The sequence below is a fragment of the Nocardia niigatensis NBRC 100131 genome (assembly GCF_000308655.1).
Lineage (GTDB): Bacteria > Actinomycetota > Actinomycetes > Mycobacteriales > Mycobacteriaceae > Nocardia > Nocardia niigatensis.
On sequence record NZ_BAGC01000050.1, the window covers coordinates 1 to 57,671 of the forward strand.

The 57,671-nt window shown below is 66.5% G+C and carries 45 protein-coding genes, 1 tRNA gene and 1 pseudogene (1 of these 47 running past the window's edge); 25 read left to right on the top strand and 22 right to left on the bottom strand.

Annotated features, from left to right (window positions below; genetic code table 11):
* The first annotated feature begins 805 nt into the window (after window positions 1-805).
* A complete protein-coding gene (locus ON33_RS23765) occupies window positions 806-1,366 on the top strand; it encodes a DUF6529 family protein (RefSeq protein ID WP_051152713.1) in 561 nt (186 codons plus the stop codon).
* Between the two features lie 161 nt (window positions 1,367-1,527).
* Here ON33_RS23765 and ON33_RS23770 read toward each other — a convergent pair whose 3' ends face one another.
* Window positions 1,528-2,916, bottom strand: coding sequence for a cystathionine beta-synthase (locus ON33_RS23770; protein ID WP_040861290.1), 1,389 nt, complete (start codon window positions 2,914-2,916; stop codon window positions 1,528-1,530).
* A gap of 81 nt (window positions 2,917-2,997) precedes the next feature.
* Between ON33_RS23770 and ON33_RS23775 the strand changes: the two genes are divergently transcribed.
* From ON33_RS23775 to ON33_RS23785, 3 genes are all read left to right on the top strand, one after another.
* On the top strand, window positions 2,998-3,462 hold the full coding sequence (locus ON33_RS23775; protein ID WP_040861291.1) for a hypothetical protein: 465 nt from the start codon (window positions 2,998-3,000) through the stop codon (window positions 3,460-3,462).
* Window positions 3,463-3,576: 114 nt separating this feature from the next.
* Entirely contained in the window at window positions 3,577-4,794 is a 1,218-nt protein-coding gene (locus ON33_RS23780; protein WP_040861292.1) for an acetyl-CoA C-acetyltransferase, read from the top strand.
* 156 nt (window positions 4,795-4,950) lie between these two features.
* A complete protein-coding gene (locus tag ON33_RS23785) occupies window positions 4,951-5,289 on the top strand; it encodes a DUF1330 domain-containing protein (RefSeq protein ID WP_040861293.1) in 339 nt (112 codons plus the stop codon).
* Window positions 5,290-5,382: 93 nt separating this feature from the next.
* Here the strand turns inward: ON33_RS23785 and ON33_RS23790 are convergent, their stop codons facing one another.
* The 6 genes from ON33_RS23790 to ON33_RS23815 all read right to left on the bottom strand — a co-directional run bounded on the left by ON33_RS23790 (window position 5,383) and on the right by ON33_RS23815 (window position 13,021).
* Window positions 5,383-6,240, bottom strand: coding sequence for a Bax inhibitor-1/YccA family protein (locus tag ON33_RS23790; protein ID WP_040861344.1), 858 nt, complete (start codon window positions 6,238-6,240; stop codon window positions 5,383-5,385).
* A gap of 183 nt (window positions 6,241-6,423) precedes the next feature.
* Window positions 6,424-7,350 carry an LLM class F420-dependent oxidoreductase gene (locus tag ON33_RS23795; protein WP_040861345.1) on the bottom strand — a complete coding sequence of 309 codons (927 nt, stop codon included), beginning with the start codon at window positions 7,348-7,350 and terminating at the stop codon, window positions 6,424-6,426.
* Between the two features lie 13 nt (window positions 7,351-7,363).
* A complete protein-coding gene (locus ON33_RS23800; protein ID WP_040861294.1) occupies window positions 7,364-8,512 on the bottom strand; it encodes a class I SAM-dependent methyltransferase in 1,149 nt (382 codons plus the stop codon).
* 119 nt (window positions 8,513-8,631) lie between these two features.
* A complete protein-coding gene (locus ON33_RS23805; protein ID WP_040861295.1) occupies window positions 8,632-10,059 on the bottom strand; it encodes an MDR family MFS transporter in 1,428 nt (475 codons plus the stop codon).
* Window positions 10,060-10,349: 290 nt separating this feature from the next.
* Window positions 10,350-12,038, bottom strand: a complete 1,689-nt coding sequence (locus ON33_RS23810) for a DUF885 domain-containing protein (protein ID WP_040861296.1) — start codon at window positions 12,036-12,038, stop codon at window positions 10,350-10,352.
* A 65-nt stretch (window positions 12,039-12,103) separates the two neighbouring features.
* Window positions 12,104-13,021 carry a ribonuclease Z gene (locus ON33_RS23815; protein ID WP_040861346.1) on the bottom strand — a complete coding sequence of 306 codons (918 nt, stop codon included), beginning with the start codon at window positions 13,019-13,021 and terminating at the stop codon, window positions 12,104-12,106.
* 121 nt (window positions 13,022-13,142) lie between these two features.
* Between ON33_RS23815 and ON33_RS23820 the strand changes: the two genes are divergently transcribed.
* Together ON33_RS23820 and ON33_RS39920 are read left to right on the top strand one after the other, a co-directional pair.
* Window positions 13,143-13,619: a DUF6153 family protein gene (locus ON33_RS23820; RefSeq protein ID WP_157184689.1), complete on the top strand. Its 477-nt coding sequence runs from the start codon at window positions 13,143-13,145 to the stop codon at window positions 13,617-13,619.
* Window positions 13,620-13,709: 90 nt separating this feature from the next.
* Window positions 13,710-14,357 (top strand): DUF305 domain-containing protein, encoded by a 648-nt coding sequence (locus tag ON33_RS39920; RefSeq protein ID WP_083869243.1) that lies wholly within the window; start codon window positions 13,710-13,712, stop codon window positions 14,355-14,357.
* A 51-nt stretch (window positions 14,358-14,408) separates the two neighbouring features.
* On the opposite strand, the gene ON33_RS23830 is transcribed toward ON33_RS39920, so the two are convergent.
* Both ON33_RS23830 and ON33_RS23835 read right to left on the bottom strand, forming a co-directional pair.
* The gene (locus ON33_RS23830; RefSeq protein WP_174391564.1) at window positions 14,409-14,696 is read right to left on the bottom strand and encodes a hypothetical protein; all 288 of its coding nucleotides are present in this window, start codon (window positions 14,694-14,696) and stop codon (window positions 14,409-14,411) included.
* 146 nt (window positions 14,697-14,842) lie between these two features.
* Window positions 14,843-16,366 (bottom strand): amino acid permease, encoded by a 1,524-nt coding sequence (locus tag ON33_RS23835; RefSeq protein ID WP_040861298.1) that lies wholly within the window; start codon window positions 16,364-16,366, stop codon window positions 14,843-14,845.
* Window positions 16,367-16,564: 198 nt separating this feature from the next.
* Between ON33_RS23835 and ON33_RS23840 the strand changes: the two genes are divergently transcribed.
* Window positions 16,565-17,437: a hypothetical protein gene (locus tag ON33_RS23840; protein WP_040861299.1), complete on the top strand. Its 873-nt coding sequence runs from the start codon at window positions 16,565-16,567 to the stop codon at window positions 17,435-17,437.
* Between the two features lie 356 nt (window positions 17,438-17,793).
* Here ON33_RS23840 and ON33_RS23845 read toward each other — a convergent pair whose 3' ends face one another.
* Window positions 17,794-18,834, bottom strand: a complete 1,041-nt coding sequence (locus tag ON33_RS23845; protein ID WP_040861300.1) for an NAD(P)-dependent alcohol dehydrogenase — start codon at window positions 18,832-18,834, stop codon at window positions 17,794-17,796.
* A 140-nt stretch (window positions 18,835-18,974) separates the two neighbouring features.
* On the opposite strand from ON33_RS23845, the gene ON33_RS23850 reads away from it, so the two are divergent.
* Window positions 18,975-20,438, top strand: a complete 1,464-nt coding sequence (locus tag ON33_RS23850; protein ID WP_040861301.1) for a flavin-containing monooxygenase — start codon at window positions 18,975-18,977, stop codon at window positions 20,436-20,438.
* Window positions 20,439-20,486: 48 nt separating this feature from the next.
* On the opposite strand, the gene ON33_RS23855 is transcribed toward ON33_RS23850, so the two are convergent.
* The 5 genes from ON33_RS23855 to ON33_RS39925 all read right to left on the bottom strand — a co-directional run bounded on the left by ON33_RS23855 (window position 20,487) and on the right by ON33_RS39925 (window position 27,565).
* Window positions 20,487-21,056, bottom strand: a complete 570-nt coding sequence (locus ON33_RS23855; RefSeq protein WP_040861302.1) for a TetR/AcrR family transcriptional regulator — start codon at window positions 21,054-21,056, stop codon at window positions 20,487-20,489.
* A gap of 133 nt (window positions 21,057-21,189) precedes the next feature.
* Complete coding sequence (locus tag ON33_RS23860; protein ID WP_040861303.1) at window positions 21,190-22,425, bottom strand: cytochrome P450; 1,236 nt, start codon at window positions 22,423-22,425, stop codon at window positions 21,190-21,192.
* An 82-nt stretch (window positions 22,426-22,507) separates the two neighbouring features.
* Window positions 22,508-25,189 carry an alkaline phosphatase family protein gene (locus ON33_RS38490; protein WP_051152714.1) on the bottom strand — a complete coding sequence of 894 codons (2,682 nt, stop codon included), beginning with the start codon at window positions 25,187-25,189 and terminating at the stop codon, window positions 22,508-22,510.
* Between the two features lie 148 nt (window positions 25,190-25,337).
* Complete coding sequence (locus ON33_RS23870) at window positions 25,338-26,525, bottom strand: BTAD domain-containing putative transcriptional regulator (RefSeq protein WP_281033233.1); 1,188 nt, start codon at window positions 26,523-26,525, stop codon at window positions 25,338-25,340.
* Window positions 26,526-26,794: 269 nt separating this feature from the next.
* Window positions 26,795-27,565, bottom strand: a complete 771-nt coding sequence (locus tag ON33_RS39925; protein ID WP_083869245.1) for an integrase core domain-containing protein — start codon at window positions 27,563-27,565, stop codon at window positions 26,795-26,797.
* Between the two features lie 268 nt (window positions 27,566-27,833).
* On the opposite strand from ON33_RS39925, the gene ON33_RS41545 reads away from it, so the two are divergent.
* The 3 genes from ON33_RS41545 (at window position 27,834) to ON33_RS23885 (ending at window position 30,370) form a co-directional block, all read left to right on the top strand.
* Window positions 27,834-27,983, top strand: a complete 150-nt coding sequence (locus ON33_RS41545) for a hypothetical protein (protein ID WP_157184691.1) — start codon at window positions 27,834-27,836, stop codon at window positions 27,981-27,983.
* A gap of 60 nt (window positions 27,984-28,043) precedes the next feature.
* A complete protein-coding gene (locus ON33_RS43530) occupies window positions 28,044-29,855 on the top strand; it encodes a WD40 repeat domain-containing serine/threonine protein kinase (protein WP_157184692.1) in 1,812 nt (603 codons plus the stop codon).
* Window positions 29,856-30,076: 221 nt separating this feature from the next.
* Window positions 30,077-30,370, top strand: coding sequence for a transposase (locus tag ON33_RS23885; RefSeq protein WP_169336839.1), 294 nt, complete (start codon window positions 30,077-30,079; stop codon window positions 30,368-30,370).
* Between the two features lie 170 nt (window positions 30,371-30,540).
* On the opposite strand, the gene ON33_RS41550 is transcribed toward ON33_RS23885, so the two are convergent.
* From ON33_RS41550 to ON33_RS44070, 3 genes are all read right to left on the bottom strand, one after another.
* Window positions 30,541-30,690, bottom strand: coding sequence for a hypothetical protein (locus tag ON33_RS41550; RefSeq protein ID WP_157184693.1), 150 nt, complete (start codon window positions 30,688-30,690; stop codon window positions 30,541-30,543).
* A gap of 236 nt (window positions 30,691-30,926) precedes the next feature.
* Window positions 30,927-33,083 (bottom strand): ArnT family glycosyltransferase, encoded by a 2,157-nt coding sequence (locus tag ON33_RS23890; RefSeq protein ID WP_083869254.1) that lies wholly within the window; start codon window positions 33,081-33,083, stop codon window positions 30,927-30,929.
* 258 nt (window positions 33,084-33,341) lie between these two features.
* Window positions 33,342-34,265 carry a DUF8832 domain-containing protein gene (locus ON33_RS44070; protein ID WP_040861305.1) on the bottom strand — a complete coding sequence of 308 codons (924 nt, stop codon included), beginning with the start codon at window positions 34,263-34,265 and terminating at the stop codon, window positions 33,342-33,344.
* A gap of 158 nt (window positions 34,266-34,423) precedes the next feature.
* On the opposite strand from ON33_RS44070, the pseudogene ON33_RS39930 reads away from it, so the two are divergent.
* Window positions 34,424-35,365, top strand: a pseudogene (locus ON33_RS39930) (amino acid permease); the annotation flags it as partial.
* Window positions 35,366-35,403: 38 nt separating this feature from the next.
* On the opposite strand, the gene ON33_RS23900 reads toward ON33_RS39930, so the two are convergent.
* The gene (locus ON33_RS23900; RefSeq protein ID WP_040861306.1) at window positions 35,404-36,453 is read right to left on the bottom strand and encodes an alpha/beta hydrolase; all 1,050 of its coding nucleotides are present in this window, start codon (window positions 36,451-36,453) and stop codon (window positions 35,404-35,406) included.
* Between the two features lie 94 nt (window positions 36,454-36,547).
* Here ON33_RS23900 and ON33_RS23905 point away from each other — a divergent pair, with 94 nt between their 5' ends.
* From ON33_RS23905 to ON33_RS23990, 12 genes are all read left to right on the top strand, one after another.
* Window positions 36,548-37,138: a TetR/AcrR family transcriptional regulator gene (locus tag ON33_RS23905; protein ID WP_040861307.1), complete on the top strand. Its 591-nt coding sequence runs from the start codon at window positions 36,548-36,550 to the stop codon at window positions 37,136-37,138.
* 333 nt (window positions 37,139-37,471) lie between these two features.
* Window positions 37,472-38,317, top strand: a complete 846-nt coding sequence (locus ON33_RS23910) for a universal stress protein (RefSeq protein ID WP_040861308.1) — start codon at window positions 37,472-37,474, stop codon at window positions 38,315-38,317.
* A 57-nt stretch (window positions 38,318-38,374) separates the two neighbouring features.
* Window positions 38,375-38,448 (top strand) — tRNA-Leu (locus ON33_RS23915).
* A 945-nt stretch (window positions 38,449-39,393) separates the two neighbouring features.
* Window positions 39,394-40,647: a hypothetical protein gene (locus tag ON33_RS41555; protein ID WP_157184694.1), complete on the top strand. Its 1,254-nt coding sequence runs from the start codon at window positions 39,394-39,396 to the stop codon at window positions 40,645-40,647.
* A gap of 98 nt (window positions 40,648-40,745) precedes the next feature.
* Window positions 40,746-41,051 carry a hypothetical protein gene (locus ON33_RS23925; RefSeq protein WP_157184695.1) on the top strand — a complete coding sequence of 102 codons (306 nt, stop codon included), beginning with the start codon at window positions 40,746-40,748 and terminating at the stop codon, window positions 41,049-41,051.
* 115 nt (window positions 41,052-41,166) lie between these two features.
* Complete coding sequence (locus ON33_RS23930) at window positions 41,167-41,643, top strand: YbaB/EbfC family nucleoid-associated protein (RefSeq protein WP_157184696.1); 477 nt, start codon at window positions 41,167-41,169, stop codon at window positions 41,641-41,643.
* Between the two features lie 63 nt (window positions 41,644-41,706).
* Window positions 41,707-51,483 (top strand): toxin glutamine deamidase domain-containing protein, encoded by a 9,777-nt coding sequence (locus ON33_RS39935; protein ID WP_083869248.1) that lies wholly within the window; start codon window positions 41,707-41,709, stop codon window positions 51,481-51,483.
* A gap of 126 nt (window positions 51,484-51,609) precedes the next feature.
* Entirely contained in the window at window positions 51,610-52,158 is a 549-nt protein-coding gene (locus ON33_RS23970) for a DUF6301 family protein (protein ID WP_040861316.1), read from the top strand.
* A gap of 166 nt (window positions 52,159-52,324) precedes the next feature.
* Window positions 52,325-52,816 (top strand): DUF6301 family protein, encoded by a 492-nt coding sequence (locus ON33_RS23975; protein ID WP_040861317.1) that lies wholly within the window; start codon window positions 52,325-52,327, stop codon window positions 52,814-52,816.
* Entirely contained in the window at window positions 52,813-53,256 is a 444-nt protein-coding gene (locus ON33_RS23980; protein WP_051152721.1) for a TY-Chap domain-containing protein, read from the top strand. The genes ON33_RS23975 and ON33_RS23980 overlap by 4 nt, the downstream gene beginning before the upstream one ends.
* Window positions 53,253-53,765: a hypothetical protein gene (locus ON33_RS23985; protein ID WP_157184697.1), complete on the top strand. Its 513-nt coding sequence runs from the start codon at window positions 53,253-53,255 to the stop codon at window positions 53,763-53,765. Before ON33_RS23980 ends, ON33_RS23985 begins: the two co-directional genes overlap by 4 nt.
* Before the next feature lie 4 nt (window positions 53,766-53,769).
* Window positions 53,770-54,498 (top strand): hypothetical protein, encoded by a 729-nt coding sequence (locus ON33_RS23990; protein WP_040861319.1) that lies wholly within the window; start codon window positions 53,770-53,772, stop codon window positions 54,496-54,498.
* A gap of 65 nt (window positions 54,499-54,563) precedes the next feature.
* Here the strand turns inward: ON33_RS23990 and ON33_RS23995 are convergent, their stop codons facing one another.
* The 3 genes from ON33_RS23995 to ON33_RS24005 all read right to left on the bottom strand — a co-directional run bounded on the left by ON33_RS23995 (window position 54,564) and on the right by ON33_RS24005 (window position 56,340).
* Entirely contained in the window at window positions 54,564-54,935 is a 372-nt protein-coding gene (locus ON33_RS23995; RefSeq protein ID WP_040861320.1) for a hypothetical protein, read from the bottom strand.
* Window positions 54,936-55,134: 199 nt separating this feature from the next.
* Window positions 55,135-55,482, bottom strand: coding sequence for a DUF397 domain-containing protein (locus ON33_RS24000; RefSeq protein ID WP_040861321.1), 348 nt, complete (start codon window positions 55,480-55,482; stop codon window positions 55,135-55,137).
* Between the two features lie 9 nt (window positions 55,483-55,491).
* Complete coding sequence (locus ON33_RS24005) at window positions 55,492-56,340, bottom strand: helix-turn-helix domain-containing protein (RefSeq protein ID WP_040861358.1); 849 nt, start codon at window positions 56,338-56,340, stop codon at window positions 55,492-55,494.
* Between the two features lie 603 nt (window positions 56,341-56,943).
* On the opposite strand from ON33_RS24005, the gene ON33_RS24010 reads away from it, so the two are divergent.
* Window positions 56,944-57,671 carry the 5' portion of a DUF1254 domain-containing protein gene (locus tag ON33_RS24010; RefSeq protein WP_040861322.1) on the top strand. The gene runs 691 nt beyond the window's last position, so the window shows 728 of its 1,419 coding nt (coding positions 1-728); it begins with the start codon at window positions 56,944-56,946; its stop codon lies beyond the right edge, outside the window.

The window sequence follows — 57,671 nt, forward strand, 5'->3', positions numbered from 1 at the left end:
GAGCGGCGGGCTGGACATCGCCGCTGGCCGAGCCGGCCGCGGTGATGATGGAACCGAAGACGCCCAGAGCGAGGGCGGCGGCGCCGGCCGTGCGAGCGGTGGCAACCATCTTGCTACGTCTGGCGGGGCAGCTGAGAGCAGTCATAACATTCTTGGGCATGGCGAATTTGGATTCCTGTTCGGTTTCGGGCTCGCAGGCCTGAAGAAGGCAGCGCACGACCAGGGCACGCGTCTCACGACGCTCACCCGAACGCTGCGATCGGTTCTGGATTCTGTTGTGAAACCCGTTACGGGTCACTGGAATTGGCGCACTCCGTGGAGTACCGCAGAGGTGTTCGCGACCTTCCGGCCGCAGTGCCTCATCGCACCGATGTGGTGATCACGTTCCGCATGTGTGTTCACATCTCCTTGCGCCATTCAGACTTGCGGTCTGTTTCCGACAAGGTCACAGCTTGATTGCGCGTTGTTAACACAGCCTGAATCAAAGATGAACGGACAGTGAACTAGCCCGCTGGACACCTTCGGTACCTGCATCAATACATGCGCTGACCTGGTGACTCAATTCGAAACACAAAGTGTTTCAGATCACAGATTAATTTAGCCCCAAGATCGCGATATACCGACATTTGCCCGATTTCGCGGCGATTCATCGGCGTTTCGCATTGCGCAAGTAACAGTTCAGCAAATCACATTGGTTATCTCGAACAACATTCGTCACATTTGTCACGCGAAATAACGGCGTCGCGATGTAACCCGCCGAGGTATCTCCGATGTCCCTGCTGAGAACCATCGAGACAGAGTCGAGATGTCCCTGCTGACAGCCGTTTTCTCCGTGTCCCGCCGCAACCTGATCACCGTGCCCGTGCTGCTGACCGGCGCCGCGGTCGCCGTCGCGCTCGGAATAGCCGGAACCCACTACCGACCCGGCACCCAACCCCTGCCCACCTGGGGTTTCTCCGCGCCCCAGATCTTCAAGGCGTATCTGAGCACCGTCGTATTGGCGCTGATCGGCGGCCAGTTGCTGACGGCCGTCTGGATCTATCGCTTCCACGCGCCCCGATCGGTCCACATCTACCACCGGCTGTCCGGCGGGCCGGCTTTCCTGCTCAGCCTGCCGGTGGCCTGCTACTGCCTCTACAGCTTCGGCTTCCAGTTCGGCCGGGGCGTGACCGAGCGGGTCATGGTGCACTCCATCGCCGGCGTGGTCTTCTACGGCGCCTTCGCCTCGAAGATGCTGACGCTGCGCCTGAAGCGGACTCCGGGCTTGCTGCTGCCGCTGCTCGGCGGCCTGGTGTTCGCCAGCTTCGTGCTGGCATGGACGCTGGCGTCGCTGTGGTGGTTCCGTACCGTCGGATTCGCGAAATGAGCGATTATGGCGACAGCGCAGTTATCTCGCATTTCTCGCGTTGTGATCTCGAATGCGGAATTGGATCCGCTTGTCCCAGACCATGAATACCGGCCGCGAATAGCGGTCCGCCCACCGGAACCAGGCGCGGTTCCGGTGGGCGGCAAATATTCGGCTTCGATCTAGGAGAGGGCCCCGGTGCTCAGGAATCCGAGCAGATCGTGTCGGGTGATGACACCGACCGGCTTGCCGTCCTCGACGACCATGAGGGCGTCGGTGGACTCGAGCAGCTTGGTGGCCGCGGAGACCGGCTCGCCCGCGCCGATGAGCGGGAAGGCCGGGCTCATGTGCTGGGCGACCGAGTCGGTGAGCTTGGCGCGCCCCTCGAACACCGCCGACAGCAGATCGCGCTCGGTGACCGAACCCGCGACCTCGCCCGCCATCACCGGCGGCTCCGCGCCGACCACCGGCATCTGCGAGACGCCGTACTCGCGCAGGATCTCGATGGCGTCGCGCAGCGTCTCCTGCGGGTGGGTGTGCACCAGGTCCGGCAGCTCACCGGACTTGCCGCGCAGCACATCGCCCACGTGCACCTCGGTGGTCGAACCGTCGAGACGCGAGCGCAGGAAGCCGTAGGAGCTCATCCACTGGTCGTTGAAGATCTTGGACAGGTAGCCGCGACCGCCGTCCGGCAGCAGCACGACCACCACCGCGTCCGGATCGCGCTCGGCGACCTTGAGCGCCGCCACCACGGCCATACCGCAGGAGCCACCGACGAGCAGGCCCTCCTCGCGGGCCAGGCGCCGGGTCATCTCGAAGGAGTCGGCGTCGGAGACGGCGATGATCTCGTCCGGGATCTCCGGGTCGTAGGCGGTGGGCCAGAAGTCCTCACCGACACCCTCGACCAGGTACGGGCGACCGGTGCCGCCGGAGTAGACCGAGCCCTCCGGGTCCGCGCCGATGATCTTGACCTTGCCGCCGGAGACCTCCTTCAGGTACCGGCCGGTGCCGGTGATGGTGCCGCCGGTGCCGACGCCCGCCACGAAGTGGGTGATCTTGCCCTCGGTGTCGCGCCAGATCTCGGGACCGGTGGTCTCGTAGTGCGATTCGGGGCCGCCCGGGTTGGAGTACTGGTCCGGCTTCCACGCGCCCGGGATCTCGCGCACCAGACGGTCGGAGACGTTGTAGTAGCTGTCCGGGTCCTCCGGCGCGACCGCGGTCGGGCAGACCACGACCTCGGCGCCGTAGGCGCGCAGCACGTTCCGCTTGTCCTCGCTGACCTTGTCCGGGCAGACGAACACACACTTGTAACCGCGCTGCTGCGCGACCAGGGCCAGGCCCACACCGGTATTGCCGGACGTCGGTTCGACGATCGTGCCACCGGGCTTCAGCAGCCCGGCCTTCTCGGCAGCGTCGATCATCTTGACGGCGATGCGGTCCTTCGAGCTGCCGCCCGGGTTCAGGTACTCCACCTTCGCCGCCACCAGTCCCGAGTTCGGACCCACCACGGAGTTCAACCGGACGAGCGGGGTGTTTCCGATCAGATCGACGACATGGTTAGCGATGCGCATACCCCTCATCGTTGCAGAAAGGAGATACGCGCCCACGCGCACGTCGGCGATATCACCGCGCCGCGAACTACGATCGGCGCTATGAGGATGCCGACGAGCTTGCCCGCCGCCGCCCTGCTCGCCACCTCCGGCCTCGCGACCATGATCGTCGCGGCCGCGCCCGCTGAGGCCACTACAGTCGAATTTCCGCAGGTCCCGAGCGTTTATCACGATGCGTTGATCTGCGGCGGCAATATCCGATCCTGGGCCGACACCGACCCGCAGTGGCACGGCCGGGCCATCCTCAACATCCAGGCGCTGCCGGTCGCCGGGTTCGATCCGGGCGAGTACAGCTTCGCCCCGCAGTGCATCACCGTGGCCACTGTCGCCTGGCGGAACATGGACACCGGCGCTGCCGGCGAATATCGGGTTCCGGTGCTGGCGGGCTTCTACGGCAGTGAGCACTACGCGCTCTTCCAGGACACCGGGCCGGGCCACGTCATCGTCACCGTCTACACCGACATGCCGAACATCCCGGCGCACAGCGCTTTTGACGTGCCCGCCTGACAGTGAGCGATATCCCACAGTTCATCAGGTGAGATACCGGCATACCGGATGTTTGAGCCACAACACACCCGTCGTAAATTCGAAGAGGATCACCCCAGCAAAAAAGGAGTCCTCATGGCTGAGGCCGTCATCGTTTCGTACGCCCGCTCGCCCATCGGCCGCGCTGGCAAGGGTTCTCTGGTGAGCATGCGACCGGACGACCTCGCTGCGCAGATGGTGCGCGCTGCCCTCGACAAGGTGCCCTCGCTCGCCGTCTCCGACATCGACGACCTGCACCTGGGCTGCGGCCAGCCCGCCGGTGAGGCCGGCTTCAACATGGCGCGCGCCGTGGCGGTGCAGCTGGGCTACGACACCCTGCCGGGCGTCACCGTCAACCGCTACTGCTCGTCGTCCCTGCAGACCACCCGGATGGCCTTCCACGCCATCAAGGCCGGCGAGGGCGAGGTCTTCATCTCCGCCGGTGTCGAGACCGTTTCGCGCTTCCCGAAGGGCACCGCCGACGGCTGGCCGGACTCGCACAACCCGCTGTTCGCCGACGCCGAGGCCCGCACCAAGGCGACCGCCGAGTCCAACGCCACCTGGACCGACCCGCGCGAGAACGACATCCTCCCGGACGTCTACATCGCCATGGGCCAGACCGCGGAGAACGTCGCCACCTACACCGGCATCTCCCGCGAGGACCAGGACCACTGGGGCGTGCGCTCGCAGAATCGTGCCGAGGAGGCCATCAAGTCCGGCTTCTTCGAGCGGGAGATCACCCCGGTGACCCTGCCCGACGGCACCATCGTCACCACCGACGACGGCCCGCGCGCCGGCACCACCTACGAGAAGATCTCGCAGCTGAAGCCGGTCTTCCGCGAGAACGGCACCATCACCGCGGGTAACGCCTGCCCGCTGAACGACGGTGCGGCCGCGCTGGTCGTCATGTCCGACACCAAGGCCAAGGCGCTGGGCCTGACCCCGCTGGCCCGCATCGTGGCCACCGGCGTCTCCGGCCTGTCCCCGGAGATCATGGGTCTCGGCCCGATCCAGGCGGTCCGCAACACCCTGAAGAACGCGGGCATGACCATCGGCGACCTCGACCTGTACGAGATCAACGAGGCCTTCGCCGTGCAGGTGCTGGGTTCGGCTCGCGAGCTGAACATGGACCTGGACAAGCTGAACGTCTCCGGTGGCGCCATCGCCCTCGGCCACCCGTTCGGTATGACCGGTGCCCGCATCACCGCGACCCTCATCAACAACCTGCAGACCCAGGACAAGCAGTTCGGCCTGGAGACCATGTGTGTCGGTGGCGGCCAGGGCATGGCGATGATCATCGAGCGCCTGAGCTGATAGCTCGAACCTGAGCGGGCCGTCCGACCTGATGGTCGGGCGGCCCGTTTCCTTTGGCGGGCTGAGCCCCTCAGTTTTACCCTGCGGGTAATCGACTTCGTTCCTGGCGGACGGAAATATCAAGGGCAGCAAAGCAATCCGACCAAGGAGTCCGAAATGCCCGCCTACGCCATCGCCAATCTGTGGGACGTCGACCTCAATGCCGAGATCGTGGAATACCTGGAGCGGATCGACGGAACGCTGGCACCGTTCGGCGGGAAGTTCATCGTCCACGGCGGCACCCAGCGGGTGATCGAGGGCCCTGCGGACACGGTCGTGATCGTCATCGAATTCCCCGACTACCCGGCCGTGACCGGCTGGTACGAGTCGGCCGCCTATCAGGAGATCCTGCCGCTGCGGCTCCGGAACTGTTCCAGCGTCGGCGTTCTCGCCGCGGACTGCGGCGAGAATCACGTCGCCACCGACGTCCTGAAGGAGGTGGTGACCAACGAGTGAACGCTCTCGGGCCGGCTACACAGCAGTGGGCGGGCACCGGATTCCGATGCCCGCCCACTCGGGTATTCAAGCTGTGCGTCAGCCCTTCCCGGACTACCTGTCCTGGAAGTAGCTCAGCAGGCGCAGGATCTCGAGGTACAGCCAGACCAGGGTGACGGTCAGGCCGAAGGCCACGCCCCAGGCCGCCTTCTCCGGCGCCTGGGCCCGGATGAGCTGGTCGGCGGCGTCGAAGTCCAGCAGGAAGCTGAAGGCCGCGACACCGATGACCACCAGGCTGAAGATGATCGAGAGGGTGCCGCCCGAGCGCAGTCCGAAGCCGTCCGTGGTGAAGATGCTCGCGACCAGGTTGCCGAGCATCAGCACCAGGATGCCGATCATGGCGCCGACGATCATGCGGGTGAGGCGCGGGGTGACGCGGATCGCGCCGGTCTTGTAGACCACGAGCATGCCGAAGAACACGCCGAAGGTGCCGAGCACCGCCTGCGCGATCAGGCCCGAGCCGCCGACGCCACCGATCTGCACATTGGTGAACAGGAACGAGAACGAGCCCAGCAGCAGGCCTTCCAGCGCCGCGTAGGTGAGCACCAGCGCCGGGTTGTCCTGCTTGCGGCCGAAGGTCATGACCATGGCGATCGCGAAACCACCCAGGCCGCCGACCAGTAGGAACAGCATGGCGAGGCCGTGGTTGGCCGAGGTGAGCGCGTAGGACAGGATCGCCGTCAGGGTGACCACGCCGAGGGTGATGCCGGTCTTCTGCACGACATCGTCGATGGTCATCGGGCGGGTGGTGGGCACGGCCGGCTGGTAGGGCTGCTGGTAGCCCGGGTACTGCGGCTGCTGACCGTACGGGTTGTTGGAGAACTGTCCGGCTCCAGGCGCCGCGCCGAAGCCGGCGTAGCCGCCCTGCTGCGGCTGCAAGTTCCGGAAGACCGGGTTGGATGTGGAGCGCATTTCCGTGCGTCCCTTTCTGGAGTCGCGGCTCACGGCGGTCGTGGCCATTGAAGCTACTCGTCCAACGCGCTGTGGGGGTCCGGAGTTCCCGAACCCCCACAGATCGGACGGATCGGACTTTACCTTAGCTTTACCGAACGCGCCGCCCGCTGAGCCGTGGTCCGGCCGCCCCGCAGGCTTGTCTCAGCCCAGCTGACTCATCACGCGAGTCGCGATGAGCTCCAGGTGATCCAGATCCGACAGATCCAGAATCTGCAGGTAAACCCGCCTGGTACCGGCGATCTCGGCATAGCGGCCGATCTTCTCGACCACCTCGTCCGGGCTGCCGGCCAGACCGTTGGCCTTCAGCTCGTCCACCTCACGGCCGATGGCGGCCGCCCGGCGCGCCACCTCGGCATCGCTCGCGCCGACGCAGGCGACCAGCGCATTGGAGAAGATGATGTCGTGCGGATCGCGGCCGATGTCCTTGGCGGCCTTGCGGACTCGCTCGAATTGGTCGGCGCTGGCCGCGGCGGACTGGAACGGCACGTTGAACTCGGTCGCGTATCGCGCGGCCAGGCGCGGGGTGCGCTTGGCGCCCATGCCGCCGATGATGACCGGGATCCGCGACTGCGCGGGCTTGGGCAGGGCCGGGGAATCGGTGAGCGTGTAGTGCTCGCCGGCGAAGGAGAAGGTCTCGCCGGCGGGCGTCGCCCACAGGCCGGTGACGACGGCCAGCTGCTCCTCGAAGCGCGGGAACTTCTCGGCCGGAAACGGAATGCCGTAGGCGGCGTGCTCGGCCTCGAACCAGCCCGCGCCGAAGCCGAATTCGACGCGGCCCCCCGACATGGCGTCGACCTGGGCCACCTCGATGGCGAGCACGCCCGGGTGCCGGAAGGTGGCGGAGGTGACCAGAGTGCCCAGCCGGATACGGCGGGTCTCGCGGGCCAGGCCGGCCAGGGTGATCCAGGCATCGGTGGGGCCCGGGAGGCCGTCGACGTCGCCCATCTTCAGATAGTGGTCGGACCGGAAGAAGGCGTCGTAGCCGAGGTCCTCGGCGGTCTGGGCCACGGTGCGCAGGGTGTCGTAGGACGCGCCCTGCTGCGGTTCGGTGAAGATTCGAAGATCGATTCGTCCCATGTGCCTATTGTTCGGCGTCGTGCAGGCCGCGCACCGAACGGGTCACCGTGAACTTGCGATTGCGGCCCATCACATCGGTTCGGCCGACCATGCGCTCCATGACACCCCGGTAGTTGAGGTGCGTGTTGTAGACCGTCCACAGCTCCCCGCCGGGCCGCAGCACGCGGCCGGTCTGCTGGAACATCTTGATGGCCGAACCGGTGTGCACGGCCGCGCCGACGTGGAAGGGCGGGTTGCACAGGACCAGGTCGGCGCTGTTGTCGGGGACTCCGGACATGGCGTCGTCCTGTAGCACGGTGATGCGGTCGGCGACACCGTTGGCTGCGGCGGTGGCGCGGGTGGAGGCGACCGCTGCGGCGGATTGGTCGGTCGCGGTCACCCGGATGCCGGGGCGGGCCTTCGCCAGGGCGACCGCGAGAATGCCGGTGCCGCAGCCCAGATCGATGGCATCGCGGGCATCGGGCTTCATCCGCTTCAGGTGGTCGAGCAGGAAGCGGGTGCCGATGTCCAGGCGCGGGCCGGAGAAGGCCGCGCCGTGGGCCACCACCTCCAAGTCCTGGTCGTCGAGCCGGTTGCGGATCGGAAAGCGGGGCTCACCAACGGGTTTGGGCTCGGAGGCGAGCAGGATGCGGGACTTCTGGCGGCCGCGGGTGGCGCGCACCGAGCCGAAGGACTCGGCCAGCACCTCGTTCATGGCGGGGGTCAGGTATTTGTCGCGGCCGCCGGCGAAGACCTCGACCTCGGGTGCGGCCCAGCGTGCGATGGCCTCGGCGGTTTCGGCCAGGCCGGACAGCGCGCGGGGCAGCCGCCACAACACCACGCGGACATCGGAGAGCAATGCCTCGCCCAATTCCCGGGTCGAAAAGCGATCAGCGAGACCGACAATTCGGGCATTGTTGGCGAGGGCCAATTCACCGGTGAGCAAATCCTGATGCACCCGGACCTCGTGCAGGTCGTGCGCGGCGGCAGCCCCGAGCGTCAGGGCCCCGTAGCCGTCGTCGATCACGGCCACCCGCCCATCTCCGGCGGCGGCCAGCGAATCGGCGGCGACATCCAGCATGAGGCGGTCCGCGGCATCGACCGCGAACAGGTTCACCGCTTCGACATCCGGATACCGCCGTAACTGGCGCAATACGTCCTCGACCTCAACCACACCTACAGTGTGCTAGATCATTGCCGGGTTATTCCATTCGGCACGGTCGGCGGTCATTTGCCGGAATTGACCGAGCCCGGCACTATTCTGCGATTCCGCAAATCACATGTCGATGTTGTTCACGCAGAATGGATTTCCGAGGTGTCGTCCGCGCGCCGGGGCATGACGGCCGCCGCGCCGATGAGCACCACGGCCATGGCGGCCACGCCCACGAACACCACGTGCACGGCCCCCGCGAGTTCCGACGCGACCGGATGGCCCGCGCCGCCGAGGCGGGCATTGACCAGCGCGCCGAACACGGCCACGCCCACCGCACTGCCCAGCGAGCGGGTGAACATATTGGTGGCGGTGACCACGCCGCGCTCCGACCATTCGGCACTGGCCTGGGCGGCGATCAGGGTCGGGCTGGCCACCAGGCCCATCCCCATGCCGACGATGAAACAGCCGATCGCCAACTGCCACAGGCTCGATCGCGCGTCCACCACCAGCAGCGACGACGCGCCGACCACGGCCAGCAGGGCGCCGATCACCGCCGTCGCCCGGAAGCCTATGCGCAGGTACACGTTTCCGGCCTGCGACGCCGATACCGGCCAGCCCAGGGTGAGCGCGCCGACGGTGAGTCCCGCGATCAACGCCCCGCTCCCCAGCACGCCCTGCGCGAAGGTCGGCACATAGGAGGTGAGGCCCAGCAGGATCGCGCCGACCAGCAGTGAGGCCAGACTGCTGGCCACGACGATGCGGCGGGTGAAAACCCACAGCGGCAGAATCGGATTCGCGGCCCGCCGCTCGACCAGGCCGAATACCGCCAGCGTCAGGCCGCCGCCGAGGAACAGCGCCAGGCTGGCGGGCGAGCCCCAGGACCACGCCTGACCGCCCTCGAGCAGCGCCAGGATGAGCGCGCCGGCCCCGACGGTGAGCAGCGCGGCGCCGAGGTAGTCGATCCGATGGCTCTGCCGCGGAGCGCTTTCGGTGAAGTTCCGCATGATCATCCACGCCGCCAGCGCGGCCAGCGGCAGGTTGATCAGGAAGATCCACCGCCAGCTGACGTATTCCGAGAACACCCCGCCGAGCAGTGGTCCCAGCACCGACGAGGTGGCCCACACGCTGGCCAGATACGCCTGCACCTTGGCCCGTTCCGGCACCGTGTAGATATCGCCCGCGATGGTCATCGAGATCGGGCTGACGGCCCCGGCCCCGATGCCCTGTACCGCCCGGAACGCGATCAGCGCGGGCATGCTCGTCGCCAGCCCGCACAGCAGCGACCCCACCGCGAAGGCCCCGATGCCGAACAGCATCACCGGCTTCCGCCCCACCATGTCGGCGAGCTTCCCGTAGATCGGCACCGTCACCGCCTGCGCCAGCAGGTAGATGCTGAAAAGCCAAGGGAACTGCGCGAACCCGCCCAGCTGATCCGTGATCGTCAGCACCGCGGTCGCAATGATGGTCGAGTCCAGCGCCACCAGCGACGTCGACAACATGAGCGCCGCGAGAATCGGCCCCCGCTCCGACCGCAACCCGATCGACGACTTCACATCAGTAGCCGTCATCGGCGACCCCTTCCCTCAACCCAACTCACTCCATGAGTCGAACGCACGGCCGGGACCGCTATTCCGCTGCGGGACAAACACGCGCCAACACTCCGTGGGTCTCCGCCCCGACGCACTCTGCGACGGAGAGCCGAAAGACCGACCGGCTCGCTCCGACGAGACGTCGACCCACGGACCTGTTCGGCTACATCCCGTCGACAGTGAGCCGACAATGCTCAGCAGATCGCCTTCCCCGGGTTTCGGAGTTACGAACGCGGGCGACCGGTTTCGACCCGGACGCCCGGCCCGGGTCAGAGAGAGGCGGCTAGTTCGCGGAGGACGGGGAGGCTGACGGAGCCTGAGCCGAGGACCTTGTCGTGGAAGGATTTGATATCGAAGGCGGATCCCAGGCGATCGGTGACGAGGGTGCGCTGGCGGCGGATCTCGAGCTGGCCGACCTTGTAGGCGACGGCCTGGCCGGGCATGGCGATGTAGCGATCGATTTCGACGCGGATCTCCTCCAGGCCGACCGGGGCATTGGCGGCCATGAAGTCGACGGCCTGCCGGCGGGTCCAGCCTTTGGCGTGCAGGCCGGTGTCGACGACGAGGCGGCAGGAGCGCCAGGAGTCGGCGGCCAACATGCCGATGCGGGTGAGATCGTCCGGGTAGAGGCCCATTTCGTCGGCGAGGCGTTCGGTGTAGAGCGCCCAGCCTTCGACGAAGGCGGTGTTGGAGAAGGACATGCGCTGGAAACGCGGGAGATGGTCCAGCTCGTTGGCGATGGTGAGCTGGAGGTGATGGCCGGGGATGGCCTCGTGGTAGGCGACCGCGGCGGTCTCATAGCGGTTGCGGCTCTTGGGTTCCCGCAGGTTGACGTAGTAGGCGCCCGGACGGGAGCCGTCGGCCGCGGGCGTGAAGTAGTAGGCGGCGGGAGCGTCCGCGGCCAGGAAGTCGGGGACCGGGAGGATGTCGCACGACTCGCGCGGGAGCCGGCCGAACCAGTTGCCCATCTCTGCCTGCGCGGCGGCCAGATACGCGCGGGCGTCGGCCATGATCTCCTCGCCATCGCCGTAGCGCAGCGCCGAATCCTCGCGCAGGCGAGCGAAGATGGCGGTCTGATCGGCGAGGCCGAACAGGCGGCCGCCCACCTCTTCGTATTCGGCGCGCAGGCGGGCCAATTCGTCCAGGCCGAGCTGGTGGATCTCGTCCGCGCCCAGGTCGGGCAGCGTGGTGTGGTGGCGCAGCAGACGGCGGTAGATGTCAGCGCCGTCGTCGCCGAGCCAGCACAGGCCTGGCTTGTCGTCGGGGCGCGAGACGGGTTCCAGCTCGGTGGCCAGCGCCGCCCGGTAGGCGGCGAAGGCAGGCCGGATGACCTCCCGCGCGACCTCGGTCAGCGCTGCGCGCCACGCGGTTTCGCCGTCCCAGTCCGCCGGTCCGGCCATGGTGACGAACGGGTCGTCGGCCAGGTCGGAGGCGAGGTAGCCGTCGAGCTGATGGAGCGAGCGTTCGATGGTGATGTGCGCGGGCGTGCGCCCGGCCGCGAGCCCCGCCCGGAACCGCTCCACGGCCTGGTTCATCAGGGTGCCGAACTGCCGGTAGCGCTGCACCAGCCGCTCCGCGTTCTCCGGCTGGGGCGCGTTCACCAGTGGGGCCATGGTCAGCATCCCCGCGTGTACGCCGGTCATCTGATCAGAGGCCATCTCGGCGGGCCGCCACTCCAGATGCGAGACCGCCGAGGCCAATTCGGTGCGCAGCAGGCTGCGCGTGGTCCGGTCCTCGTCACCCAGCCGTGCCGGGTCCAGCGCGTCCACCTCGGCCAGCAGCCCCCGCCACGTGCCGAGCAGCCGCTCCTCCGCCGCGACGGACAGATCTTCGATGCGATCGTCGAATCGCCTGTCCCCCAACAGGGTCGCCTCGCTGGGCGCGGACTCCAGCAGGGCGTCCCAGTACCGGTCGGCGAGTGCGATGAGTTCCTCGTGCGCGTCCATGTCGACCATCATGCCCGCGCCCGTCGCCGCCGTGCGGCCGCAAGGAAACTTCGCACCCCCAGCGGCAGCGCCGCTCTTCAGCGGCGCGGTGGAACCGGAATGCGCATCAGATCCTCGGCCATCACGATCTCCCCGTCGAAATGGGCACGGGCATCGGCCAGATGCTGATCCAGGGTGCGATAGCGCTGCGAATAGTGGGTCAGGACCAGCGTGCGGACCCCCGCCTGTGCGGCCACCCGCGCCGCCTGCCCCGCCGTGAGATGCCCGTATTCGACGGCCAAGAGCTCATCGGCATCGATGAAAGTGGCTTCGATGACCAGCATGTCCACGCCCTGCGCCAGGTCGTAGACCCCGTCGCAGAGCCGGGTGTCCATGACGAACGCGAAACTCTGCCCCGGCCGCGCTTCGCTCACCTGGTCGAGGGTGACCGTGCGCCCGCCGATCTCGACCACGCCGTGCCGCTGCAGTTCACCCACGACCGGCCCCGACAATCCCAGTTCGCGCAGCCGCTCGGGAATGAACCGCAGACTGTCGGGCTCGTCGAGCCGATACCCGAACGACTCGACCGGATGCGACAGCCGTGCCGCGCGCAGCGTGAAATCGGCCCCCGGCGGCGGCAGTTCACCGTTCTCGGCGATCGGATGCGGTTGCAGTTCCACCCGCCGGTTGTGCGCCGAGGAATCGATGAGCCGCTCGTAGAAGATCTCACCGGACGCCGGGAAGTAGACGTCCACCGGATGCAGCGCCCCGTCGAGGCTGATGCGGCCCAGTACACCGGGCAGGCCGAAACAGTGGTCTCCATGGAAGTGCGTGATGCAGATGCGGGTGACGCCGCTGGCGGCCACGCTCGCGAAGCTCATCTGCCGCTGGGTGCCCTCCCCCGGGTCGAACAGCAATCCCTCGCGGTCCCAGCGCAGCAGATACCCATTGTGATTGCGCTGTTTGGTCGGTACTTGGCTGGCCGTCCCCAGAATGACCAGTTCGCGCTGTGACACGGCCGTCAGGCTACCGCCCATGCCGCCGATCCTCGCGGTGGCGAGTCGGGCGCGTCCCCGCGAGAATACCGACAGGGGGTATCCCATCGGGGGCAGGCGGCGGGTCCGTAGAATGACCGCCGTGATCGAACAGCAGCCCCCAGGCACCCGGTTCATCCGGGCCTTCGGGCTGCTCGCGCTCCTGTCCGGGCTGGTGGCCATGCACGCGCTGGTGCTCGGCATGAGCCATGACGGCATGGCCGGCGACCACTCCACACCCGCCCGGAGCGCGGCGACCGTCCTGACCGGGCACATGCACGACGCGATGCCGATGGCGGGTATCGCCCCCATGGTCATGTCCTCGGCTCTGGATGAGGACAACGGCATGTCCATGACCGGCTGCGGCGGCGATTGCGGCAGCGGTCACGCCGGAATGCACGGCTGCCTGTTCGTGCTCGCCGCACTCCTGCTCGGTCTCGGCCTGGCCCTGCTGGGCTGGGTCGGTCGCGGTCGTCGCGATGCCGCATCCCGGAAACTGCGCCGTCCGCGCGCGAACCACGCCCGTCCACCTCCGTGGACGGTGCTCTCCCTGGCCGACCTGGCGATTCTGCGGATCTGATGGGCCGCCGCTGCCGCGTATCCCCCACGCGGAAGCGGGTTTTCGCATGCCCTTTCCCTGATTCGCCAGTAATCATCAAGGAGTTCAACCATGTTCAGCACCCGGATCAAGCTCGTCCTGATCGCCGGCACCGCGGCCACCGCTCTCCTCGCCGCGGGCTGCGGCGGCAATGACACCGACACCTCGAAGGCCACGCCGTCCTCGACCACCATGGCCATGGATCACGGCGGCATGCCCGGCATGGATCGCGGCACCGGCACCTCGACGCCGGCCGCCACCCGCAGCGACTTCAACGACGCCGACGTCACCTTCCTGCAGATGATGTACCCGCATCACGCGCAGGCGGTGGAGATGGCGAAGCTGGTGCCGACCCGCTCGCAGAACCAGCAGTTGATCACCCTGGCCACGGCCGTCGAGCAGGCGCAGTCGCCGGAAATGCGGCAGATCACCACGCTGCTGCAGAGTTTCGGCAAGCCCGCGCCGAGCGCCGACATGGGTCACGATATGCCGGGCATGATGTCGAAGGACCGGATGACCAAGCTGGAGAGTCTGTCCGGCCCGGACTTCGACAAGCTGTGGATGCAGATGATGATCGAGCACCACCAGGGCGCGATCACCATGGCGAACAGCGAACTGGCACAGGGCACGAACGCCGACGCCAAGGCGCTGGCGCAGTCCATCGTGACCGCCCAGCAGCAGGAGATCACTCAGATGAACGGCATGCTCGGCCAGAACTGACACCTGAAACGCCAACGGGTGCGCCGGTTTCCGGCGCACCCGCTCGTTGTTCTAGCTTCCGATGACGGCGTTCATGATGGTGCCGGCGCTGGTGGCGGTCACGCCGCCGATCATCGCTCCGGCCACCATCTTCGGTGACTCGAGACCGCCGCCGCTCCACTTCTCCCAGGCGAACCGGCCACCGCCGTAGGTGATGGCGGTGACGCCGGACAGCATGGTGAACCAGGTGAAGTAGCGGACCAGCTTCATCAGCTTGTCCGCCACGGGCGGCGTCTCCGGGGTCGGGTTGCCGATCTGCGCGACAACCGTGGTGTAAGCGTCATGCACGGCCAGGAGCATGCTCACGATCGGTTCCTCTCGGGATGCTGAGATGGTGCTGACGGGCCGAACTTGTGGCACAACTCTCACTATTCAGAGCAATTGAACCGCATTCCGCGAGGTGGTGGAATGCCGACACACCACGAGCACCGAACTCGAGCACCCGATCAGCTACCTGATTCGGCCTCCGACCGGGCCATCACCGAGTGCCGGTGGCCGTAGGCGAAGTACACGATCAGGCCCAGTGCCATCCAGATGACGAAGCGCAGCCAGGTCTCGACCGAGAGGTTGAACATGAGCCAGGCACAGGCGACGACCGACAGGATCGGGATGAACGGCACCAGCGGGACCCGGAAGCCGCGCCGCAGATCCGGCCGCGACCTGCGCAGCACCACCACGCCGATGGACACCAGCACGAACGCGAACAGCGTGCCGATATTGACCATCTCCTCCAGGGTGCCGAAGTCCACGAACCCTGCCAGCACCGCGCAGACGACGCCGACGATGGCGGTGATCCGCACCGGGGTGCCCTTGGAGCCGGTGTGCGCGAGCTTGCGCGGCATCAGGCCGTCGCGGGACATGGCGAACAGCACGCGGGTCTGACCCAGGAACAGCACCATGACGACGGTGGTCAGACCGGCGAGCGCGCCGATGGAGATGATGTTCTTGGCCCAGGTGACGCCGTGCAGCGCGAAAGCCGTTGCGAGGGTGGCGTCGTCGCCCTGCAGGTCCTTGTAGGACACCATGCCGGTGAGCACCAGCGAGACCGCCACGTACAGCACGGTCACGATCGCGAGCGAGCCCAGGATGCCGCGCGGCACATTGCGCTGCGGGTCCTTGGTCTCCTCGGCGGCGGTGGCGACGACGTCGAAGCCGATGAAGGCGAAGAACACGATGGAGGCCGCGGCCAGCAGGCCGTACCAGCCGTAGTGACTGTTGCCGCCGCCTGTGACCAGCTGGAACAGGGTCTGGTGCAGCTTGCTCGCGCTGCCGGAGTCGGCGTTGGGAACCGATGTGGGGACGAACGGCTTCAGGTTCGACGCCTTGAAGTAGGTGGCGCCGACCACGACCACCAGCGCGATGACGGCCAGCTTGATGGCGACCGCGACCGCGGACACCCGCGAGGACAGTTTGGTGCCGAGGGCGAGCAGCACGCCGAGCACGGCGATCAGCACGACCGCGCCCCAGTCGAACTTGACCGAGCCGAAGTGCCAGATGGGCGAACGTCCGCCCATGACCGTGCCCAGGTACTGCGACCAGCCCTTGGCGACCACCGAGGTGCCGAGCGCGAATTCCAGGATGAGGTCCCAGCCGATGATCCAGGCGACCAGTTCACCGAAGGTGGCGTAGGAGAAGGTGTACGCGCTGCCCGCGACCGGGACGGTCGAGGCGAATTCGGCGTAGCAGAGCGCGGCCAGTCCGCAGGCGACGGCGGCGAAGACGAAGGCCAGCGAGACCGCCGGTCCTGCCATGTTGCCCGCGGTACGCGCGGTGAGGGTGAAGATACCGGCGCCGACCACGACCGCGACGCCGAAGACGGTGAGGTCCCACGAGGTCAGGTCCTTGCGGAGCTTAGCATCGGGATCATCGGTGTCCCGGATGGACCGTTCGACGCTCTTGGTGCGGAACAGTCCGGTGGTGCGCTGGGCAGCGGGACCGGTAGCGTCCCGCGGTGAGTCCGATATCGCCACTGTCTCTCCTAAATCTGGCTTCTCGGCAACAATGCAGTTCTCACCGTTCGGTCGCCATCGGGCGAGTTATCGGCGTCACACGGAACCGTATCACCGGCTGGTACGTACCAGTTCAGCAACAGGCTGGTCACCGAGAACGCACCAGCGTGCCTGCGCAACGGCACGCCGGGGACCGTCGGGTCGGATTAGTGTTTCGGTATGGCTTTCGGGGGAGCGTCCGCGGGCGGTGATCCGAGCGCACTGGATCGGGTGCTGGCGCATGCGGACGGCGTCCGGGTCCGGGAGATGCCCGGGGACGCGCCGACCCTGATCGAGGAGCGGGACCCGATTGCCGTGCGGGCGCTGCGGGACGCCCTGCGCGTCGCCGACCTGCCCGGTTTCGTGTGTATGTGCTGGGGCGATGTGGCTATGGACTTCTTCGATGCCGCCGAGGGCCCCCTCGCCACCGTCACCCTGCACCACGGCTATGCCATCCGCTGGGACGGCTGGCCCCAGGACGCATTGCTCGCCGACGGCATCCGCACGCTGGAATGGCTTGCCGTGCGCGGAGTCTCGGTTCCCCTGCGCGAATATCGCGCGGCCGAGCAGCGCCAGGCGGACGGTGACCGCACCGCCCGGCTCTGGGCGGCCGAGATCCCCGCACCGCTCATGCCCTACGCCCGTGTCTTCCTGGATACATCCACCACCGGCGGCGGTCTGTCCGGGCCTCAGGTGGAGGAGGCCCGCGCCCTGCTGATGGGTGCGTACCCGGATGCGGTGGATCGAATCCTGCGCCTCTGCGCGTGGTGCGCCGCGGGCACCGGAGCCTACTCGGGTTACCCAGCGCACGAACGCATTCCGGCCCGGTTCCTGGACCTGGAGAATCGCGCCGACTTCGCCCGCGCGGTCGATCTCGCCGATGGCCCGGCCATCGCGGGCGCGGTCCGCTACCTGCTCAGCTGGGAAACCCGAAAGCGCCTGGCCCGCCTGCTGTCGGCGCTCTCCCCCGCCGCCCGCCACAAGGTCCTCGTCCACGCCCGCGACGCGGAATCGCGCCGCTGGCTGGAACGCCGCATCTCCAAATTGCAGTGAGCCACCGCCGAGTTGCCGTGCCGATCGCCCGATGGGTTGGGCCGGGAACGGCTTCTCGGCGCAGAACCCTTGCGCCAAGGCGTCATCCATCAATTCGGGGTGTTCGGCCGCCAGCTCGTCGTTCGGGCCGCAGGTGCTCGGATGAACGCCGTCGTCGACCGTCTCCGTCGCGCCGGCCGACCCCCGTCGAAGTGCCAGAGTTCGCCGTACCAGTACCGTCCGGCGCTGCCCCGCGTCTCGCCCACGATGTAACCGTTTGCGGTGCGCTCGATTCCGACCGCGAACACTTCGCCGGACCTGACGAAGTCCGACTCGGCGTCGGTCGCCCGGTAGACCGCGAAAGTTCCGCGTGTCGGTTACGGCACCAGGACCGCGCGCCCCCGGATCTGTCCCGCGTCGAGGCGGCGGAAGGCTTCGGGTCCTTCGGCGAGGTCGAACCGCTCTACCTCCATGTGCAGCTTTCCCGCCTGGGCGAGAGCCACGCACGCGTGCAGGTCGGCACGGGTTCCGCCCAGCGACTTGCGCACGGTCGCGCCCCAGGGCCAGCCGGGGCCGCCTGCGGGTCCGGCGGTGATTTCCGGTGCGCCGCCGCCGATTCCGACCATCCGGTAGGCGCCGTTGGGGGCGACGGTCTCGCAGGCGAGCTTGGCGGTGGCGTCCGCGCCGACGAAGTCGAAGACGGCGTCCGCGCCGCGTCCGCCGGTGAGGTAGAGGATCTGCTCGGCGGTGTCGTCGCCGGAGAGGATGCCGAGATCGGCGCCGCAGTCGGCGGCCAGGGCGAGCTTCTCCGGCACGTGATCCACGGCGATCACGCGCACGCCCGAGATGGCGTTGAGGATCTGCACAGCCACGTGCCCGAGTCCGCCGATGCCGATGGCGACCGCGGTGCCGCCGGGCCGAAGTGCTTCGCGCGCACCGCGAATGGCGTGGTAGGCGGTCAGTGCGGCGTCGGCGACCGGTGCGGCCTGAATGAAGTCCAGGTCGCCGATGGGCACGAAGGCGCTGGCGGGAATGCGCACGTACTCCGACATGCCGCCCTCGATGGTGAGGCCGGGGCAGGGCGGCATGGCGACGCGACCGGCCGCCAGGCAGACGTTCTCGTTGCCGCTCACGCACTCGCGGCAGACGCCGCAGGTCCAGAACAGGTAGACGACGCCGCGTTCACCGATCTCGCGCCCGTTCACGTCGGAGCCGATGGCCTCGATGGAGCCGGCGATCTCGTGACCGAGGGTGAGCGGGTCCTCGCGCAGCTGGATCGGGAAGTTGACCAGGGTCAGGTCGGAGTGGCAGACGCCCGCGGCGCCGACCTTGACGAGCAGGTCGGTAGGTCCGATATCAGGCACGGGGATGTCGTTGATCTGCACCTTTTCCGGGCCGGTCCACTGGAGTGCGCGCATCGTGCTTCCTTGCCTCGAGCTTGTGATCTGGCGCACACGGTAACACTCGCTTTACACTGCGTCTATCGAATGACGGATTGTCTACCGATTTCCCGGAAGGTCTTCCCACTACGTCGGACAGGTGTCTACGCTCGCGTCCCATGAACACACCGCGGATCGCCATCGTGGGCGCCGGAATCTCCGGGATCTGCATGGCCGTGGCTCTACAGCGGGCCGGATTCACCGACTTCACCGTCTACGAGAAGGCCCACGATTACGGCGGCACGTGGCGTGACAACAGCTATCCGGGCCTGACGTGTGATGTGCCCTCGCGGTACTACCAATTCCGCTTCGCCATGAATCCCGGCTGGTCACAGCTGTATTCGGCCGGGCCGGAGATCAAGGAGTACCTGGTCGGCGTGGCCCGCGAGCACGGGCTGCACCGTCACACCCGCTTCGGGACCGAGGTGACCGCCGCGGAGTTCGACGGCGACGGCTGGCAGCTCACCACTTCCGACGGGGTACCGCGCCGCTTCGACTTCGTGCTGTGCGCAACGGGTTTCCTGCACCACCCGACCTGGCCCGACATCCCCGGCCTGGACGAATTCGCCGGCCCGGTCATGCATTCGGCGCGCTGGCGGCACGACGTCGAGATCACCGGCAAGCGGGTGGGTGTGATCGGCACCGGTTCCACCGGCACCCAGTTGGTGAGCGCGATGGCCGGTGACGCGGCGAAAGTGGTGCTGTTCCAGCGCACTCCGCAGTGGATCCTGCCGACGGTGAACCGGTCGTACACGAAGGTGTCGAAGCGGCTGTACCAGCTGTTCCCCGCGCTGGGCGCGGTCCCCTACTGGTTCAATCGCGCAGCCTTCGCAGTGTTCTCGCAGGGTCTGGTGCATCCGGGCCGGGTGCGCCGGTTGATCCAGTGGGTGGTGGAGCGGAACCTGCGGTCGGTCAAGGACCCCGAGCTGCGCCGCAAGCTGACGCCCGACTATCAGGCCATGTGCAAGCGGCTGGTGGTGTCCGACCGCTTCTACCGGGTGGTGCAGCGACCCGATGTCGAGCTGGTGACCGAGGGCATCGACGCCATCGGGAAACGCGGGGTGTCGACCGCCGACGGCCGCCTGCACGAGCTCGACATCCTGGTACTGGCAACGGGTTTCGACTCGCACGCCTTCATGCGTCCGATGGCGATCACCGGCACCGGCGGCCGCACCCTGGATCAGGCCTGGGCCGACGGTCCGCGGGCTTTCGAGGGCGTCATGATGCCGGGCTTCCCGAACCTGTTCATGCTCGTCGGCCCGCACAGTCCGTTCGCCAATCACCCGCTGACCGCGGTCGCCGAGGCGCAGTCCGCCCGCATCGTCAGCTGGCTGAAGCGTTGGCAGGCCGGTGAATTCGCGACCGTCGTCCCGACGCGCGCCGCCACCGACCGCTACAACGCGCGCATGCGGGCCGCCGCCCCGAGCACGGTGTGGACCACCGGCTGCAACAGCTGGTACCTGGGCAGAGACGGGCTGCCCGAGCTGTGGCCGTGGACGCCGGGACGCTACGAGAAGCTGATCCGCAGCGCACCGGATCCGGTCGACTACGACCTGAATCAGCGCGTGCCGAGCGGGAAGTGACACCGTGGAACAGCGTTGTGGCGCTTCGTCTCCCGCCTGCGGCTCGGGTCAGGCGAAGGCGCGGCTGACCACCGGTACCACGAATTCCTCGAGCATGGCGCGCTCCTCGGCGGCATCACGTCCGGGTGCCGCGAGGAAGGAGACGATGATCCGGGTCAGCCAGCGCGCCAGCCGGCTGCGTTCGGGATCGGTGAGCGCGGTGGGCGTGAACAGGCCCGCCGCAATGGATTCGATGACGTCGGAGTCCTGACTGATGCGGCCGGCCGCACCGGATTCGCCGGGCCGGAACCAGGCGATGAGCATCGGGTCGGCCCGTACCGCCTGAATGGCGCCCAGCATCGCGGTGACCACCTTCTCGCCGGGATCCTCGATCGCGCCGACCTGCGTGAACACACCCGCGGCGATGCGGCGGGTGGCGCGGTGCACGAAGGCCAGGCGAACGGCCTGCCGGTTCTCGAAGTACCGGTAGAGGGTCGCCCGGGAGCATCCGGCCGCCTTGGCGATATCGCCCATGCCGACCGCGGTGACGCCGCGCTCGGCGAACAGGCACGCGGCCGCGTCGAGGATGCGTTCGGCGGCCAGGTCGGCGCGATCGTCGGCCAGCCAGTCTCGGCTCATGCGATATCCCTTCGGTGCGGCGGGGTCCGGCGGCGGGGCAGCCGCCACCGGACCCACTCGTTCACACTCTGCCCGTGCGATGCGCGTGCGATGCGACCGGGCCGACCTTGCGCGGTGGCCGGCCCGGGTGTGGTCAGGCCGTCGCCCGGAACGGGACGGAGATCGGCCAGCGCACGTAGTTGCCGTGCGCCCACTGCACCGTGTCGAGATCGACGGTGAAGTCCGGGCAGCGGGTGAGCAGTTCCTCGAGGGCCACGCGCGCCACCATGCGGGCGGCGGCCGCGCCCAGGCAATGGTGGTGGCCGTGGCTGAAGGTCATGATGCGCTTGGGGTTGCGGCGGACGTCGAGTTCGGCTGCGGTGGGCCCGAATTCGCGTTCGTCGCGGTTGGCCGACCCGTAGAGCAGCAGCACCCGGCGGCCCGCGGGAATGGTGACGCCGTGCAGCTCCACGTCGCGGGTGGCGGTGCGGGCCAGGCCCTGCACCGGGGAGGTCATGCGCAGGAATTCCTCGACGGCGTCGGGGATGAGCGCTGGGTTGTCCACCAGCAGGCGGCGCTGTTCGGGGAAGGCGGTGAGCAATTGCACCGCGCCGCCGAGGTTTCCGGTGGTGGTGTCGTTGCCGCCGGTGATCATGGTGAAGGCGAAGCCGAGCATGGCGAGCAGGCCCTCGTTGTCGCCGTCCGCGCCGAGCCCGGAGGCCAGCAGGTGCGAGATGGTGTCATCGCCGGGCTGCTGGCGGCGGCGGTCGATGAGTTCGCTGAAGTAGCCGACCATCTCACCGACCGCGGTGAAGGCGCGCTGGTCTCCGGCGGCCAGGCCCGCGCCTTCGACCGCGCCGCCGACGATGTTCTCGGTCCACGCGTCGAACTTGACCCGATCCTGTTCCGGCACACCGAGATAGTGCGCCACCACCATGGTGGGCAGCGGCTTGAACAGGTCCTTGACGATGTCGCCCGAGCCCGCGGCCCGCAGGCCCTCGATGCGCTGGACGACGAAGTCGCGCACCTCGGGTTCGACCGAATTGACCTGCCGCGGCGTGAATCCCGGTGAGACCCGGCGGCGGAAGTCGGTGTGGTCGGGCGGATCCATGAAGACGAACGGCTTGGCGGCGCCGAAGCCGGCGGCCAGCAGGTCGACGTAGTCGACGGTCAGGCCGGAGGCCGAGGAGAAGGTCTCGGGGTCCCGCGCGGCCGCGTACACGTCCGCGTGCCGGGACAGGACGTAGAAGTCGTCGGATTCGCGGCCCTCGGGGACGGCCCGGTGGACCGGATCATGGTCGCGCAGCTGGGAATACATGGGATACGGATCGCGCCAGGTTTCCCCGGAGCGCAGTTCGAATCGCACCGCATGAGACGCCGTTGAACTCATGAACCGACCGTAAGACAAAACTAACGATATGTCTAGAACTCGTGCCAGAACTGTCCCCTTGTGCCAGTCGGCTGGCTTCGCGCTAGAGCACCCGGAAACGCGCGGGACGGGCCAGCGACCGGCCCGCGTCATCCAGGTGATGCAGCAGATACGAACCGGTGGGCAGCGGTCCGGACCGCAGCCGCGCATCGGCCGGTACCGCCGCCGACCCGACCTGCCGCATACCCGCCACCGTGGCGACTCCCGCCGCGTCCGGCTGGCCGGCGACCGGCAGAACCACCTGATCCCGCGTCACCCCGTTCCCCAGGGCGAGCGTGCGCAGCGCGGGCGTCGCGGGCACCGCGGCGGCCAGACCGCCGGGATCGGCGTAGACGGCGAGCCGATGCCCGGCCACGGCGCCCGCGAGGCTGTAGCTGACCACCAGGTCCCGGCCGGGTTCGTAGAGGGACCGGTCCAGCAGCAGCCGGTCGAAGGGCGCGGCGTCGTCCGCGGTGGTCCCGGCGGCGCCCGTCTCCACGAATCCGCGTGCCCGGCACCAGAATCCGGCATCGGAGGCGGCGGTCACCGAGAAGTCGTACCAGCCCGCGCCCTCGGCGGCGGCCTCGCAGGTCATCTCACGGTGTTCGGTCCCGCCCGCCGCGATATCGATGGTCCAGGGCCCGTCGTGACGGTAGGCGTTGGAGACGACCAGCACCGAAACCGGCTGCTTCCCACCGTTTTCGAATGTCCACACGAGCTTGCGCTTACCGGAGGTGGCGGCGGTAGCGGTGACCCGGAGCGCGCCGCACGGTCCGGTGATGTCGCCGGCGAAACGACGCTGGAAGCCGTCGGGGCCATAGACCGAGTAGTCGTAGTGGCCGTTCACCGCCGGAAAGTCCTGTGAGACAGAACCACCGCCGACAATGTCGAAACGCGTCGGCGTGAAGTCCCCGGCGAAGGCGTTCGGATGCACCCGGCAGTGCACGGTGCCGGTACCGCCGTTGTCGATGGTGAGGGTGATCCCGCCCTGCTCGCCGGGCGCGCAGCGAGCCTGCATCCGGTACGGCAGCGGCACCCGCGCCCGGCTGCCGCTCTGCTGCTTCGGCAGGCGCTGCACGAACGGAAGTGGTTGCGCGACACCGGACATCGGCTGATCGGCCCGCGCGGCGGCGGCGGGCAGGATGAGGGTGCGGCGCGCGCCGAAGTCGAACAGCGAGGACAGGTCGCCGCACACCTCCCGCCGCCACGGGCTGATATTCGGTTCGGCGACGCCGGTGACCCGCTCCAGGAGCCGCAATACCGAAGTGTGGTCGAACAATTCGGAGCAGACGGCCTGTTTGCTCCACGGCGACACGACGATCGCGGGTGTCCGCGCGCCCAGTCCGACATTGTGGCGGCCGAAGTACTCACCCGCCGCGCCCGCCGGTGGCGCGGGCGCCGGGACGTGGTCGAAGTACCCGTCGTTCTCGTCGTAGTTGAGGATGAACACCGTCTTGTTCCAGACGTCCGGGTGTTCGGCGAGCGCCTCGAGCACTCCGCGCACCATGGCCTGCCCATTGCGCGGGCCCATGACCGGATGCTCGCAGTCGACGTAGGGCGCGACGATCCACGACACCGTGGGCAGCCGTCCGGTCGCCACGTCGGCGCGGAAGGATTCCACCAGCGTGCCGGTGCGCGACCGCAGCAGTCCTCGCTCCACGAGCGCCCGCTGCCCGGGCGTCAGTTCGTCCAACCCCCGCTTCAGGTCGGCGGCGTAGGCGGGTTCGAGGCTCGGATCGCGTTGCAGGTCGCTGTAGTAGCGGAAGAAGTTCTCGAAGGCGAGGCCGCGGCCGCCGTTCGTGTATTTCAGCACGACGCGGGCGGCTTCGCGGAACGGCAGGAAGAAGTCGAGCGCGTTGTCGGTGTAGTTGTCCCACTCCTGGTAGACGCGCCAGCCGATGCCACGCTCCTGGAGTCGTTCGGCATAGGTGGTCCAGGGCAGGCCGAAGATGACGTCGTTGACGTAGCGCCCGGCGTCGGGGCTGAGCAGGGCGTCGTAGAGGAACAGATTGCCGGTGCGCGGCGTGACCAGCCCGGCCAGCGACTCGGCGACCGACTGCGGGAGGGCGCTGGTCAGGCCGTGCACCATCCCCATGACGGCGTCCACGATCCCGGCCACCGGCAGGCTGCGCATCCAGCGCAGTTTGAGGTCGTCGGCGAACAGCGAGACCTGCAGCGATTCCGCGAAATTGTCCAGGGCCAGCGGGTTTTCCACGGTGCCGGTGAACAGGTACATGCGATTGGGGTCGGTGGGCCCGTTCACCGAGCAGTGGTAGCCGTCGCACAGGGTGAACGCCTCGGCGAGCTGGTAGTAGAAGCCCAGGCTGTCGCGGTCGTAGCCGACCATGGTGCCCTCGCCCTTGGCGGGGATCCAGCCGTCGTGCCGGCCGAAGGCGAAAGCGTCATGGCCGGTGCGGGTTCCGTGATCGGTGCCATCGATGTTCTGCAGTGTGGTGGTGTACGGCAGGACGACGCGGCCGCCGTCGGGCTGGTGGAAGACCGAGCGTCCGGTGGGCAGTTGCAGCGCGTTGAGATCGGCGTAGCCGCGCACGCCGGCCATGGCGCCGTAGTAGTGGTCGAAGGAGCGGTTCTCCTGCATGAGGACGACCACGTGCTCGATCCGGTCCCAGCCGCCGGGCGGGGCCGGTTCGGCCCAGGCCTGTACCAGGCTCGGCGGGAGCATCGACATCGCTCCGGCCGCACCACCCAACTGCGCGGCGTGCTTCAGAAAACGCCTCCGATCCATGGCAACCCCTGTGAGCATAGGAACGGCTACCGTCGAGGATCGCCGATCGAGCTTGGGGGTTCGTGGCGGTGAGGGGGATCTGTAATGAAGGGTCAGTTAATCATTGACTCGGGACGTCGCGGATCTGTCACATGACATTAACCGCTGTTCAGACGGTGTTGTCCTGGTCGCGAACCAGCACGAAGACAAGTTCGGTATCGCCGATGCGCAGCACCGCTCCGTCGGACAATAATCCGCTGTCGGCAACCCGCGCGCCATCGACATAGACCCCGTTGGAGGAGTGCAGGTCCTTGATCACCCAGGTGTGCCCGTTGTCGATGAGCAGCGCGTGGTGGCGGCTGACCCGGCCGTCGGCGAGCGTGATGTCGTTGTCGGACAGGCGGCCGATGCGGGTGGTGGAGCCGGTCACCGGGAAGACGTGGCCGGAGCGGTCGCGCAGCAGTGCCTTCGGTTCGTGCCAGCCGCGGTCGACGATGGTGGTGGCGCGGGTGGCCGAGGCCGCCGCGACCGCGCGCACGCTGAGCGGATCCTGGCGCAGGATGCGCGATTCCAGTTCCCGGATGCGATGCCCCGGATCGATGCCGAGCTCGTCGGCGAGGATGCCGCGCAGTCGGCGGGACGCCTCGAGCGCGTCGGACTGCCTGCCGGTCAGGTAGAGCGCGGTGATCAGCTGCTCCCAGAGGGATTCGCGCAGTGGATGATCGCGCACCAGCAGCGCGAGTTCGGAGACCACGCCCTCGGCGCGGCCCTGGGCGATATCGGCCTCGGCGCGGGCCTCGATGACGCCGATGCGCTCGTCGTCGAGGGCGACGGCGTAGGCGTCGGCGAAGCCGAGCCCGCGCAGATCGGACAGGACGGGTCCGCGCCACTGGGCGAGCGCGTCGGAGAGGGTGTCGGTGGCCACGGTGAAGCGGCCCGCGGAGAGGGCGCGCAGGCCGTTCTCGCGGCGGGTCCGGAAGCGGAAGACATCACAGGCGGCGTCCTCGAGCACGATGCGGTAGCCGGTGCCCATGTGCTGCAGCATATTCCGGGCGTCGATGCCGCCGTCGCGCAGCGGCTTGCGCAGATTGGAGATGATGGCGTGCAGGCTGACGCGCACGTCGGGCGGCGGGCTGTCCTCCCAGACCGCGCTGGCCAGGGCCTCCACCGATACCGGGCGGTTGGCATTGATCGCGAGATAGGCGAGCACGGCACGCTGTTTGGGCCCGCCCAGCTGCTGCGCGACCCCGTCGATGGTCAACTGCACCGGCCCGAGCACCCCGACCCGCGCGCGCCCGCCGCCCATTGCCGACCTCCCGCCGGGCTCCAGCTGTCGTCCGCCACTGTAACCATCCACGGCCGGCCCACCCTCGCATCCGCCGAATTCCTTCTCACCGAACTGGTCGGTCCCCGAGCCGAATTCGTTCCACCCGGACTCGGAAACGACGAACATGCACCGGTGCGGGCGTTCCCAGCGGCATCCGAGCTGGAGCAGTATCGCGCGGCCGAGGCCAGGTACCGGTCCGACCTCATCGCGATCTTGGAGGCCGAAGGCGTGGAGTCCTGGCCGTTCTACCGGATGACAGCCACACGGTGGAGCCGAATCCGGCAGCGGAACACAGTCTTCTACGAGCGTGTAGCCATAGGCCGGCCGACCGAGTACGTCGAGGAAATGGACGGGCATTCGTACTTCGCGCTGCCGTCCACTGCTGGGGAAAGGTACTCCAGCCGATCACTGATTCGCGTCAATGGTCTCTCCCGCGATCGTGCAAAGGGCTCGATTTCGGGGATGGCTGGAGCATCTTTGGTGATCGGGAGTGAGTGGTTGGGAGACTGACCGGTCCCCGATAACGGAACACCCGGTCTTCGAGTCCGGGTTATATTCGATCCAGTTTCAGTTGATGTCGCAGGCCACGGGGGGTGGGTGTGGCCGCAGCGAGCACTGTACTCGGCTGGGGTGAGATAGCCCAGCGCCGAATGCCTGTGCTGATGGTTGTGCTCGGTCTTGAAGTCGCCGATGACGACCCGCGCCTCGAGCCGACTCGTCCAGTGGTTGCGGTTGAAGCACTCAGCCCGTAGCCGCCGGTTGAACGACTCGATGAACCCGTTGTTCCACGGCGTTCCGGGCGGAATGTAGACGATCCCGACCCGATCAGCGCAAAACTGTTGCAGTGCAGCCGAAATCATTTCCGGGCCGTTGTCCATGCGAAGCACCCTCGGTGGGCCGCCACGGATGGTGAACACCTTCTCCAGTTCGGTGACGAGTTTCTCGGCGGTGATCGACCGCTCCCGCACGGCCTCGGTGAGCCGGGCCTGCGCTTCGGAGAGCTCGGCCGCGCCCATCTCGACCACGTAGGTGCCCGCGGTCGGCGCGATGCGCCGCTCCCGATCGGCCATCACCAGGTAGCTCTATCGCAGATAAATCGCCGAGTCATCCACGGATGTTGTGGCAGTACGTGTGTGGGCCGGAGTCCGATGGTGGGTCGTGCTGAAGCTAGGCAGTTATCGACCAGTTGGTTTGTAACACAATCGAATTCCACGAATTCGGTGTACTTGCAGATGTAAGCGACGTTTGTTCGTACAGTTGGATTTGGTGGGGAGGCGATGCCTTTCCGCCACTCGGTATCGGCCCCACTGGAAGGCTGGACCGACGGAAAGGAACAGCATGCTTACCAAGCAGATCCGCCGGATCGCGGTAGCAGCCACCTTCGCAGCTGCCGCGATCGCACTACCCCTCACCGCAGCGCCTATCGCTCTGGCCGCGATGGTCGCGACCAACCTGGCTTATCTCGTGCCCGCCACCGTAGATAACTGAGCCGGAGGGCCGTTCACTGGTGTGTAGCGGCGGCGTCGATCGGAAGACGGGAGTCGGGGGTTGGTTTTGCAGGCGGGGGAGGTGTTCGCCGGGTACACCATCGAAGGCCTGCTGGGGGCCGGCGGGATGGGCGCGGTCTACCTGGCCCGGCACCCGCGCATGGAACGCCGGGTGGCGTTGAAGGTCCTCAACGACGCGTTCGCCGCCGACCCCGGCGCCCGTGCCGGGTTCGACCGGGAAACGGCCCTGGCCGCAAGGCTGGATCACCCGAACATCGTCACCGTCCACGACCGCAGCGGCCCCGCGGATGCGGTGTTGTGGCTGTCGATGCGCCACGTCACCGGCGGCGACGCCAACACCCTGCTGGCCACCACCCCCGACGGGCTACCACCCGACCAGGCGGTGGAGTTGATCGCCGACGTCGCGGCCGCCCTGGACTACGCCCACACCCAAGGGGTGCTGCACCGGGACGTGAAACCGGCCAACCTGCTCATCGAACACCACCCCCGCCACGGGCAACAGGCGTTGCTGACCGATTTCGGGATCGCCCGCACCCTGGACGACACCATCACCCTGTCGGCGGTCGCGGTGACCTTCGCCTACGCCGCACCCGAACGGTTCGGCAACCAGCCCGTCGATCACCGTGCCGATGTCTACTCCCTCGGCTGCACGCTGCACCAGCTGCTCACCGGGCACACCCCGTTCCCCCGCTCCAGCCAGGCCGCGGTGATGGCAGCCCATCTGGTCGCCCCACCCCCGGCACCGAGCCGGTTGCGCGAGGGCCTGCCCGCCGGGCTGGATGCGGTGATCGCGACCGCGCTCGCCAAGGACCCCGCCGACCGCTACCCCAGCTGCGGCGAACTCGCCCACGCCGCCCGCGACGCCCTCACCCCAGCGACTCCCCCGCGCCCCACCTCGGCCTCCGGTGATACCGCCGCAGCGACGGGCGCGACAAGCAGGTTCGGTGCTGATCCCAAGCCGACCAAGCCGCTGTCGTGGCCACGTACCGCGCCGACCCTCCGTGCACACCCCGCCGACTCGGCCCCGACCGCGCCGAGGACACCACCGGACGCCGACCCGGCCGGCGTACTTACCGGCCACACCGGCACGGTTGAATCGGTGGCGTTCAGCCCGGACGGCACCCTGCTGGCCACCGTCAGCGCCAGCACGGTGCGGTTGTGGAACACGGCAACCCGCCAACCCGCCGGAGAACTTCTCAACCGCTTCACCGTGTTGGTGGACGCGGTGGCGTTCAGCCCGGACGGCACCCTGCTGGCCACCAGCAGCCGGGACAAGACGGTGCGGTTGTGGGACGTCGCGACCCGCCAACCCGCCGGAGAACCCTTCACCAGCCACGAGAAGTGGCTCATCGGCTACACCAACTGGGTCCGATCGGTGGCGTTCAGCCCGGACGGCACCCTGCTGGCCACCGGCGGCAGCGGCAGGGACAAGAAGGTGCGGTTGTGGGACGTTGCGACCCGCCAGCCCGCCGGAGAACCCCTCACCGGCCACACCGGCTGGGTGAGGTCGGTGGCGTTCAGTCCGGACGGCACCCTGCTGGCCACCGTCAGCGCCAGCACGGTGCGGTTGTGGGACGTCGCGACCCGCCAACCCGCCGGAGAACCCCTCACCGGCCACACCGGTTGGGTGAATTCGGTGGCGTTCAGCCCGGACGGCACCCTGCTGGCCACCGGCAGCGACGACCACACCTTGCGGTTGTGGAACGTCGCGACCCGCCAACCCGCCGGAGAACCCCTCACCGGCCACACCGGCTGGGTGAATTCGGTGGCGTTCAGCCCGGACGGCACCCTGCTGGCCACCGGCAGCGCCGACGAGACGGTGCGGTTGTGGAAACTGAGCAGGCACCGGTAAGGGGTACCGCTGAGAATCACGCCATACGACGCAATCGGGAAGTACCGGTAGCGGACATCCGCGAAACTCCATGGGCCGCGGAATGTTTCCGCAGGCAGGTCCTTCACTACGAACACCCGACTACTTGAATAGCGTCCCTGGCGAATAGCGGCCCTGGCGGGTCGCCTGTGACTGGAGGCATGCGGACGGCACAACGAAGGCTTTAGGAGATCGACGACCGGTTGTGGGAGCGCATCGAGCCCCTGCTGCCGGTGATTCCCCGCAACACACACCATCCCGGTCGCAAGCGGCTCGATGACCGAAAAGTCTTGTGCGGCATCTTGTTCGTGCTCCACCCGGGTGTCCCGTGGGAGTTCCTGCCCCACGAGCTGGGTTACGGCTCGGACATGACCTGCTGGCGGCGGCTGCGGGACTGGCACCAGGTCGGCGTCTGGCAGCGGTTGCACGAAACACTGCTGGCCGAACTGAACGCCGCCGAGGCGCTGGACTGGCTGGCCAACCTCTCACTCTGTTAGGAGTTCCAAGCGGGACGGCCCCGGAACCGGCAGGGGCGGGCACCACGTCCAAGCCCGCTCTGCCGACACCCAAAGGGCCCCTGCTTCACAACAGGGGCCCTTGGCCGGTCGTGGTGTGACCCCCGCGGGAGCTAGAACATCCAGGAGATCGAGTGCGAGAGCAGGATCGCCTACCCGCACAACGTGACGAACCCGACGGGCAGCATCCACCAGCGCAGGCGTGTCTCGTCGCGCAGGCTCTTCGGCAGGGCACCGGCGGCGCGCAGGGCGCGGATCTCGCGCAGGGTCCGTATCTGGCCGGGCGTGTACCGGAGCGGCACGCAAGGGCAGTACGGGGTGTCGTGCACAGCAGCAGAAACATCAACGCCAGCAGCGCCACCGCGATCTCAGCGAACACGTCCTCGTTGCGCCGCCGCCCGCGCTGGTGGCTGCGGGGACACGATCCGGTGGGGTGATCGAGCAGCAGTCGCGACACTGTCGACAGCGGTGTCGGGTGCGTTCCGCGCGGCGTGCGGGCGCCCGCACCGGTGCATTGTCCGTGAATTCCGCGACCGGGTTACGGGTTGAGGTTGTAGACCTCGACGCTGCCGATCATGGTGACCGGGTAGTTGGCCTTCACCCAGGCAGTGATCTGGGCGGAGCTGGACTGGTCGGACTCCGGGTTGCCCTGACCGGGCTGCTGAGCGTTGCCGCCCTGACCCGGCTGAGCGGTGCCGCCGCCCTGCTGGGTGTCACGCCCCTGGCCGGAGTGGTTGCGACCGGACTGGTTGTTCGGCTGACCGGACTGCGGGACGTTCGACTGACCGGCCTGAGAGTTGTTGTCCTGACCGGGCTGCTGCCGCTGCCGGACCAGCAGGTACCCGATCTGGTGTTCGGCCACGTACTGCTGGAACTGGGCCAGCGACGGCGAGTCGTCGCGGCCGCTGAAACCGCCGATCGCGAGCAGCGCCTTGCCGGTGCTCAATTCGAGCGTGCTGACGTCCTGCGCGCCGATAGCGGCTGCGGCCCAACGGGTATCGCTGCCCTTGACGAGGTCGGCGATCTGCGGATCGGCCACGCCGCCGCGCTGTCCGCCGCCGTACTGACCACCGTGCTGGCTGTTCGGCGGTCCGGCCACCGGGCTGCCGCCGTTGTGCACCTGAGCGACGGTCTCGAGGGTGTAGGCGGTCGGGCCGAGCAGACCGGCGAGCAGTGCGAACACACCAACGGCGAGCGTGAACTGCGGCAGCTTCGGGGCGATCAGCAGCGCGGCCGCGGCGATCACCGACAGCGCCACCAGCGTCCAGCGCAGCCACGGCAGCCATTCGGGTGTGCGGTGCAGCAGCACGAACGACCAGCCACCGGTGGCGAGCGACATCACCGCAAGGGTGATGCGGGCCGCGAGATGCGCACGGCGCTGCCACAATTGGGTCGCGCCGATGCCGATCAGCGCGGCCATCGCGGGGACCAGTTCCATAGCGTAGTACGAGTGGAAGCTGCGGCTCATGTAGCTGAGCACGGCCGCGGTGACCAGCAGCCAGCCGCCCCACAGCAGCAGTCCGGCGCGCACACGGTCGGTGCGCGGCAGCCGGCGGGTCAGCCACAGTCCGGCGATCAGGGCGATCAGCGCGGCGGGCAGCAACCACGAGAATTCGGTGGCGAGCTCACCGCTGAACAGACGGGCGAGGCCGGGCTGCGACCCGAAACCGCCGAAGCCGCCGTGCATCTGGGCCGGGTCGGCGTGCTGGGCCGCCTCGGGCGTGGGCATCGGTGGCGGAGTGGGACGGTGGGCGCCGCCGTTCTGATTGCCGAGCACCCGTCCGAGACCGTTGTAGTCGACGGCCAGCTCCCACAGGCTGTTGCTGGTGGAACCGCCGATGAAGGGGCGCGATCCGGCGGGCCAGAGTTCGACCAGCGCCACGTACCAGCCCGCGGACAGCACCAGGGCCACGCCCGCTGACACCAATTGCGTGATGCGCGTGCGCCATCCGCCCGCACCGGCCACCAGCACCACCAGCGCGAGGCCGGGCAGCACCAGGAAGGCCTGCATCATCTTGGCGAGGAAGCCGAAGCCCATGAGGACGCCCGCGCCGACCAGCCAGCCGGTGCCGCTGGACCAGAACCGTTCGCCGCGTGCGTCGATGGCCCGCACCGTGCAGTACGCGGCGGCCACCAGCAGCAGGAGCATGAGGGCGTCGGGGTTGTTGAAACGGAACATCATGGCCGCCACCGGGGTCACCGCGAGTGCGGCGCCGGCGATGAGTCCGGCGGCCGGTCCCGCCCAGCGTCGCACCGCGGCGATGAGCAGCGCCACCGCGGCCACGCCCATGAGAGCCTGCGGCACGAACATGGACCAGGAGTTGAAGCCGAAGATCCGGCCGGACAGGCCCATCACCCACATGGCGGCGGGCGGCTTGTCGACGGTGATGGAGTTCTGCGGATCCAGCGACGCGAACAGCAGCGCCTTCCAGCTCTGGGTGCCGGACTGCACGGCGGCGGCGTAGTAGCCGTTGCCCCAGCCCGCGCCGCCCAGGCCCCACAGATAGACGACGGCCGTAGCGATCAGCAGTGCCAGGGTGACCGGTCGCTCCCAGCGCGGCCGCCCGGGCGGGGCGAGCAGCGTCGACCACCGCGACGCGCGCTGCCCATCCGAGCCCGCGTTGTCGCCTCCCGTGGCGACGTCGCCGCCTCCGGAGGAGGCCGCATCGCCCGCGACGCTGGTGATGGTCGACATGCCACCCGCCTTCCCGTGTTCCCCGATTTCCACTGACCCCGCGGAGCCTAGGCGGCGGGTTTCGAAGGGAGCTTCAGGTCGCCTGGGAGTTCCCTGTGAGGGGTAGCGTCAGCGTCTTGAACTGGCAAAACAGACTGAAGGGCAGCCGTCTGGATGCCCTTCAGGGTGTCGTCGGGCAGTGCGGACAGCGGTGTTCGGTGCTGGCGTGCCGGTGACATCGGCAGTCGCACATGGCTGCTCCGATTCGGGTGGGTGGGCTCAGACGGCCGGCAGGGTGAAGGCGGCGGTGCGGACCCGATCGGCGTGCTTGAAATCGAGGAACAGCCGGTAGGTGCCGCGGCCGGGAACGGCGGTGTGGAAGGTGATGTCGGGGCCGGGCGCGGTGACGCCGTCGCCGGGCTCGCCGTTCGGGTGCACGTGGACATAGGCCAGGTCGCCGGCGCGCAGGATCACCAGGCGACCGTAAGCGGCCAGGTAGGGCTGCAGATCGGTGACGAGCTCGCCGCCCTTGCGCACGGTGAGGGTGAGCAGGCGGCCCTCGCCGGGAACCAGATCGCCGTCCACGGTGACCTCGTAGCCGTCGACGGTGAAGGTGCGCCGCGGTGCGGGCGCCGCGCCGGGCCGGTAGTCACCCGCGATGGCGAAATCGGCTCCGAGAGTGATGGTCTTGCCGAGGGCGCGCGGGGCGATGTCGGTGAAGGCGCGGTAGGCGCCCGCCTCGGACAGGTTCAGCCGGACGGTCCAGGTGCCGTCGGCCTGCCGCTCCGGGTGCACGTGCCAGAAGCCGGTGAGCTCGCGCTGCACGACGATCAGATGCAGTTCCTTGTCGTGGATGGCGTCGAAGTCGGTGACGGGCAGGCCGTCCGGGCCGAGGATGCGGAAGCGGAACTCGATTTCGCCTGCGGCCACGATCTTTTCGGCGAGGTCGAGAGTGTAGCCGTCCTGGGTGACCTGGAGGCCGCCCGGCAGGCCGTCGTGGTGGCCACCGTGCGCTGCGTGGGCAGCGTGCGCGGCGTGGCCACCGTCCGCTGCGTGATCGCCGTGCCCGGCGTGGGCCGCATGGTCGACGTGACCAGTGTGGTCGGCGTGAGCAATGTGGTCGGCGTGAGCGTGGTCGACCGGCGCGGCGTGGTCGTCGTGGGCTGCGTGGTCGTGATGTCCGGTGTGCGCCTGGGTGGTCATTTTCTCGTCCCTCTCGACTGCTTCCGTGCCTTACGAGAGATCAAGCTAATACCCCCTGGGGGTATATTCAAGACAGGGTGCTGTGAACTGGATCACCGCCCGTCCGGCGCGGATTCGGACCCAAGGGTTCGGATCACCGTGACGGCAACCCCCGGCGGATGCGCCGCGACCAGCGCGGGGACGCCTACCGGCTGACCGCGCTGGGCGGGCTGGCGGCACTGTCGCTGGACGCCCTGTCGAGCGTGGCCTACGGCCCGGAAGCCATTGTGCTGGCACTGATTCCGGCCGGGGTCGGGGCGGTGGCGTGGACGCTGCCGGTGTCACTGGCCATCACGGCGCTGCTGCTGGTGCTGGTGCTGTCGTACCGGCAGGTCATCGCGGTGCACCCGGACGGAGGCGGGGCGTACGCGGTGGCCGAGAAGGATCTCGGGCGCGGAGCCGCGCTGCTGGCGGCGGCCAGTCTGGTGGTCGACTACGTGCTCACCGTGGCGGTCAGCCTGGCGGCGGGCGCGGCCAGCCTGGCCAGCGCCTTCCCCGCGCTCGCCGATCACCTGCTGCTCGCGACGCTGCTCGGGCTGGTGGTGCTGACGGTGCTGAACCTGATCGGCATCGCGGAATCGGCCAAGGTGCTGATGGGGCCGGCCATCGTGTTCGTGCTGTCCATCTTCGCGGTCATCGCGGGCGGCTTCCTCCACCACGATCCGGTGTCGGTCATCGGCGCCGATCTGGGCCCGGCGGAACCGGTCGAGGCGGTGGGAATCGTGTTGCTGCTCAAGGCGTTCTCGGCCGGTTGCTCCGCGCTGACCGGTGTCGAGGCCATCGCCAACGCGGTACCCGCCTTCCGCACGCCGGCGGTGAAACGCGCCCAGCACACCGAGATCGCGCTCGGTGCGTTGCTGGGGATGATGCTGATCGGGTTGTCGCTGCTCATCCGGCAGTACCACATGGTGCCGCGCGGGGACGTGACGATTCTGGCGCGGCTCTCGGCGGCCACGTTCGGCACCGGCTGGATGTTCTATCTGACCAATATCGCGGTCACCCTGGTGCTGGTGCTGGCCGCCAACACCAGTTTCGGCGGACTGCCGGTGCTGCTCGGTGTGGCCGAACGGCGCCGAACGACCTCGAGCCGCCCGCTCGTTCACCAGGCGGCCGCGCCCAGCCAATCGACCATGATCCGGATCGCCTCCGGCAGTTCGGTGATCGCGCAGTGCCCGGTGTTCGGGAGCAGATGCACCTCGGTGTCGCGGCGGCCCTCGAAGACCAGCGTGTCGGCGGCCGGGATGTGCACATCGTCCGCGCCGTTGAGCACCAGCATGGGCGCGTTCCAGTCCCGGTCCAGCCACTGCCGCAGGGTGAACGATGACATGCGCTGCGCGAGTTCGGCATCGGTGGGTTCGATGTCGAAACCCATTGCGTTGCCGATGATTCCGCGCATGCCGTAGGCCCAGGTACGGTCCGGGTCGAAGGCGCGCTCGATCGGGCCGCCCAGCACGATGGCAGCGTCCACCTCGGCGGCCAGGCCGGAGCGGGCCGAGAACCAGCCGCCCATGGAGAGACCCAGGTGCACGACCTGGCCGCTGCCGAGGGTGCGGGCGCGTTCGATGACGGCGCGGACCACGCCGTAGCCGCTCTCAGCGGACATGGGAACGGGTGTCTCGCCGGTGCCCGGAATGTCGAAGGCCAGCACTCGCATTCCGGTGCGCAACGCCAGGTCGGCGAAGATGGAGTGCAGGTCGATCTTCCAGGAGTCGACGCCGCCGGAGGCCAGCAGGATGGGGTCGGCGGCCGACCAGCCCGGCGGGGTCAGCAGGTGCACGGGGACCTCGATTCGCATGCCCTGATACGGGGCCTCGACCGTCAACCGGGTGAAGTCGACACCGAAATCCGGTGCGGCGAGCAGGTATTGATCGACCTGTTCGGACAGCGCCGTGCGCTTGGATTCGTCGGCCAGGGTGGGGAATTTGGCCCAGCCGTAGGCGAGCGCCGCGAGCCGGTGCCGGCCGGTAGCCGCGTATCCCTCGGCCAGCGTGGACCATTCGCGCACCCAGCCGCCCGGGGCGTCGGGCCACATGTCGGTGATGACCGCCCGGGTGGCGTCGACGTCGGCCTGCGGTAGGCCGGTGCCCACCATCTGCGGGTATCGCTCGACGAAAAGGTCCTGCGGGTCGACCTGCCAGTGGAACGCCATTCGATCCTCCTACCACTAACGCAAGAACGCTTGCGTTTAGGAACGCTAGACCTCGGCCTGAACTAATGCAAGAACCTTGCGTTAAGATTCCCGGATGACCGATTCGGAAGTTCGCCGCCGGACAGGCGGACGCTCCGCGCGCGTCCGGCAGGCCGTGCTGGACGCGACCCTGGAAGAGCTGGCCGACATGGGATTCGACCAGCTGAGCATCGGTGCGGTCGCCACCCGGGCGGGCGTGCACGAGAGCTCGATCTACCGGCGCTGGAAGACCCGCGAGCGGCTGATCTTCGACGCCATGCTGGAGCACAGCGCGGAGAACCTGCCCGTCCCCGACACCGGATCCCTGCGCACGGACCTGATCGCGTTCAACCGGTCCCTGATGAAGGTCGTCGATTCGCCGCTCGGCACCGTGCTCGGGCGGGCCATGGCGGGCACGGGCGACAGCCCGGAACTCGCGGAGTCCCGCGCGAGGTTCTGGCAGGTTCGTCTCGACGGCGCCGGCGCGATGCTCGATCGTGCTGTCGAGCGCGGTGAGCTGAAGACGACTCCGGATCCGTGGCTCGTGCTCGAAATCCTCACGGCGCCCATTCATTTTCGGAAGCTGCTCACCCGCGAGCCGTTTGCCGAGGACTACCCCGAGCAGGTTGTCGATCTCGTGCTGAACGGGCTGCTGCACTTCCGCTGACGCGATCACGACCCACGATTGGTACGTGCGCGGTGACGGGGGCAGGTCTTCCCCCGAATCCGTGTCACCACCTTGACCTCAACCAGGGTTGAGGCACCAGGATGCCCACATGGGCTGTTCGCAGCCCGTCTCGCGGTTCCGCCGAGTCCCCGTACACCCCTCGGCGGGGCCACGGGTTCGTTCCGCCGCCGGTCCCGGACATGACCGGAATCCCGTGACCCGGATCGCGGCGCCGCTCGGCCGCGCCGGGCCCGCATCGGCGTAGGGTCGAGAGCGCCTGCTCAGCTATCCCGCAGCCGCACCGCATGATTCAGGATGGGAAGAGGACTCAGCATGTCGACAGGGAAAGCCGTCATCGTCGCCGTGGACGAATCGGCCGGTTCGGCCGTCACCTGGGCCGCGCACACCGCAGCCCTGCACCACGCGCCGCTGCACCTGCTGCGCGTCCTCGAGATCACCCCCGATCAGGGTCTGGGCCTGGGCACCGCGCTCACCAACGAGGACTACTCGCGACTCGAGGAGCACGGCACCTGGCTGCTGGACACCGCAGCCGCGGAAGCCGCCAAGTCCGCTCCCGATCTGACCGTCACCACCGAACTGGCCTCCGGCGCGGTCATTCCCACTCTCCTGGAACGCACCCGCGAGGCCCGCATGGTGGTGGCCGGCGCCCGCAGCGGCGGCACCCTGCGCCGCGCCCTGTTCGGCTCGGTCACCTCGGTCCTGGCCCGCCGCGCCCACTGCCCCTTCGTCGTGGTCCGCGACGGCATCCCGCTACCCCCCGACCTGCTCACCCGTCCCATCCTGGTCGGCGTGGACGGCACCAAGATCAGCGAGCCCGCCATCGCGGCGGCCCTCGACGAGGCCTCGGTCCGCGGCGTGGCCGTCATCGCCGCGCACGCCGAGGGCGCCACCGACGACCCCGAAATGGACGCCCTCGACGACTACGTCCTCGGCGAAAGCCTGGCCGGCTGGCAGGAGCGCTACCCCAACGTCCGCATCGACCGCGAGACCACCCACGACAGCCCCGAGCGTTCCCTCCTCGAATTGTCCACCAGCACCCAGCTTCTGGTGGTGGGCACCCGAGGCCGAGGCGGTTTCACCGCCAAGGTCTTCGGCTCCACCAGCCAATCCCTCCTGCTCAACGTCCAAACCCCCATCATGATCGCCCCCACCCCCTGACCTCCCCCAAATACCTGCTACCAGCACGACCGTACGGCTCGGTAGTCTGACCCAGACGCCCCCGTAGCCCAATTGGCAGAGGCAGCGGACTTAAAATCCGCCAAGTGACGGTTCGAGCCCGTCCGGGGGCACGTACAGCATCTACACATTGCGCGCCCGGCCGATGACCGGGCGTTTCCGTTGCTGTGGTTTCGGCGTCGCCCAGAATCGTGGCCGCGTGGGCTATGGACGGGACGCGTTCGGCGGGCAACGTGATGGTGATGGTGGCGCGGGTTGCGTTGTCGTGCATCTGGATTGAGAGCTGGGTGATCTCGAACAGTCGCTGCAGCAACTCCTCGGGTGCGGTAGCGAGGTTGAGCCTGAGATAGGGCAGTGCATCCAGCAGCGCGACGTCTGCGTCGGCGGGGCGAGCAGGCTCAGCTCGATCGGCCGCATCGAGCTGATCGAGATCGCTGGCAACGGTGGACTTCTCGGCCTCCAGCTCGTTGAAGGTATTCCGGAGGGCCTTCGTGAAGGGGTCATCGGGATCGCCATCCTGCGCTTGGCGCAGAACGGAGCTTTGGCGGCGAATCAGGTCCTCCATGGTTCGCTGGAGTCGTTCGCGATCAACTTGCCGCTGCCTCGCGGCTCGGTCGTCGATCCCGGCGATGTCCGCGGCGAGCAGTTCCTGTCGATACGAGAAGACATGTTACAACCCGAGAGATCAGACACGAAAGCCGTTGCGCACCATACGAGTAGAGGATTTGACCCAAACGATTGACTGCGTTCGACCGGACGCAGCCTACCCGGCCAAACACAGGACCCATCAGAACAGCCGCGGCGCGTAGCCAGGTTCTGTCCGCATGGACCTGCAGCGTCAGCTGCACCGACAACTGCCTGTCATGCGGTCAGGCACCATATCGCAAGCAGGGCACCGCGATCCGACATTCGAGGACAACTGCACTTGTACCGTTGAAGTCTGCTGATCGGGTCAGCCGATGACGGACCGACTCTATAGTGATCTTGCCTTCCGGTGCCTCCATCTGGGTGAGGTGGAAGCAGATACCTACTGCAGCAGGTAGCGAAGGAGCACGAACATGGGGAACAGTGGCCTGACTGGGGCGGCGCGGTTCGACAGCAGTGCTGCGGGTACATCTGGACACATTGGATCCGAGCCGCCTGTCGGCATCGAGAACTCTTCACCGGACATTGGCTTCAACCTTGGCGGGAGCGCTGCTCAAAAGGCAGAGGAAAACTCAGCGCCAATAGGTGATTTGAACCAGCGCATCGTCGACGAGCTTACTGAACTACTTGCGCCGGATTGGGAGCAACTTGACGCGGTGTTCGCGATGACGGTCGCCGACGAGGCAGCCCAGATTGTGGTGTCGGACGATCGGCGAACTGCCCGGGTCCAGCCGCCAGCCAGGTTGATCGGTTTGTTGCGTGACTTGCGGCATCGATCGGTGAAGACCGATGATGGGCCGTGGTGGCGAGTGTTGCTATCGCTGAACAGTATCGGTGACGTTCGGATCGACTATGACCATGGCACGGAGCCGTTCCCGGACGACCAGTTGTTTCCACCTCAATCGTATATCGCTGACCTGCAAGCCTTCCCGCGAAAGCGGCTCCCGGTATGGCTCGCGGCGTATGTCGGTCACAACGGAAGCCAGGAGCGCAGTCCAGGCAGTGCCGCCGCCGGGGCGCGGGCAGATCGTGCATCGGGAGTTCGGGCAACGTCGGTCGAGCATGGACTGCCTCCGTTTCCGCTGGCGTGGGCACGTTGGGCGGTAGTGTCGGCCGCCTTTGTTGCGGCGAAATCGCCTTGGGGACCGCGGATCACGACGGCGCTCGGTTGGTTCGAAGGCGTGTCGCGCAGCGGATCGACGCTGCATCGACTTCCGGGCGAGCGTGCGGTGTTGTCTGGCGGACTGTGGAACGCACCGGAACTCGATGCCGCGTACAACGACGGCGCACCAATGCCTGCGTTCTACCGTGGCGCGCCGGACTGGGTGGCCGATCCCGTACTGAATCCTCGTGCGGCCAACGGCTTACTGTCGTTCTGCTATTGGTGGGATGGCGCGGGCTGGTACTGCGGCGAATCGCCGCAAACCGAGGTACTGGGTGCCGCGGTGCCTGGCATCTGGTCACGAGAGAGCGCTGTAGACGTGATCGCTCGAATCCTCGAAACGAATCAGCGAGATGAGATCGACGAACTGGTCGCCGCCGCCGAGGTGGGCGCCGTGACGCGAGCCCTGTTCACCGGTTCGGTGAAGGCCGACGGAATCGATGTCGATAACGCGTACTACCAACTGATGTTGGCCGGGGTCACTGTATCAGTGCAGGCTGGCTGACGGTCTTCGCCGGATTCGCCGAGCCTGGCCATCGTGTATAAGATCGGCTGGAGTTCGCTCCGATCATCAAATAGCCGGGGGTTGGCATGACTGGCAGGGTGGAAGTCGAAGTCGCAGGATTGCGGTCTACCGCAGGTGGGCTCGACGGCGGAGCCTCCCGGCTTCGTGCGATCCTGGCCGAAGTCAGTTCGGCGGCACAGTCATACGATGGTTGCTGGGGTGATGACGAGTACGGGCGGCCTTTCGCCGAGGGGGACAAAGGGTATAAGGCCCGCAGTCTTTCTCTTCAAAACGTATTCGGGCAGCAGGCCGTGCGGTTGGAGAAGGACGCCAATGGTCTGCGTGACAGCGCGACTGCCCTGGAGATAGCGGAAGCCAATAACACCGACGGCTTCCGATCCTGACAGGTCACAAGAAACCGACAGGCACAGCGGCTTCCGGAGCGCTCAAGGGATGGGGACAGGGCAATAGGGCATGGCAAACGAGGCTGAGAAGGCGCAGCTGGCCGGTCTGAAGGAATTGGTCAAGGGCAGCTTCGCGTCGATCGCTCGGGCCCAGCAGGAGCGAGCTCGGCTGACCGCGACTGCCCACGCTGCCGGACGGCGCGTCACGATCACGGTGAACGCTGACGGTGTGGTGATCAAGACTGAATTCTCCGATGACATCGATGATCTGACCTACTCTGAGATCGCTGAGGCGGTCACCGGTGCGACCCAGGACGCCGCGGCGCAGGTGCAGCAGAAGGCTGCACGGATCATGGCGGCCCTGCAACAGGAGCAGGCCCAAATCCCGTCGGTATCAGAGTTTTTCCCGATGATGCCTGACGTTCAGTCGATGATCCCCACCCCGCCCGAGGTGTCCATGGCGCCCCCGGGATCTCCCGAGCGGACCACGATCGAACCCGATCCGGCCGCGCAGTTCTCCAATGTCGAAGAGTACGAACACGATCCATCGATCCGGAGGCGGTCCAGCATCGCTGCACCGGAGTGGGACTGACACGGTCGGGGACTATTCGTGTCGGGGTGGACATGGGTCGGGGATCATCTTCCCGCCTGGCTGATGGAGGCGCTGAACTTCTTCTCGGCGTATCCGAAAGGCGACCAGGACAAGCTGTTCGCGCTGGGTGATGCTTGGAAGAAGGCGGCGACCGAACTCGAGAATTTCGAGCCCGAACTGAAGGCGGTCACCGGCGGGTTTTCGCAGTACTACACCGGTCAGGGCGCTGATGAGATCCTGCAGGTGTTCGCTGCCTATTTCGACAGCTCTGACACCTCCCTTCCGGCGCTAGCCGACAGCCTGAAGAACCTCGGCCATGATGCCCGTTCGACTGCGGCGGAAATCGAGTACACCAAGATCCAAGCCGAGATCTTCGCAGCTCTCACCCTCGCTGCCGTGGTGCAGTTGATGATGAGCCTGTGGGGTTCGGTCGCGGTGCCGGCCTACCTCGCCATCTCCCGCGAGGGACTGGCCGTGTTCGCCAAAACGATGATGGCACGCATCGAGGCGATCGCCGCCCGAGCCGCGACACGGTCGCTGGCCAAGGCGGTTTCGAAAGAGATCGCGATTCCGCTCGGCGAACGAGTGCTCCCCAAAGCGCCCCTGCGGCTGGTAACGAACAGCCTCAAGGGTGGGACGATCATGGCGGGACTCGGGGCGGTATCCGATGCCGGTGTGCAGGCCATCCAACTCGGGGAAGGGCATCTCGACGACGGCTTCGATCTGAAGAAGACCTTTCAGACCTCGATCGAATGGGGAGTCGGCGGACTCGTCGGCGGTCCGGCACACATCAAAATCGCTGACATGCTGGGCAATCGCGGATTGTCCCCGCGACTGGGTGGTTTGATCTCTGGTGGCCTCGGAGGCATGGCGGGCGGCCTCGGCATGTACGCGGGCGGCCTAGGGAACCAGATCTATGACCATTTCAAGCACGGCAAGACCATCGACTGGTCGCTCAGTCCCCAACTCTTGCTCGGCGGTGCAGCACTCGGTGGTGCAGGGGGGCTCCGCCATGCGCTGAACGCCGAGCGCGCCGCGCTAGCCGGAGATGGTCCCGGAGCGTCGGCGAACAGCCGTGTCGACGCCCAGGCACCCCGCGTACATACCGTCACCGCGGAGACCGACGCCGCCGGCAAGGACTTGTACCGCAGTCTGCAAAGGGAAGTCCACCCGGACGTTCTTCAGGCAAAAGGTGAACCGGCCCACCTCGTCGAGCATGGCGAGCGGCTGACCCGAGAGATCAACAACATCAACGCTGAATCGAAGCAGCTCGGTGGCTTCAGTGATCAGCACGTCGCCGACCTCGCGGACGTCCGCCAGGAATGGCGGCAGATCTCCGCGGCAGGCGGCGACGGAAGCGCGGCGCACCCCGATGCTCCCGTCGGGACCGACCATCGGGCCGCCCCCGCGAATTCGACTAACCCACACGGTCCAGCGGAAACGCGAGCCGGAACCCCGGACATCAGGTCTGGCGACACGACGACCCGTTCGGCCCCAGCCGATCAAACCGGCCGCCAGGGGGTGCCAGTACGTGCTGGCGACCCCTCGGTACCTCGGGAACCGGTGATCGGTCGACAGCAGATGCCTGACAGTCCGGCCCGCGTCGTCACGACAGTGACTCCCACCGACAACAGTGTGAGTGTCGCTGCAGGAAGCCAAGACAGGCTCGTCCCGGCAAACGACGCTTCTGCGGCTCGGCCGGTGAACGCGAGCCCCGTAACCGAGATAAAGCCGGTCTCTTCGGAACTCACGCCTCGCGTGCCCGGTCCCGAGTCCGGGTCGCCTACTCTCCTTCCGACTCGATCGGCCGACCCGTCCGCGACGAACTCAGGCTCGTCCCCTGTCAGCCGCCAGCCAACTGTCGTCGACGCTCCCGAAACGCCCGCGAAAACTCGGAAGCCTGTCGGCCCGCCATCCGCTCCGGCAGACGATGCTGGTCTGCCCACCAGCCACCATCAACCTTCGGCACCGACTCCGGACGTCGAGGCACCGACCGGCCCGTCGGGAGGCGACCATCCCGCACCTACCGGTCCTGAACTTGTGCCCGCAACACCGCCGCATACAGGCACTGGACGCCCACTCGAAGTCCAGCGTCGCATCGACCGCATCACCGGTATTGAGCTCGAACCCGCCGCGGAGAAGGCCGCCGCCGACCTCCGCGACTTCTATCAGCACCAGAGCACCGAAGCCGCGGACGCCACGCCCGTCACGCCGCGAGATACCCAATCAGGCTCTCCCGCACCGGCATACGAGGCGCGGCGGTTCACCTACGGTCCCGATGACTTCCTCCACTCCCTGACTGTCCGCGTACACCTCGACGGTGCCGAACATCTGCCGTCCGAACACGTAGGCCGCATAGTCGACAAGCTTCACACCACCATCGACACCGTCTTCAACAAAGGCCAGCGCCTGCTCAGCGGTGACCGACTCAATGTCCACATCGAGCTCACCGACAATCGCGCCGACGCCCATCTCCGCGCCACTGTCGCTGAGCCCCAACATGTTTCCGATCCGCGCACCTGGACCGGTGATACCCACCCGGACACACTCGCCCGGCAACTTCGCGAACACCTCGGTCTATCGACCGACCCGGGCAAGCACACACTCGACTACATCGATGTCCGACAGATCAGCAACGACATCGCCCTCGCCAACACCGACAACCACCTCACCGGGCTACCCGAGACGCGCACCGTAGCGCCGAAACGTCTGTACGGTCTCGAGACTCCTACCCATCAGTGGGCAGTCGAAGATGCTCTCCGCGAAGGCAACAGATTCCTCACCGGGGCCGACCCCCGTACCAACCCATACGGCGACCTCATCAACGACGGCGGCCCCCACAATCTGGGACGCAGCAACAACTGCCTGGATAACAGCCTCTCCGCGCTTTCGTCGTTCCATGGTGACCCCCAGGTCGCGCTGCCCCGTTGGCCCGACACACTTCCCGACGGCAGCATCGACAAGTGGACCGGTGAGCAAGGCGGCAACCAGCGTGCACTCCACTGGCTCGGCGGAGGCTTCACGACCGGCGGCTACAACCATCCCGTATACAGTGTGCGCCAACAATTCTCGCTGCTTCATGACCATATGAATCAGCTGGGCGAGATGTCCTCGGCGCTAGTCATCAACGAGTGGCACAAGCAGGATGTCCACGGGAACTTCCTCTACGACCAATTCGGCAAACCGGTCCTCGATGGAGCCCACGCCACAGTCATCGTCTACCCACGCGGCGCGTCCGGCCCCCTGTGGTGGGATCCGCAGCAACGCACGATCTCCGAGACACCCCCAGCAACGCTGACCGACAAGTCCGCATCGCTATGGTTTGTTGCCCTCGATCCGAACGCGCCCAACGGAGGTATCACCGGTGCCGGAGCAGTACCGCACTCAGGACCAAGTGGAGCAATACCTGGCCCGCATCTTCTCCACGAACTCGAAGTTCGACATCTACCCGACTCGGTACGGATGGGTGTGTCGCCCGACGCCGTCAACGGAAGGACCTCGGAACCCGAACCTTCCGGTGGAACCGGGCCAGGGGAGCTACGTGGTCAACGCCCAGACGGGAGTGGTGACGGCGCACCCGAGTCTGCATCCGATCACGATCGGGGAGCAGTACGACGAGGCGATCCGGACGGGACAACCGATACCGGGCGGCCAGGTGTACCCCCGTCGCTGGAAAGTGACCCTGCAGCGGACTCACGAGGACGCGACGGAGATCGAGTACCAGGTGATGACCGAGTCCCTGACGACACCGCCGGAACCGACCACCGAACACCGGCTGACCATCAACAAGAACACCCTGCAGACCCGAACGAGCGTGCTCAAGGTCCCCGAAGCGAGCTACCAAGCGATGGCCTGGGCATACGAACACCGGACGAACCAGACCTGGCCGGAGAACGGAACCTACGAGGTCTAGATAGTCACGAGCTAGCTGTCGACGATCACCGGAGCCATCGCGAACAGTCCGCCCCCGCCGAAGCGGGGCACTCGCGAGATCCTCACGCGTCAGATGCTCCCGGGCAATCCGAGATTCCTCTGCAGCTGCCCGAAACCAGCTCCCACCGCAACGAATCCGCGGTACCGGAGTACCGACCCGCAACCCTGGCGGACTTGGGCTTCCACGATGTCGCGGATGTCCCTCCAGCCGACCTGGCCCGGATCGAATCGGCGCTGCCGGCCACCAGAATGGTTCCTCCGAACGAGGTGCGGTTCACCCAGCGCAGCATAAGTCGCGAGACCTCGGAGGGCATGCCCATCGAGGACCTCGCCGACGTGATGGCCGAACACGGGTGGCGTGGTGGCCCGATCCACGCGGTCGTCTGGGAGGATGGCGGCCTTTCAAGCCTGGATAACCGTCGCCTGACCGCCGCGCGCATGGCGGAACTCGACGAGGTGCCCACCGCACTGCATGCACCGAATGACCGTTTGGCCGACTGGCCGCATGAGTGGGATCCCGCACGCCGCGAGCGCAATCCGCTGGCGGTAGACATCCGCCAGCTCGCGGACGGCACGCTGCGGGTCGGTGGCGACCAAGGCGAAATCGTCTACCACCGTGGCCAAGTCGCGAACACCTGGGGCGAGATCGCGGTGTTCCGGGCGGCCGAACAACGCAGCTTGCTCCCCGGCATACTCGAGGGCTCCGATCACCCTCCGGTCTACGCGGCCAAGCCCGCCAAACCGGTGGAGGTCGAACTACCACCCGAGATCCTGCACGAGGTCACCACCGCCGTTCGAGACGCTCATCCCGATGCCGACCGCATCCTCGCCGATTTCCGCGCGACTCTCGACAGCGTCACCCATGATCTCGGCGTCGAGCATGACCCACTCGACATGCGCGGCGAGGACCACCGCGTCAAATCCGCGGATTCCCTGGCGCGCAAGTACTTCACCGAACGTGAACCCGGCGAGCAGATCGGCGACTTCCTCAACCGCGTCAACGACCTGATTCGCTTCTCGGTCCGACTGCCCGAAGGCGAACACTACCTACCCAGCCTCGAAGCCACCCTCGACCAAATGCGAGACCGCGGCTACGAGATCGTCGACGTCAAGAACTTCTGGCGCGAGGGTAACCGCTACCTCGGTATGAACACCACGCTCCGTTCGCCGCACGGCCGCGAGTTCGAAGTGCAGTTCCCAACCGATGCAGCTTGGCGGGCAAACAAACTCACCCACGAGCCGTACGAAATCTTCCGCCGCACAGAGGAACCCATCGAACGGCGCATCCACGCCTTCTTCGACATCCTGCGCATCAACAACGACCTCGAACTGAGCGAGAAGATTCCGCCAGGCGTAGACCAGCGCTGGAAACCGGTGGACACAAGCCTCCGGAAATGGACAGCGAAAAACCCGGCACCATGGCAGGCCTACCAGCGCTGGCTCAGTGAAAACCATCGCGCGTTGCCTTGGGTGACAAACCAATTCGGACTAGAGGTCGACAGGTTACTGCCCTCATACCGTCCCCGATCGGATGAACACGGCCATGGGCCCGTCGAGCCGGCAGCGACGCTGCCGGAGCATGCCTCCAACGAGCCCTCGCGCGACCTGGATCGCCCCTCGGTATTGAAGCAGCATCTGAAGAATCGGTTCGAGCAGGTCCGGGCGGGCATCCGCGATATCTATGCGGCGCAAAATGATCCGACCCGCACACCCGAATTGCCGGGTCTGCGTGTGGAATTCGGCGAGCTGGTCGACAAACTCGGGCTACGTGACCAGCAAGATTGGGTCACGCCATGGCGACTATTCAACGAGCACGACGCGACGCTCGCGAAGTACGTCGAGCAGAATCACGAGCATCTACTACCGAGTGCACAGGATCTCGCCATCGCGCGTGTCAAACCCGATGCCGAACCAGTAGATCACCAGCCGAGCAGCCGCCCTGAGCTTCTCGATGACCATCCAGCCCCCGATAGTTCAGACGAACTGTCGGCGCTTTCACCCGAGGCTCAGGAGCTCGCTGCGCAACTGGAGGTCGCCGAGCATATCGCCATCCAGGCCGGGGAAGTCAGTGTCGAGCATCTGAGTGAGCTGCAACGACTCTCGGGGCTCGAGCACGCCATCGTTCAAGGCCCCGACGGCGAGCTGCGGCTCTTCCGCGGCACCGAAGTTTCCAGCACCATTCCCGAAAGCCTCCGCAACGGCTACGAATTCGTTGTGCACTCGCACCCCGAGGCGGGTCTGCCGACCGACGCCAGCATGGATCTCGATGTGCTGCACAAGACCACCTCGCACATCGAGGCCGTCATCAGCAGCGACGGCCAGATCCGGTTCTTCGACGACAAAGGCGTCCTCCCGGCCGGTACCGTCCCCGAGGGCGGTCCAATCGACCGGAACGGGTTCGTGGTCCCGGTCGAGGAGCATCGCGTACCGACGTCGGGAGGTGAGCAGCCGAACCGTTGGATGGCCACGCGAGGTCCGGACGGAAAGCCTTACCGGTTCCCGGATACGAGCTCGTCGGCATCGTCGCGTCCGGAGAGCAGTCCGTATCGGGACGTCGACGCAGCACGACGTGACGCGGAAACGGTCAGCGGCTCACATATTCAGGACGCAACTCCGCTCGGCGCACGCGAGAGCCCCGCCGCGGACGCAGTCGCCAGACAAAGCCAAGACTTGAGCCGCGTCTCCCACACCGGAACCGCCGCCAACGTCGACCGCACACACATCCAGGAGGCGACCCGAGGCGGCGTACGCGAGAACCCAGCTGCGGACGCCGTTACCAGACAAAGCCAAGACTTGAGCCGCGTCTCCCACACCGGAACCGCCGCCAACGTCGACCGCACACACATCCAAGACGCAGACCCGCTGGGCACATCACACAGACCGGAATCGAGTCAGGCTGCCCGGGGAGGGCCGGAATCCAGCCGTGCACCCCAGGCCGTACAGCCACAGGGTCCCCCGGCGGAGTCGTATCGGCTGCCAACCGATGGGGACAGGCCGGTACCGGCGGTGCCGAAGAAATACACACAGCTGCCGCCCAACGCGGGCAATCTGACCCTGGGCAAGGACGGGCTGCTACACCTACCGTCGGACAAGAATCCGAAGGAGACCTACCGCACCCTTGAGAGCGGCCACCCAAATGGCCGACTGCACCACATTACCGACCCGGAAAACACCTACCGAGACAAGGATTTCAAGCTCCACGATCAGTCGAAACCTCGCCATCCCTTCACCGATGACCATCTGGCGAATCGCAACGAACCCGTACTGTACGAACCGATACCTGTCGGAGAACCCGCACCATACAAGATCGCAGATCCGGCATACGACTCCGCGCTCCAGACCGACGCCGCGCTCCGCGCCGAGCAACAGACGATACGCGATCCAGCCGGAAAAATAGTCCGCACGCATATGCCGGAGTTCGGGATAGAGCACATAAACGATCTTTCCGGCAAGAAACTCGAGCAGAAATATCAAGAACTCAAGGCAGCTACCAGCCGCATGCCCGACGGCGTCGCGAAGGACGAAAAGCTGGCGCGCCTCGAGGAGCTGAGGGAAAACGCAGAGATCTACCATACCGTCGGTGTGGAGATGGTCCAAACATCCAAGCACATGGGCGATCTCGCGGGAATCGCACGCGCCAGTGATCCGAATCTTCACCCCAACGGCGTTGTTCTGCAGTCCCCCGGCCGGGTGATAGATGGTAGGGACACCATCGACGTCCCCGTGTTCGACCCCGCTGTCGGAGACAAACCCCCGACGCTCACGTCGTTGGAGTGCAAGGGTGTTGGCTCCGAGCTAGGCACCGCGGACACCGAGGTCGGTCCTGCGCGACAATGCTCGCCGGAGTACACCGCCCGGACACTCGGTGTCGAGAAAAACCTGGCACTGCTGCTGCAGGATACCCCGGAGAGTCTGCGCGCTCGTGGTATCGACCCGGATGCGCCCGAAGTCAAAAAGGTACTGCAAGCTCGCGATGAAATGATGCGGGCATTCCAGGACGGCACACTCGTGCACAAGGTCGAGAAGGTTCATGCCGACCTTGCACGGAACCCGGATGGCAGCACGACTTACGCCGTTTTTGTGACAAACTACAGTTTGGAACGCGACGGTGTCCCGATGGTGATCGAGCGAATCGGCGGCATCGAGCGAGACGTACTGCCAGTCGAGGAGCGTGCCAGACAGCGCGAGTTGGAGATCATCCGGACGATCGCAAGGGAACGCGACCGGATACTCGACGGCTTGACTCCCGACGAACGAGAGATCGTAGAAGTGGCCCTCGACATGGCTCGGGGCTTCGAGAATGAGGTAGCACAGCAGCAATTCGCGCACACCCAGGACGTGCTGGGGAATGTTGCGCGAGCCATGGAGGAGCACACCGAGCCAGCGCAGGTGAGCAAGGGGCTCACAGACGCACACGCTGCACTGGCGCGGATACACCAGCTGGAACTCGACAGCCGGATGACGGCGCTACACGAATTCGACCTGGGCCCACACGCGGGCGCGGCTCGCGAATTGCTGGCATTGGAATTGGACACGCGGAGCAGCGCTCTCACAGCTCAGGTTCAAGCGCTCGAACATCAGCTGATCGACCGGAGCATCAGCCAGGCAATCGATGCGAGAGAAGTCCTGGCCAAGGATCGGGCCAAGTTCGTTCAGCACCATCTCAACCTGGCCCGAGTGATCGAAACCGCCGGGGAGGACGGCCAGCCGGTTCGCGAATTGAGCGATGTGCGCGACGCCTACGAGCGCATACAGCAGGTTCGCGATCAAGAGCGAAGACTCGAAGCCCGGGCGCTCGAGACGATGGGATTGAGCGAGAAACATCTCGAGCAGGTGAGGAAGGCGCTCGAGGATCAACGCGCCCCACTGGACGCGGCACAAGAGGTGCTCAGAGGGGAGGTTGTGCGCCAGGCTGAGGCCAGGATTCGGGAACTTGACGGACGCGAAGAACGCAATCAGGAACGCGAGAGAATTCGCCAGTTCGTCCACGAGATGACGGTCGCGGTCGAGCAAGGCGAAACTCCCGATCTGGACAGGCTCACGAACAAATACAACGAGATCAAGCAGCGTGAGCTGCACGAACGCGAACGCGCGGCCGAAGTACTCACACGGCTCCGACTGCCCCACGAACTTCACGAGCAAGTGATGGAGGGCGTCAACACCGAACTCGAGCAGGCCTACGGCTTGGATCGTGACGCCCTCGGCCGACAGATCGTGCGCCAGGCCGAGGCCAGGATCCGCGAACTCGACGGACGCGATCCGCACGAACGCGCCGAACGAGAAAGGCTTCTCGAGAAGACCCGCAAATTCGTACAGGACATGGAAGAAACGGTCGAGCAAGGCAACGTGCCCGACCTGGAGGAAGTGCGAACCAAATACAAGCAGGTATTGGAACGCGAAGCACGCGAACGCGAACGCGCGAATCAAGTACTCGCACAACTCAAACTGCCCAACGAGCACGAAGAAAGGGTGAGGCAGCGGCTCGATAACAATCTCAACCGAACGTTCGGTCGAGTCCGAGAGGCGCTAGGCAGGGAGATCGACCGGCAACAGCCCAACCAAGAGCGCGACCCCCGGATGATCGCGGCCCTTGCGGTCGAATCCCGGGATCGTGAGCGCTCACCCGATCATCGCGCGCGCGAAACGCCCGCTGTCGCACAGCATCCGACATTGAACACCACCTACGACCAGCTGCGGGCGACCGCGGAACGCCTTGCTCGCGCGGGATTCTCGCCCGAGTCGATCGCTATTCGTTTGACAATGGATGTGGGGCAGGCGCAGACGATCGCCGAAGCACTTCAAGAGCCGACAGAAGCGGCGAAGCGGGAGCGCGAACGCCAAGAGCGGGAACGCGCACGGGAGCGGGAACGGGGACTGGAACGGAACCGGGAACGTGGCGGACGCTGACCTAGAGGTCGACGGCGGTCATCTCGCCTGCCTTGGCATCGTTTTCCCAGCTGTGGGACAGTCGAACGCCCATAGACAGGCTGGCCCGATACGACGATTCGCTAAGCCTCAAGACCAGGAGCAGTTTTGACCGACTCGGACGATTTCACCGACCGCTCCGCCTGTCCGCCGGCCATGCTGCCCGATTACGCAGCCGACTCCAGTGACGGTGCTACGTTCTCCGACGAGCGAACCGACCTGAGCTCGGCTCAGAAATGGCAGACGCTCGGATACGACGAGACCATGGCGCTGGCGACCAGGCTGACCTCCCTCGGTCCCCTGTGGGCATCCGATCCTGGGTCCATCGCACGCGTCTTCGGATGGCACATCAGCGAAGCTGCCCCCGGCCTGTATCAACTCGACACTGGGCCTGGAACGGCCAAGGGATATCTCTACTGGCGCGACGGTCGAGCCGAAGGCGTGGAGATTCCGGTCACCGTGTCAGTCCCTGACAACGATGCGCTTCGGCTGGGTTATCTCTTCACGCTGCTGTCACCCGCTCTCGCAGAGGCTCTCGGCCCCTCATCCGAGACATCCTCCCGGCGCGACGAAATCGTTTGGACCAATAACGATCTCAGAGTGACCCTGGCACTGTCGGCGACCGACATCCGACTGTTCGTCACCCTGAAGCGATGAAAATGACTGGCAGCCAAGGTAGTTCGAACCAACAGGGACCGCGTATCGTCCTGCGGGGACCAGGTTCGGCGGTTCTGCAGAATGCTCGGTCTACGCGGCCGGCGGAAGGGCGGAATCGCTCAAGCCAAGAGACAAGGCCGAAGGTCAACAACGCTAGGGTGTTCTTATGACGGAATGGCGCGTGCTGCCCGGTCCTGAAGTCGGCAAATTGGCCGTCAGGCTGGCATCGCTGGACTGGTCGTGGTCACTCACGGACGTCCCTGCGCTGGCTGAGGACTTCGGCTGGACCGTGCGACGGAGCTATCGGTCCTCGGTCTCGTTGGATGGCGAGCTCGGCCCCGACTCAGCCAATGTATCCGGCCGATCCGGAACAGCCAACAAGATCGAAGTCCGTGTCACGAATTACGCCGACGACGACAGCAGTGGCCGCGCGAGGGTCCGTGACGCGTTCGCCGACATGACATCCGCGGTGACCGCCGCCCTCGGCGCGCCTACCCTGCGCAGCCCTGGCGAATATGCCGAAACACGCTGGGCCGGAACGCAAACCACCGTGCGACTGCGCGAGTTCAAGAACAGTGTATCGCTTTACCTCTACGCCAACGAGGCACTCGCCCTCGAGGATCAGGCGACCGCGATGGACGAACAGGGGTTGCTGTGACCGACTGGAACCAATTCGAGGTTGGACTCGCCGAAGAGTTGGCAGGGCTTCCCGCCGGCGCCCTGGTCACCATCGATACCAAAGCGCCAGACACCGAGCCGGGGTTCGCGCAGTTTGCGCAATCGGAGGACAAGGTGGTGGCCGAACTAGGGGCCTACGCGGACCTCGACCGCGAGGCCGGGGTGAACGCACCCGGGGCCGCAGTGGTCCTCGCCGCGGGCTGGCACCCTCCAGTCGGCAGCGATCGCGACAACTGGTGGGTCGAGTTGCCATGGCCGGTGACCTCCGCGATTTACCGGCAGCTCGCGGCCATGGTGGTCATCGGGCTGAAGGATGCGTTTCATGTCTCCAGTCCCACACGTCTGGTGTACAAAGCGTGGAATTCGAATGCCGGAAACCGTCGCTTCGACCTCCCTCGGCTTGGAATCGAGAAGCAATGACGACGCTATCGCACCACGATGGTCCGGCGATGACCCCGCCGAACAGGCGTCTGCTGAAGCGTCGTCTCGAACTGGAGCTATCCGGGGAACTGGCTGCCGACCGTGTCGATCAACTCCGGCGCGATCTCGGGCTCAACTCCGCGGACACACCCGGTGAAGGTTCGAACACCGTTCTGGGAGAACGCATCGAACGCAGTCCGCGCCATCGAAGTGTCGCGGAGATGGCGATGACCTTCGCGCGCCTCAGCAGACGAGAGTGGTCGCTGACGATCGACGCACTACCCCGAGCCGATATCGACCGCTGGCAGTGCTTAGCCGAAATCGCCTGCCGCATAGCGGGACTGAGCATCGTTGCGACCCGCACACCTGCGCCGACGGTTCTCACGGACGACGAGAGGCAAGAGATCGGCGAGCAAGCCGCACGCTTGACCGAACAATCGCAACGCCGGCTCGACGAAATCCCATTCAGCACGCCGTTCGAAGCGTTCGCGGCCGATTCCCCGGAATGACTCCATGATTGATTCACCGCATGCCTGCCAGTTCTGCGGGCGGTATGTCCTCGAGGTCGAGGGATGGGCCGAATCCCTCAAGCCAGGCCACCAGGTCCTCACACCCTGGGGCAACGATCCGACGGTCTTTCACGGCTACTACCACTTGGCCTGTGTGCGCACATCCGAGTTCGGACCGAAGTTCAGGACCGAGTTGCTGAACTGGATCTGCCAGAAGGATCACCTCATCACGGTCCGGGGCAAGGACGGACTGTTGCATGACACCGTGCGCACGGGGCTCGGCTACACACAGCACCTCACTGCAACTGCGAGTGGCGACATCTATGAAAACCGGCGATTCGACCGATGGGTATTCGCGGAGAACGCCGGCCCGGTCCACTTCCTGGACATCGACCAGACACGCGCCTTGTCCGAGGGAAAGCCGCTTCGCGGCAACAACGGCGGGCGGCATGCGCTTCTGCCCACGGACCCAGGAGACGCTGTCACCGGATGGGGGTTGGTCGAAGTACTCGACTTCCTCCACGTTCGCGACATCTACCAGGAAATGATCGATGGGTCCGCGCCGGAATACAGCTTCTGGAGGGGCGCCCCCAAGGGTTCGAGCTACGTGTCGACCTACTCGTTGTCGGCCGTACGTCCGATTCCGTCCGATGTCGCCGAGTTCTTCCAGAACTACTTGCAGCGATACACTCTTAAGAGCCCCGAACAGGTCCGATCGAACGGCGACCGCTAGGCCGGTGAGCCCAGGTCGCGCAAAGCGTGACCATCGAGCCAATGTGTCGTGTACGAATCCTGCGGTCAGGCGTGGTCTTCTTTCCACCGCCGGACGTGATGATCATCGTCCCAAGAGATGTCCTCCTGGTCGGGCGGATCGCCCTTCCAGGAGAAGAACCATTCGATCCAGTCCTCCCCCGGCAGTTCACTGGCGCTCGAGCCGTCAACAGCCAACTTGCGAGAGAACTCCTCGGCCGCTGCACGTTCGAGAACCGCGATCCGATCATCGTTGCGGTAATCGGCAGTGAATCGAGCCACCCGAGCCGGGTCGTACTGCCACATCTGGATGCCTTGATTCCAGACCAGCGCGTCATCGGATGCGTCGGTGGTGACGAAAATGGTGAACGGCGAAGTCTTTCCGAACTCCCCGCTGCAAACCGCTTGATAGAAAAGCACTTCGATCTCCTCGTCAGTGGGTGCCCGTCTCAGAGACCACCGGCAGATCGGCGAGGGCTACCGTCACCAGCTCACTATGGGCAAGCGCACCTGGAGCATCGACCACGGATCTCACCTCAAGCATCTAGGCACACCATCATCCCTGGATTCCGCCCCTCGCTGTAGATGATCTTGCCCGGCCGATTGTAGACGCTGACTACTACGATCGATCTAAAGCCTGCTGAAAGTCGAATTCGCCGTCTGCTGCCCCCGCCACGAACGCCCTCCACTCGATCTCGTTGAACCGCAACTGAACAGCGTCAGACGAGACGATCGTGTCAGGAGTGTCGCGGGTAATGACTGCGGCGCCATTGCAACTGGGACGCCCCTCCAGAACCTCGTTCACGAAGTCTGACCATTGCTCCGCGGTAAACGCGATGGTGCCGTGATCGTGGTGCTTGGCGTGCCTCACGAAGACCGTTGACGGAGTTGGGGCGACATCGACGCAGCCTTCACCGTTTCCGCTGTAGCTGGAGGTCCGCCATGCCCGGCGGTCTACGGTGCCCATCGATCGCTCCTACTGTTCCAGTGCTGCGAGCCGACGCTTGATCGCGTCTACCGACTCGGACTCGGACAACGCAGCTGCGCACATCCGGTCGATCGCCATTTTATACAGCTCGACCTGATCCTCTTCCTGGACGTAAAGAGCACCGGCCGGGTATTCGATGTATCCGATGCTGCGGGCGGACTCGAAGTTCAAGACGATGAAGTCGCCGTCGAGGCCGTCATGCACGGCAACGTCGACGGGCATGACGTGGAGTTCGACGTTCGGGAGCGCGGCTAGCTCCAGCAGATGCTCGTACTGCGGCTTCATGACCTGAAGTCCGCCGGCGATGCGGTCGAGGACGTACTCCTCCATCACGACCCGCATGTGCAACGGATGCTCGCCGGTCAGACGCTGACGAGCCATTCGCCCGCGGACGACCTGAGGCGCGTCAGCGGGAGCGACCCGCAGATGGCCCTCCAGCAGCGCGGCCGCGTACTCGGGTGTCTGCATCTGCCCGGGAAGGTGCAGCGAGGTATAGCAGTACTGGCTTTCGGCGAGTCCTTCGAGACCGACGAAGGTCTTGAACCAGTTCGGAAAGACCGGGCCGAAGGGCGCCCACCATGTGGCTTGGTCTGCTTGCCCTGCCAGGGCGGAGACCCGCTCAATGTGTGTGCGATCGACTCCGTACGCCTCCAGCAGGACCGCAACCTCGGTTGACTGCTGGTTCGACTTGCCGGTCTCCAAGTAGTTGATCTTCGTTGCAGTGCAGTCGATCTTCTCGCCAGCCTGCTTCTGCGACATCCGTGCGCGTTCGCGCGCGTCCTTGAGTTCCCGGCCGATCAGGAACCGGAGCGCGTTGGGATCGGAGCGCCTACCCATCTCAGTCACACAGTCCTCCATGTTCACGGCGGCCCCATGTTTACGGCGGTCGTCAGCACAATAGCGCGCTTCGTTGCCTCGGCTGAGCCCGTAGAGTGACCTGATACGTGGACACAACACGTGGGGACAGTGGCGGCGGAGCTACTAGGGCCGGAACCCCTTGTGCGAGTACCGAATCGACCAGCTGTGGTTGACGGTGGACTTCGCGCGGCCAGACGGCGAGAACCGGGCCGGCGGCGGACATACCGCGTTACCTCGATATCGGCGGATACTCGCAGCTCAGGGCGGGTTGGTGTTTGTGTAGATGCTGTCTATGCCACCCCCGGAGGCACCACTGACAGAGCTCCCCGTCGTTATCGGCATGCCCGGGAGTGGTTTTCGATTCGTCGCGTCCGATCCGTGACGAGACCGGAACCCGCCCTGAGGAAGTACCGCGTCGGAACGGGCGCTGACGGTCACAGTGGTCACGGGTATAGGTGGGTCTTCGCGACGCGGGTGTCGAATGTTCCGATGTGGCAGGTGACGGGGTCTAGCCTCTGTGGTGTCTCAGTTACGAGATGGCAAACCGGATTGGTTCGATGGTGGCGAGTCTTAGGAGGGCCTGTGAGCTCGAGATCGCATCGAGGCAAGATTCTCGCGGTATTGGTCAGCGCGGCGGTTCTCGCGCTGGGCGTGAGCGCGTGTTCCAAGAATTCATCGTCGGGTTCGACTGTGAGTGAGGAGGCGGCGATGAAGGCGTATGTCTACTCCTATCCGCTGGTGTCAGTGGAGGTGACGCGACGGCAATCGACGAATGTGCCGCGCCCGGATGGGCGTGGGGCCGCGCCGATGAATCAGTTCGCCAACATGGCGTTCCTTCCAGACGCGTCGTTCAACGGCGTGGTGCGCGCGAATGTCGACACCCTGTATTCATCGATGTTCTACGACGTGTCCAAAGAGCCGCTGGTGATCAGCGTTCCGGACATGGGCGATCGGTATCACCTGTTCCCGATCATGGACATGTGGACCAATGTGCAGGCGTCACCGGGCACCCGCACCCTGGGCGCGGGCCACGCTTATCAGTTCGCCATCACCGGCCCTGACTGGCACGGCACCCTCCCCGAGGGCGTGCACGAGTACAAAATGCCCACCGACGGCGGCTGGATCATCGGCCGTATCCAGGTCAACGGACCCGACGACATCCCCGCCGTCGCAGCCATCCAGCAGCAACTGACCGCCGCGCCGCTGAGCGCCTACGGCAGCGCCTACACCCCGCCGGAAAACACTGATCCACAACAGGATTGGCCTGTCGGACAAGAGGTCGCGACCTACATCCACAATCTGTCCCCGCA

Bases quoted from the DNA above. Each gene is read 5' to 3' on its own strand.
- ON33_RS23765 (WP_051152713.1), top strand. From the start codon at position 806: ATGTCCCTGCTGACAGCCGTTTTCTCCGTGTCCCGCCGCAACCTGATC.
- ON33_RS23770 (WP_040861290.1), bottom strand. From the start codon at position 2,916: ATGCGCATCGCTAACCATGTCGTCGATCTGATCGGAAACACCCCGCTC.
- ON33_RS23775 (WP_040861291.1), top strand. From the start codon at position 2,998: ATGAGGATGCCGACGAGCTTGCCCGCCGCCGCCCTGCTCGCCACCTCC.
- ON33_RS23780 (WP_040861292.1), top strand. From the start codon at position 3,577: ATGGCTGAGGCCGTCATCGTTTCGTACGCCCGCTCGCCCATCGGCCGC.
- ON33_RS23785 (WP_040861293.1), top strand. From the start codon at position 4,951: ATGCCCGCCTACGCCATCGCCAATCTGTGGGACGTCGACCTCAATGCC.
- ON33_RS23790 (WP_040861344.1), bottom strand. From the start codon at position 6,240: ATGCGCTCCACATCCAACCCGGTCTTCCGGAACTTGCAGCCGCAGCAG.
- ON33_RS23805 (WP_040861295.1), bottom strand. From the start codon at position 10,059: ATGACGGCTACTGATGTGAAGTCGTCGATCGGGTTGCGGTCGGAGCGG.
- ON33_RS23810 (WP_040861296.1), bottom strand. From the start codon at position 12,038: ATGATGGTCGACATGGACGCGCACGAGGAACTCATCGCACTCGCCGAC.
- ON33_RS39920 (WP_083869243.1), top strand. From the start codon at position 13,710: ATGTTCAGCACCCGGATCAAGCTCGTCCTGATCGCCGGCACCGCGGCC.
- ON33_RS23830 (WP_174391564.1), bottom strand. From the start codon at position 14,696: ATGCTCCTGGCCGTGCATGACGCTTACACCACGGTTGTCGCGCAGATC.
- ON33_RS23840 (WP_040861299.1), top strand. From the start codon at position 16,565: ATGGCTTTCGGGGGAGCGTCCGCGGGCGGTGATCCGAGCGCACTGGAT.
- ON33_RS23845 (WP_040861300.1), bottom strand. From the start codon at position 18,834: ATGCGCGCACTCCAGTGGACCGGCCCGGAAAAGGTGCAGATCAACGAC.
- ON33_RS23850 (WP_040861301.1), top strand. From the start codon at position 18,975: ATGAACACACCGCGGATCGCCATCGTGGGCGCCGGAATCTCCGGGATC.
- ON33_RS23855 (WP_040861302.1), bottom strand. From the start codon at position 21,056: ATGAGCCGAGACTGGCTGGCCGACGATCGCGCCGACCTGGCCGCCGAA.
- ON33_RS23860 (WP_040861303.1), bottom strand. From the start codon at position 22,425: ATGAGTTCAACGGCGTCTCATGCGGTGCGATTCGAACTGCGCTCCGGG.
- ON33_RS38490 (WP_051152714.1), bottom strand. From the start codon at position 25,189: ATGGATCGGAGGCGTTTTCTGAAGCACGCCGCGCAGTTGGGTGGTGCG.
- ON33_RS39925 (WP_083869245.1), bottom strand. From the start codon at position 27,565: ATGGCCGATCGGGAGCGGCGCATCGCGCCGACCGCGGGCACCTACGTG.
- ON33_RS41545 (WP_157184691.1), top strand. From the start codon at position 27,834: ATGCTTACCAAGCAGATCCGCCGGATCGCGGTAGCAGCCACCTTCGCA.
- ON33_RS23890 (WP_083869254.1), bottom strand. From the start codon at position 33,083: ATGTCGACCATCACCAGCGTCGCGGGCGATGCGGCCTCCTCCGGAGGC.
- ON33_RS44070 (WP_040861305.1), bottom strand. From the start codon at position 34,265: ATGACCACCCAGGCGCACACCGGACATCACGACCACGCAGCCCACGAC.
- ON33_RS23900 (WP_040861306.1), bottom strand. From the start codon at position 36,453: ATGGCGTTCCACTGGCAGGTCGACCCGCAGGACCTTTTCGTCGAGCGA.
- ON33_RS23905 (WP_040861307.1), top strand. From the start codon at position 36,548: ATGACCGATTCGGAAGTTCGCCGCCGGACAGGCGGACGCTCCGCGCGC.
- ON33_RS23910 (WP_040861308.1), top strand. From the start codon at position 37,472: ATGTCGACAGGGAAAGCCGTCATCGTCGCCGTGGACGAATCGGCCGGT.
- ON33_RS41555 (WP_157184694.1), top strand. From the start codon at position 39,394: ATGGGGAACAGTGGCCTGACTGGGGCGGCGCGGTTCGACAGCAGTGCT.
- ON33_RS39935 (WP_083869248.1), top strand. From the start codon at position 41,707: ATGGAGGCGCTGAACTTCTTCTCGGCGTATCCGAAAGGCGACCAGGAC.
- ON33_RS23975 (WP_040861317.1), top strand. From the start codon at position 52,325: ATGACGGAATGGCGCGTGCTGCCCGGTCCTGAAGTCGGCAAATTGGCC.
- ON33_RS23985 (WP_157184697.1), top strand. From the start codon at position 53,253: ATGACGACGCTATCGCACCACGATGGTCCGGCGATGACCCCGCCGAAC.
- ON33_RS23990 (WP_040861319.1), top strand. From the start codon at position 53,770: ATGATTGATTCACCGCATGCCTGCCAGTTCTGCGGGCGGTATGTCCTC.
- ON33_RS24000 (WP_040861321.1), bottom strand. From the start codon at position 55,482: ATGGGCACCGTAGACCGCCGGGCATGGCGGACCTCCAGCTACAGCGGA.
- ON33_RS24005 (WP_040861358.1), bottom strand. From the start codon at position 56,340: ATGGGTAGGCGCTCCGATCCCAACGCGCTCCGGTTCCTGATCGGCCGG.